Genomic DNA, 56,023 nt, shown 5'->3' with positions numbered 1-56,023 from the left:
TGCGATTTCATCTAATGCTGATGCTATTTATAATAAGAATACGCTATTTACAGGTATGAGTCGCATAGAATATGACCAAGAATTGGTCTATCCATTGCGCCAAAGTTTAGAGTTTGCAGAACGCCTGGCTGAACAACGTTGGCAGTTGTTGCTTGAAGCTGAAGAAAGAATCAATGAAGTAACACGGTATAAAGAACAGGCAGAGCGCATCTCTGAAGAAAGAATGCAAGCATTCAGGGACACGGAAGAGATGGTCCGTTCTCGTGATCAAGCTTTGTCTGAGGCAGAGCGGATTATTCAGTCGCTTAAGGAACAGCTGGAAAGCGTTTCAAAGCAAAATTCGAACCAATAACTCTGTGAATGGATTATATCTACAATGATTGTCACGATTGCCGATAATATCGAAACCATTCTGGTCGACTTTTTTGATACTGTAGTCGAGCGTAGTTGTCACCCTGAGGTCGTGAAACGTAAGTGGGCTGCTGCTCTCGTGGATTCATATCGTCTTTCTCTATCCGTAGAGGAGTTATATACGCTACGTTTAAGAATCGAAGCGGGATTGTGCGCCAGTAGTCAAATGCAAGGCGATGACGCTGAGTTCCGTTACGACGATATGTCTCTTGCCCTGTATTATGAGCTTCAACGTGCACAGATTGTGGTTCGCTTGCCTGAAAGTGAGCCCTTCGTCGCTTTTTGCCGTGATCTAGAGTTGGCTATTGAACTATCGGTGCAAAAACCGATAGTAGCAACGTTGGATATACTGAGAGCTGAAAAAGCGAAAGGTAGACGTATTTATCTGGTTTCTGATTTTTATTTGGACCAACAGTCAATTATCTATTTCGCCAAACATCATGGATTCTATGATATTTTTGATGGATTCTTCGTTTCTAGCGAAAATAAGCGAACGAAGAAAGAAGGGCGAGCTTATGACGTGGTTATTGCAAGATTAGGTTTGGATGTTAAAAAGACGATCATGTTGGGGGATAATGCGCACAGTGATGTGGCGATGTCGGTAGCCAGAGGGCTGTTTGCGCATCATTTACCTGTGGAACAGCACCGATATGATGAGAGCCTACGGGCGGATCGTGAGCGCCTTGCGGTAGAGAATAAAGTTAACCAAGTGATCGCTGAAGATAATTTCAGCTTCAACTGGATAAGTAGTGCTATTTATTTATTCACTCGTCGGCTTTATTGGTCTTTGGTGATGAGTAAAGCTAAAAACGTTTATTTTTTTGCAAGGGAAGGCGAGTTTCTTCAAAAGGCATTTGATAAATTTCAAGCTAGCTTGCCGAAAGATTTTTCGCGTATTACTAGCCATTATATGTATGTGTCGCGTCGATCAACCTACCTACCTTCATTAGGGCCTTTGGGCGGTAGCACATTCAACAAATTATTATATCAGTATGGTTCATGTAGTCTGGCTGCCTTTTTGAAAAGCATTAATCTCGATGATTATGTATCTGAGTTTAAAGTGCGTTTCCCTCAGGTGGACTTTGAAGAGCAGCATTTGAATATCGCCGGGTTACCAGCGTTTTCTGCGTTAATGGATGATGAATTCTTCAAGACTATCTACGAGCGTGAGCGTAAAGAGCAGAATGTCTATCTTAATGACTACTGTGACTCGTTGATGACGGAAAAGCATGATGAATGGGTTCATGTAGTTGATGTTGGCTGGAAGGGCAGTATTCAAGATAATTTGGTAAAAGCGACCCAGCGCAATATTTCTGGTTATTATTTCGGCATTTTGGATGGGGCAGAAACCCATAAGAATAATATTAAAGAGGGGTTGCTGTTTGACCATCAGTGGGGGCAACGCCTCGGTGATGGTATGTTTAACGAGTTCCGTGCCGGTTTTGAAGTTTTTATGGGAGCATCGCATGGCAGTCTGAAGAGATATGGCGACAGTATCGATAACTTTGTTTTCGACCACAACGATTCAGAGCTCGCTTTCTTCTATGAGCAAATAGCGCCATTCCAAGAGCGTGCGTTGCATCAGTTCAATGGTTTTGCAAAAATAGAGCGTGCTTATTCGCTATCTGATCATGAGATCAGCAAAGCGGTTAAAAAATTTTACTTTCGTGGTGTGATGTTGCCGAGCCGGGTCGAACGAGAAAAGTTTTCGTTAATCAAACACTATGAGAATTTTGGAGTATTCAACTTTAGCTCCTTTGGGCAGAGCAGACGCTCCCCTCTGTCTTATTTTAAGCGCTTGGTGAGAAATCCTAGACATACCCTTGGTTCTGCTTGGTGGAAACCTTTGGATTTTCATGCGAATGGCGTGTGGTACTTGAAATATCCTTATTTTTTGGTGAAAAGAATAAAGTTTAAAGGGGCTAAATAATGAGTAAAATTGCTTTTTTACTATGGAGTCCGGATATCAGTGGCGGCACTAATGTCATTTTTGAGCATGCTACACGTATGCGAAAGAATGGTGACGATATCACGATTATCACTGAGGATAAACCGAACGATAAGCGATTGCAGTGGTTTCCAGGTGCAGAAAAAATGACCTGGATGGATTATTCTGAAGCTGCTGACAAACAGTTTGATCTGGTTATTGCGACCTGGTGGCGTACTGTATTTTATCTTCATAAAATCAATGCGAAGAAATATGCATTTTTTGTTCAATCCATCGAATCGCGTTTCTATCCGGAAGGTGAGGTAACTTTACGCACGCTTGTCGATCTTACCTACAGTTTGCAAGTTAATTTTATCACTGAAGCAACATGGATTAAAGAATACCTTAAAGAGCATTTTGACCAAGATGCGTTATTGGTCCGAAATGGGATAAGCAAGGATTATTTTAACGATGGGATTAAACCCAAAGTGCCTCGAGCGCCTGAAAAGCTGCGTGTATTAGTGGAAGGTCCGTTAAACGTTAGCTTTAAAAATACGGAACTTGCGGTGGAGTTATGCCGACAGTCTCGCGCTGATGAGGTCTGGTTTGTCACATCTACAGAAATTGGCGCTTACCCGAATGTTGATCGCCTGTTTAGCCGCGTGCCAATTTCTGAGATCGGTAGTATTTACGCCTCTTGCGATGTTTTGGTTAAACTTTCCACTGTTGAAGGAATGTTTGGCCCACCGTTGGAGATTTATCATACCGGTGGAACCTCTATCAGTTATGATGTGACCGGCTACGACGAATATATTGAGCATAATGTCAATGGACTGGTATCTTTCAGTCGCCAAAACCAAGAAATCATCGAATTTATAAATCGCCTTAAGGATAACCCTAATGAGCTGGCTCAATTGAAAGCAAATGCTTTGGCTACCGCTGAAAAGTGGCCGGATTGGGAAAGCAGTTCCAAAGAGTTTGCAGCAGCATGCGAGCAGCTTATTGCATCGGGAGTTATTACCTCGGTTACCTTACTTAAGGCGCAGACCGAGCGTTTTTGGCTCTTCTATGAGGAGTCTTTGCGTCAGGTACCGTTGAGTGGGCAGGTGGGAATTCCCTCTCTAAATCGGTATGCACATTTTCGTCAGCGTGTTATCAATAAATTGCATCGTGAGTATCCTGCGATTTTTTCCTTGCTTCGAAAAATAAAATGGACGGTAAAATCTTATCTGCCGGGAGCTCGATAAGTGTTTGAGTACGAAGTTGTAGTTTGTACTTACAACGGTGAACGCTACATTGTCGAGCAGCTTGCCTCGATTGTAAGCCAGACAATCTGTCCGCAAAGGATCATTGTCAGTGACGATGGTTCTACGGACAATACGCTTAAATTGGTTGCTGATTTCGCTGCAACGACATCAGTTCAGTTCGATGTACAGCAGCGTGTTGCGGGTCCAAAAGGACCCGCGCATAATTTTCTGCATGCGCTTTCTTTGACGACGGCAGCTAACGTCTTTTTAAGCGATCAGGATGACGTTTGGGTAACTGATAAGATTGAACATTATCAGCGCGTAGTAAGCCAAATCGGAGATGATTCTCAGCCTTTATTGATCTTTTCAGATGCTGAATTAGTCGATAGCGAACTTCGTTTCTTGAACGCTTCTTTTTTACAAAATGAGCGTCTTAATCCTGTACAGCAGTTGGTGTTCCCTCGCTTGATTTTCCAAAACTGCATCCAGGGTGCAACAGTGATGGTGAATCGAGCATTGCTTAAGCATCTTCGCCCTAGTCAGCATATGTTGATGCATGATTGGTGGCTGGGATTGCTGGCCATCACTTTTGGACGCTTGGTATTCCTTCCTGAACGCTTGATCAAGTATCGGCAACATGCGAATAACGTGGTTGGCAGCAGTGGCTATGGATTGAAACGTATTCTGGCGAAATTTATGCGACTGTCCTCAGTTGCACATCAGAATCGGCTAGTGATTGAGCAGGCGGTAAGTTTCTATGAGATTTACGGTAAGGGGCTCAAAAAAGAGGATAAGAAATTTTTGGAGAGGATGTTAAGATCCCGTCGCTTTATGCTTTGGCAGCTTTTCTTGCTAAAATTTGCGGTTGCAAGAACAACCATTACGAGAACTGTTTCCTTGTATTTCTTATATTAGAGTTTTTATGCCTGAATCTTTAGTTAAGCCATGTCGGTGCTTCATTTCAGTTATATCTCACGGTCATGGCAGCATGATCATTGCCGATGGATGCCTAAAACTGCTGGCTTCAAAAAATTACATTGTTGTTTTGAAAGATAACAAGCCACAGCGTGAACTTCAGGAATATTGTCAGGACTCTGGCATTCATTATCTTGTTGATCAGCCTATGGGTTTTGGCGCAAACAATAACTATATTTTCACTTGGTGCCAGCAAGAGCTTGGAATGCGAGATGAGGATCGCTTTCTGGTGCTTAACCCCGATGTTTTTATCGAACCGACCGTGCTGGCAGCGCTGCTGTCGCATGCGGAACATAACTCATACCCGATAGTTGCGATCAATCTTTTCAACGATAAAAATTTTACTTTTTATGACAAGGGGATAAGGCATTTTCCAACCATTAGCAGCTTTGTCGTTTCATTCTTGGTGCAGAAGAATAAGTCTATCTACGACAAGAATAAAATTACCCAGGATACCGAAGTTGAATGGGCGGCAGGCTCATTTTTGCTGTTTAGTGCCCAATGTTATCGAGAGCTGGGAGGATTTGATACGCGCTACTACATGTACTGTGAAGATCTTGACATTTGCTGGCGAGCGAGGCGGGAGTTAGGGATAAACGTCGTTTATTTGCCTCAATTTAAAGCATTGCATCTTGCTCAAATGCGCAGTCGCTCACTTTTTTCTAAACATTTTATCTGGCACGTTACCAGCGCTTTGCGTTTTTGCTTGAAACAAGCGTTGAATAGATAAAATTGTCTTATCAACCTCACGAGAGTGTCGACCTATCGCACCAATCACTACCCACGCGGCTCAATCCTGAGTTAACATGTGTGCCACATCACAAAACCTGCTGGCCGACGTTGCCGGCAGGGTCATCCTCAGACAGGAGTTCCTAAATGTCCAAGCAACAAATCGGCGTTGTCGGCATGGCGGTAATGGGCCGCAACCTCGCGCTGAACATCGAGAGCCGTGGTTACACCGTTTCCATTTTCAACCGTTCTGGCGACAAAACTGACGAAGTGATCGCTGAGAACCCGGGCAAGAATCTGGCGCCGTATTACACCGTAGAAGAGTTTGTCGAATCGCTGGAAAAACCGCGCCGCATCCTGCTGATGGTGAAAGCGGGCGAAGCGACGGATAAAACCATTGCCTCGTTGACTCCGCACCTGGACAAGGGCGATATCCTGATCGATGGCGGCAACACCTACTATCAGGACACCATCCGTCGTAACCGCGAACTGTCCGACCAGGGCTTTAATTTCATCGGCACCGGCGTTTCCGGCGGTGAAGAGGGCGCGCTGAAAGGGCCTTCCATCATGCCTGGCGGCCAGAAAGAAGCTTACGAGCTGGTGGCACCGATCCTGGAGAAAATCGCTGCGGTCGCGGAAGGCGAGCCTTGCGTGACTTATATCGGCGCTGACGGTGCCGGCCACTATGTGAAGATGGTGCACAACGGCATCGAATACGGCGACATGCAGCTGATTGCCGAAGCCTATTCCCTGCTGAAGCAGGCGCTGAACCTGAGCAACGAGCAGCTGGCCGAAACCTTCGCCGAATGGAACAAGGGCGAACTGAACAGCTACCTGATCGACATCACCAAAGACATCTTCACCAAGAAAGACGAAGAGGGTAAATACCTGGTCGATGTGATCCTGGACGAAGCCGCCAACAAAGGCACCGGCAAGTGGACCAGCCAGAGCTCGCTGGATCTGGGCGAACCGCTGTCGCTGATCACCGAGTCGGTGTTCGCACGCTACCTGTCCTCGCTGAAGGACCAGCGCGTTGCCGCGTCTAAAGTGCTGACTGGCCCGAAAGTGGCGCCGTTCAGCGGCGACAAAGCCGAATTCATCGAGAAAGTGCGTCGCGCGCTGTATCTGGGTAAGATTGTGTCCTACGCACAGGGCTTCTCACAGCTGAAAGCCGCTTCTAAAGAAAATAACTGGGATCTGCACTACGGCGAAATCGCCAAGATCTTCCGCGCCGGCTGCATCATCCGCGCCCAGTTCCTGCAGAAGATCACCGACGCTTACGCGGCGGATGCCGATATCGCCAACCTGCTGCTGGCGCCATACTTCAAGCAAATCGCTGACGAGTACCAGCAGGCGCTGCGTGACGTGGTGGCTTACGCCGTGCAGAACGGTATCCCTACGCCAACCTTCTCCGCCGCGATCGCCTACTACGACAGCTACCGTTCTGCGGTACTGCCGGCGAACCTGATCCAGGCGCAGCGCGACTACTTCGGTGCGCACACCTACAAACGTATCGATAAGGAAGGCGTGTTCCATACCGAATGGATGGAATAAGCCCGCTCGTTGAACGATAAAAAAAGCCGCCGAGGTTAACGCCCGGCGGCTTTTTATTGCGCGTGATTTAACGTCACGCTTTTTTCTGATGCCTTTCGCGCAGCCGGCCGATCACCGCGCTCAGATCCAGATCCTGGTCCTGCAGCAGCACCAGCAGGTGATAGATCAGGTCCGAGGCTTCGTTGGTCAGCTCTTCGCGATCGTTGACCGTGGCGGCCAGCGCGGTTTCCACACCTTCTTCCCCGACCTTCTGCGCGATGCGCTTGGTGCCGCTGGCGTACAGGCTGGCGGTGTACGAGCTGTCCGGGCTGGCGTGCTTGCGCTCCGCCAACAGCTGCTCCAGCTGATAGAGGAACGTCCAGTCGCTGGCGGCCGGGTGGAAGCAGCTGCTGTTGCCGAGGTGGCAGGTCGGGCCGATCGGGTTGGCCAATACCAGCAGCGTGTCGTTATCGCAGTCCGGCGTGATGCTGACCACCTTGAGGAAGTGGCCGGAACTTTCGCCTTTGGTCCACAGGCGTTGCTTGGTGCGTGAGAAGAAGGTGACGTTACCGCTCTGCTCGGTGGTCGCCAGCGCTTCCGGCGTCATGTAACCCAGCATCAGCACTTCGCCGGAAACGGCGTGCTGCACGATGGCCGGCATCAGGCCGTCGGTTTTTTCCCAGTCCAGCTGGTTTCTCTGTTGTTCTGTCAGCACACGCGAATCTCCACGCCTTGTTCGACCAGGAACCTTTTCAGTTCGCCGATATTGATGATTTGTTTGTGGAACACCGACGCCGCCAGCGCGCCGTCGACGTCCGCATCGCGGAACGCTTCCAGGAAATGCTCCATGGTGCCCGCGCCGCCGGAGGCGATCAGCGGCACCTTGCAGGCCTCGCGCACCCGGCGCAGCTGCTGCAGATCGTAACCGTTGCGCACGCCGTCCTGGTTCATCATGTTCAGCACGATCTCACCGGCGCCGCGGCGCTGCACTTCCTGTACCCAGTCGAGGGTTTCCCACTGGGTGATGCGGGTGCGGCTCTCGTCACCGGTATATTGGTTGACGTGATACTTGCCGGTTTCACTGTCGAACCAGGTATCGATGCCCACCACGATGCACTGCACGCCGAAGCGTTCCGCCAGGCGGCTAATCAACTCAGGATCGGCCAGCGCCGGCGAGTTGACCGAAATCTTGTCGGCGCCGAAAGACAGGATCTGGCTGGCATCCTCGGCGCTTTTAATGCCGCCGGCGACGCAGAACGGAATATCAATCACCTCCGCCACGCGCGATACCCAGCTTTTGTCCACCACCCGGCCGTCGCTCGAGGCGGTGATATCGTAAAACACCAGCTCGTCCGCACCTTCTTGCGCATAGCGCTGCGCCAGCGGCACGATGTCGCCGATGATTTCGTGGTTGCGGAACTGCACGCCTTTTACCACTTGCCCGTCTTTAACATCCAGGCACGGGATTATCCGTTTTGCCAGCATGCGATCGCCTCCTCAACGCTAAATTTACCTTCCAGCAGGGCGCGCCCTACGATCACGCCGGCAACGCCGCTGCCGCGCAACTGGGCGATGTCGTCCAGATTGCCGATGCCGCCCGAGGCCTGGAAGGCCACCTGCGGATAGCGGCGGCTGATCGCCTGATACAGCGCCACGTTGGAACCGGCCAGCGTACCGTCGCGCGAAATATCGGTGCACAGCACGTGCTTGAGCCCGTAGGGCAGGAACTGCTCCACCACCTGTTCCAGCGTGGCGTCGGAATCTTCCTGCCAGCCGCTGATGGCCACGCGTTTCACGCCCTGCGGGTCGATACGCACGTCCAGCGCCAGCACCAGCGCGTCGGCGCCGTAGCGCTCGAACCAGCTCTGCACCAACTGCGGTTGTTTCACCGCGGTAGAGCCGATCACCACGCGTGTGGCGCCGGCCTCCAGCAGGGCGCTGACGTCTTGCTCGTTGCGGATGCCGCCGCCGACCTGCACCGGCACGTTAACCCCCGCCAACAGCTTGCGCAGCAGCGGGATCTGGCGTGCGGCCGGATCCTTGGCGCCGGTCAAATCGACCAGGTGCAGTACCTGCGCGCCCTGTTGTTGATAGTCCTGCAGACGCAGCAGCGGATCGTTGCCGTAGTCGCGCTGCTGGCCGTAATCGCCCTGATGCAAGCGCACCACGTTGCCGTCGATCAAATCCAAAGCCGGAATAATCATGCTGCCTACATCTCCAGAAAGTTTTTCAACAGTTGCGCGCCGGCCGCTCCAGATCGTTCTGGATGAAACTGCACGCCGAAGAAGTTGTCTTTTTGCACGGCGGCGGTGAAGGGCTCGCCGTAGTTCGCCTGGGCGATGGTGCTGGGGCATATCGGCATCGCATAGCTGTGTACGAAATAGAAGTAGGCGCCGTCATCGATGCCGCGGAACAGATGGTGGCCCGCCTGCGCGGATACCTGGTTCCAACCCATGTGCGGCAGCGGCAGGCCGAAGTCGGTCATCTGCTTTACCGGCGTATCCATGAGGCCGAGCGTCGTCACGCCGCCGTTCTCTTCGCTGTTGGCCGCCAGCAGCTGCATGCCGAGGCAGATGCCCAGCACCGGCTGAGTGCAGGCCCTGATCAGTTCGATCAGATCGCGTTCGCGCAGCTGATCCATCGCCGCCTGCGCGGTGCCGACGCCCGGCAGGAACAGCTTGTCGGCGCGCAGCACGATCTCCGGATCGCGGCTCACTTCCGGCTGATAGCCCAGGCGCCGCACCGCATAGGTGACGGAGGCCAGGTTGGCGCAGCCGGTATCCAAAATCACCACGTTCATCACAGCACTCCTTTCGAGCTCGGCAGGGTATTGCCCTCGACGCGGATCGCCTGGCGCAGCGTGCGGCCAAACACTTTGAACAGGCTCTCGACCCGGTGGTGGTCGTTTTTGCCTTTGGTCTTCAGGTGCAGCGTGCAGCCCATGGTGTAGGAGAGCGAGCGGAAGAAGTGCTCGACCATTTCAGTGCTGAGATCGCCGACGCGCTGATAGTTGAACTCGGCCTTGTACTCCAGGTGCGGGCGGCCGGAGATATCCAGCGCGCAGCGCGCCAGGCATTCGTCCATCGGTAACACGAAGCCGAAGCGGGCAATACCGCGCTTGTCGCCCAGTGCCTTGTTCAACGCTTCACCCAGCGCCAGGCCGGTGTCCTCTACGGTGTGGTGATCGTCGATATACAGGTCGCCTTTGACGTCGATCTCCATGCGGAAGCCGCCGTGGGTGGCGATCTGATCCAGCATGTGGTCGAAGAAGCCGACGCCGGTTTTGATTTTGCTGCCGCCTTCGCGATCCAGCCAGACGTTGACATCGATCTGCGTCTCTTTGGTCACGCGGTTAACCCGCGCATGACGGTCGCGCAGGGTCAGCTGGCGCACGATCTCTTTCCAGCCCAGCACGCCGCGCTGGTAGCGCAGCCCCTGAATGCCCATGTTTTCTGCCAGCTGCACGTCGGTCGGCCGATCGCCGATCACGTAGCTGTGCGCGGTATCGAGCACGCCGGGTTCCAGGTAGCCCTTCACCAGCGCGGTTTTCGGCTTGCGGCAGTCGCAGTTGTCCGCCGGCAGGTGCGGGCAGATCAGCACATCGGCGAACTGAATGCCCTGCGAGCTGAGGATCTGCATCATCAGGTTGTGCGGCGGATCGAAGGTTTCCTGAGGGAAACTGGCGGTGCCGAGCCCATCCTGATTGGTGATCATCACCAGCTGATACCCCGCCTGTTGCAGCGCCAGCAGGGAAGGGATCACGTCTGGCTCGAGCGCCAGCTTGTCCAGGCGGTCAACCTGGAAATCTTCCGGTGGCTCGGCGATCAGCGTGCCGTCACGATCGATAAAGAGGATTTTTTGGCTCACATTGGCTCCTGGCGAGTCGGGTTGGCGCCGGGTAGGGCGGACAAGGCGTCCACCACGCGTTGACATTCGTCGCGGGTGCCTATGGTGATGCGCAGGCAGCCGGACAACCCGGGCTGTTTGTTTTGGTCTCGTAAGATAATGCCCTGATCCCACAAGCTTTTAAACACATTACTTGCGGCGGTGAAGCGGGCCAGCAGGTAATTGCTGTCGCTGGCGAAAACCTGCTCGACGCAGGCGCATTTCTCCAGCTGTTGCTGCAGCCAGCTGCGGGTGGTGGCGATATCGGTGACGCGCTGGCGCATGGTGCGGATACCTTCTTCGCTCAGCGCCTGCGCGGCGATATCCGCCACCGGCGTCGAAAGCGGGTAAGGCGCGATCACCTTCAGCAGCAGGGCAATCAGATCTTCATTGGCGAGCGTAAAGCCGCAGCGCAGGCCGGCCAGCGCAAAGGCCTTCGACAGCGTGCGCAGGATAGCCAGGTGCGGATAGTCGCTCAGCCAGCCGGCCACCGTGGCCTGCGGGCAAAACTCGATATAGGCTTCGTCCACCGCGACGATCGCCTTGCCCTTGGCCAGCTCTAGCAGGCTGCGCAGAGAGTCAGGGTCGATCAGGTTGCCGGTTGGGTTGTTCGGGCTGCAGACGTAGATCAGCTTCACGTTGTCCATGCTGTCTGCGATGGCCGGCAGATCCAGCTGCCAGTCTTCTTTGGCGGCCACGGTGCGGCGCTCCACGCCGAAGGTTTCGGCGCTGACGGCGTACATGCCGTAGGTCGGCGGGCAGAACAGAATGGCGTCTTTGCCCGGCTCGCAGAAGGCGCGGATCAGCAGCTCGATGCCTTCATCGGCGCCGCGGCTGACCAGCACCTGCTCTTTCTTGACCCCGGCATAGGCGGCGTAGCGTTCGATCACCTGCGCCGGCTGGCACTCCGGATAGCGGTTGAAGGTTTGCGCGGTCAGCTGGAATTCCGGTGCGATCGGGTATTCGTTGGCGTTCAGCCACACGTCGCCCTTACCGCCGAGGCGGCGCGCCGATTGATAAGGGGTCAGCTCGCGAACGTTGGCGCGCGCCAGTTTTTCGATGCTCATGCTTGCTCCTTCAGGGCGGCGACGCGCAGGGTCACGGCGTTCTTGTGGGCGATCAGCTGCTCGGCGGCAGCCAGCGTCTCGATGGTGGCGGCCAGGTTGCTGAAGCCCTGCGGCGTCAGCTCCTGCACCGTCATGCGTTTTTGAAAATCGGCCAGCCCCAGGCTGGAGCAGGTGGCGGTGTAGCCGTAGGTCGGCAGCACGTGGTTGGTGCCGGAGGCGTAATCGCCGGCGGACTCCGGCGACCAGTCGCCGAGGAATACCGAACCGGCGCTGGTGATGCCGTCCACCAGTTCGCGCGCATTACGGGTCTGAATAATCAGGTGCTCCGGGCCGTAGCGGTTGCTGATCGCCACGCACTCAGTCAGATCGCGCGCTACGATCAGGCGGCTGCTCGCCAGCGCCTGGCGTGCGGTGTCGGCGCGCGGCAGCTCGGCCAGTTGGCTTTCCACCGCTTCGGCCACCGCCTGCGCCATCGCCGCGTCCGGCGTCAGCAGGATCACCTGCGAATCCGGGCCGTGTTCGGCCTGCGACAGCAGATCGGAAGCGACGAACGCCGGGGTGGCGCCGGCGTCGGCGATCACCAGCACTTCAGAAGGGCCGGCCGGCATGTCGATGGCCGCGCCGTCGAGGCGCTGGCTGACCTGCCGCTTGGCTTCGGTCACGAAGGCGTTGCCCGGCCCGAAGATCTTCGCCACGCGCGGCACGCTTTCGGTGCCGAACGCCAGGGCGGCGATCGCCTGCGCGCCCCCGACCTGAAACACTTCCTGCACGCCGCACAGCTGCGCCGCATACAGGATCTCATCGGCGATCGGCGGCGGCGAGCACAGCACCACCCGGCGGCAACCGGCGATGCGCGCCGGCGTCGCCAGCATCAGCACGGTGGAGAACAGCGGCGCCGATCCGCCGGGAATATACAGGCCCACCGAGTCGATTGGGCGGGTCACCTGTTGGCAGCGCACGCCCGGTTGCGTTTCGACGTCCACCGGCGGCAGTCGCTGCGCGTTGTGGAAGGTTTCCACGTTGGCGACGGCCACCGCCATCGCCTGTTTGATGTCATCACCCAACCGCGCGGCGGCGGCGGCGATCTGCTCGGCGCTGACGCGCAGCGCCGAGACTTCCGCCTTGTCGAAACGGGCGCTGTAGTCGCGCAGCGCCCGATCGCCATTGGCCTTCACGTTGTCGAGGATCTCACTCACCGTGCGGGTGATGCTGTCGGAGGCGGCAATCGCCGGGCGCATCAGCAGCTCGGCCTGGCGTTCGGCGCTGCACGTTGCCCAATCGATCGGCGTGTTGAAGGTCGACATGGCGTTACTCCATCATCTTTTCAATCGGCAGCACCAGAATCGAGCTGGCGCCGAGCGCTTTGAGTTTTTCCATGGTTTCCCAGAACAGGGTTTCGCTGCTGACCATGTGCATCGCCACGCGATTCTGCGCGCCGGCCAGCGGCAGAATGGTCGGGCGTTCGGCGCCCGGCAGCAGCGCGACGATCTCGTCCAGCTTCTCGCTCGGCGCGTGCAGCATGATGTATTTGGATTCGCGCGCCTGGATCACGCCCTGAATGCGGGTCATCAGGCGGTCAATCAGCTGCTGTTTGGCTTCAGGCATTTCGCCGTCGCGCTGGATCAGACAAGCCTTGGAGCGGTAGATCACCTCCACTTCACGCAGGCCGTTGGCCTCCAGCGTGGCGCCGGTAGAGACCAGATCGCAGATGGCGTCGGCCAGGCCGGCGCGCGGCGCCACTTCCACCGAGCCGTTCAGCAGGCAAGATTTGAAGCGCACGCCTTGTTTGTCGAGGTATTGCTTCAGCAGGTGCGGGTAAGAGGTGGCGATGCGGGCGTCCTGCAGGCTTTGCGGGCCGGCGTATTCGGCGTCGAGCGGGGTGGCCAGCGATAGGCGGCAGCCGCCGAAATCGAGGCGGCGCAGGGTGAAGTAACGCGGGTCTTCACCCTGGGCGCGGCGGCTGAGCAGCTCTTCTTCCAGCACGTTCTCGCCGATGATGCCGAGATCGACCACGCCGTCCATCACCAGGCCCGGGATGTCGTCGTCGCGCACGCGCAGGATATCGATCGGCATGTTTTCGGCGAAGGCGATCAGACGCTGCTGCTGCAGGTTGATCTTGATGCCGCAGCGTGCCAGCAGTTCCTGGGATTCATCGCTCAGGCGGCCCGACTTCTGCATTGCGATCCGTAAACGTGTCTTGTCCAGCATGGTAACCTCTGTTTAATCTGTAATTTTTTGAATTTATTGTAAAAAAATTTCTTTTCTGTCTGTCCGGAGCCAAAAAAAAACCCTCGGAAGAAATCTTCCGAGGGCTCTCTCTTGCGTTCTGCGCGCCACTGGAAGATTAACAAACCGTCTTCCAGCACACATCGCCTGAAAGACTAGTCAGGGTGATGGTGATGATGGTGGTTGAACTGAACGCGTGTCATGGTGTTTTTCTCTAATCAAAAGCCGGTAAAAACCGTATGCCAATTAAGCTAAACTATCCGCTGTCCACCGTGCAACCCTTTTTTAACGTCATAAATTTAATTTATTGAAACAGGTTGAGTTATTAGCCACACACGGCTTTACCTAACCTTAAGCCGGGCAGATTGTATCGCCGTGTACAGTGGCGTAGCCTTAGGGGCAGGGCGCTGCGATCTTCAGGAGAGGAAGAGGATGAAAAAGGTAGCCATTATTGGTTTAGGTTGGCTGGGCATGCCGTTGGCGTTATCGCTGATGGGCCGCGGGTATGATGTGGTCGGCAGCAAAACCACGCCGGACGGCGTCGAGGCCGCGCGCATGAGCGGCATTGAATGCTATCAACTGGAGCTGACGCCGGAGCTGGTGTGCGATCCGGACGATCTGGAATCGCTGCTGCGTGTGGATGCGCTGGTGGTGACGCTGCCCGCTCGCCGTACCGTCGAAGGCAGCGAGAACTATTTCAATGCGGTGCGCATGCTGGTGGACAGCGCGATGGCCTTTGGCGTGCCGCGGGTGATCTTTACCAGTTCCACCTCGGTGTACGGCGAAACTGCCGGCACGCTGCGCGAAGAGTCGCCGCTGCGGCCGGTCTCGCCGTCGGGCCGGGTGTTGGCCGAGCTGGAGCGCTGGCTGCATGAATTGCCGAACACCTCGGTGGACATTCTGCGGCTGGCGGGGCTGGTGGGCGCCGATCGTCACCCCGGCCGCTTCCTGGCGGGCAAACTCGACGTGAAGGGCGGGTCGCAGGGGGTGAATTTGGTGCACCAGGACGACGTCATCGCCGCCATCCAACTGCTGCTGAAGCTGCCGAGGGGCGGTCACGTGTACAACCTGTGCGCGCCGCATCATCCGGCCAAACGCGAATTTTATCCTGCGCTGGCCGAACAGCTGCACCTGGCGCCGCCGCAGTTCGCCGACGAAGCGGATCAGGATGAGCGGCTGGTGGACGGCAACCGCATCTGCAACGAGCTGGGTTTTGAGTACCAGTATCCCGATCCGGCGCGTATGCCGGTCAGTTAAGGCGGCATACGTTGTTTAAAGCGGGAAAAGGTGGCTCGTCACAAAGTCGACGAACAGCCTGATTTTGACTGACAGGTGGCGGCCCGACGGCCAGAGGACATGAAAAACCATGTTCTCGCGGTCGTAGTCATCCAAAACCGTCACCAGGCTGCCCTGTTCCAGCTGTCTGCGCACGGCGATCTCCGGCAAATAAGCGATGCCCAGCCCTTGTTCGGCGAAGCATACCTGCGGATCGAGGGTATTTGTCACCATGCTGGCCGGCCGTTCGGGGATTATCTCCGTCTTGTCTCCCAGCGGCCAGACATCCAGTTTGCCGGTGCTGGGAAAGCGATAATGCAAACGGGCATGGCTTGTCAGATCCTCGGGCTTGCGCGGCATACCCACTTTGCTGAAATAACCCGGTGCGCCAACGAAAACCTTGCGGCAGGTACCCAGCCGGCGGGCAACCAGCCGTGAATCGCTCGGGGTTCCGCTGCGGATAACGGCATCGAAACCTTCCTCAATCACGTCAACCAGCCGATCCGAATAATCAATATCCAGCTCGATCTCAGGATAGCGGCGCTTGAAGTCCCCCAGTTTTGGCATGAAAAGCGTGCCCAGCGACGGGAGACTGATGCGCAGCTTGCCCTGAGGTGTTCCCCGCGTTTGCAACAGTTCGGCTTCCGCCTCTTTCACCTCACTCAAAATGCGTCGGCACCTTTCCAGAAACAAGGCCCCTTCCGGTGTCAGGTTGACCGTGCGGGTAGAACGGTGAAACAGGCGCACGCTGAGCCGTTCCTCCAGCCGGGCGATGGTCTTGCTGACCGCCGAGGCGGAGATCCCCAGCTGTTGCCCGGCCGCCGTGAAACTTCGGCTTTCACTGACGCGCACGAAAACGTCGAGAGAACCCAGACTTTCCATAGGCTTCCATTCTATTGATGAACTTTATGTCATGAGTGTTGTTCACTTTAGCCTGTTTTTCTTTTATCAGCGAGTGGGCAGCATGATGCAAACGTCATCCGCGATGGGCGGAAACATCTTTGAATGGGGAGTGATTAATGAATCAAACGACGATATCTGCGCCTGCCGAGGGCATCGATCGGTTGCCGCTGGGCGGCCTGCTGGCGTTGGCGATGGCCGCTTTTATCACGCTGCTGACCGAGATCATGCCGGCGGGCGTGCTGTCTTCGATCGCGGGCGATTTGAACGTATCTGAAAGCCTGGCGGGGCAGTTCATCACCGCCTATGCGGTGGGCGCGTTGGTCGCCGCTATTCCGCTCACCGCATTGACGCAGGGCATGCGGCGCCGCCCCTTGCTCTTGAGTGCGATCGGCGGTTTTGCCATCGTTAACCTCGTCACGGCGCTGTCGAACGATTATCACGTCTCATTGGCGACGCGTTTCTTCGCCGGCGTTTTCGGCGGCATCGTTTGGTCCTTGCTGGCCGGTTATGCGGTGCGCATGTCACCGGCCCACCTTGGCGGCCGCGCTATTGCGATCTCCGGCGCCGGCGCCACTCTGGCGTTGGTGCTTGGCGTACCGCTCGGTACGTTGCTTGGCCGAGCCATCGGCTGGCAGGGCGCCTTTGGTCTGATGACGTTGATGGCGCTGGTGCTCGTGGTGTGGATCATCGCCATCGTGCCGGATTTCCCCGGTCAGGCTAAGGCGCATCGGCCGTCTCTGAGCGGCGTATTCTTGCAACGGGGGATCCGCGCCGTGCTGTTTGTGGTGTTCACCTTCATCGTTGCCCATAACATTCTGTATATCTACCTGGAGCCTTTCCTCAAGCCATCGGGGTTGTCCGAGCGGGTCGATATCGTTCTGTTTATCTTCGAGCTGGGCGCGATTGCCGGATTGGGCGTCGCCGGGATGCTGGTCGATCGGCGAGTCCAATCTCTTACGGTGATGAGTATCGTCATCTTTGCTCTCGCTGCCGTGCTGCTGGGGAGTGGGGGACGGATGATCCCGATGGTCTATCTCTCCGTCGCTTGTTGGGGCTTGGCTTTCGGCGGTTTCGCCACCCTCACGCAGACGGCATTGTCACGCCTTTCCGGCCGCGCGGCCGACGTGGCGCAGTCCATGTATACGACGGGCTGGAATACCGCCGTGGCAGCCGGTGGCGCGGTCGGCGGCATGTTGCTCGACAAGGGCGGGGCGCCCTCTTTCGCCTGGGCCATCATCGGATTACTCGTCCTGTCTTTAACCGGCACGCTGTTTGCCATGAATCGGGCGCTGGCCTCTCAGCGATGAGGTGATGGGCGTGCGGCGCGCGCCAAATCCTCCAGCAGCGCGTTCAGCGCCTCGTCGGGCTGGACGGGGCGGCTGACCAGGCTGAGCGTGGCGCGGTAAGAGAGCGCCGCGCCGCCCAACTGCCGCAGCAATCCCTGTTCCACCCAGCGCGCCGCGTAGTGGGTGGGCAAATAGCCGAGACAGGTGCCGCTCAGCACCAGATGGGCGACGCTTTCCATATGGTGGGCCACCGCGGCCAGATGCGGCGGCGCGATCGGGCACAGCTGCTGTGCCAGCAGGTAGCCGCGCTTGACCCAGCGCGCGTTTTCAATCTGCTCGCGCCCCGGTTCTTCTACCGCGAACAGCGGGTGATCCCTACTGCAGTAGATCGCCTGCGTCTCCTCCAGCCACGGCTGATAACGCAACGCCTCCAGCTGCTGGCCGAAGTAGCCGATGCCCAGATCGAGCTGCCGGTGCAGCAACCCTTGTTCAATCTCGTTCGGCGAACAGATGCGGCACTGCAATTGCACGTCCTGATGTCGGCGTTGGAAGTGTTGGATGGCCTGACTGAACGGATTGCCCGGCAGCGAAACCAGATTATCCACCAGACCGATCTGCAGATCGCCGGTCAGCAGGCCGTTCAGCGACTGGCTGACCCGGATGAAGTCGCGGGCGGCGTTGAACAGCGAGCGGCAGGCGATCAGCATGCGTTCGCCCTTGGGCGTCAGCCGGAAGCCGGAGCGGCCGCGTTGACACAGGCGAAAACCCAGCCGGGTTTCCAGCGAGGCCAGGTGGGTGCTGATGGTGGATTGGTTCATCAACAGCGCTTCCTGTGCGGCGCTGACGCCTTGGGCTTCCGCCACCGCGACGAACACCCGCAGCAGTTTCAGATCGATATCGCTTAGGTTGGTGAGCATCGCCCCCTCCGCAGAACGTCGGCCGGTTAACCCATTTTTAACATCGAAGAAATAGGTGCGGCGCTGAAGATATGGTCTTCCTTATGGCATGAATTTGAAATAAAAGTCAATACTTCAATAGGTTAGTTGCATCGCGTTTTCCGATGTTTACATGCAAAAGCGGGAATGGTAGCCGAGGCGGCCAACGGGGTAGTCTGCGAATGTTGCTCAAATGTTTCAATTCATCGCAGATCAAGACAAGGATACGCCATGCTGAACCAACCCCAAAGCGGTAACGACATGCCGCGCTTTGCCGGTATTCCCACCATGATGCGCCTGCCCGCCGCCGAACAGGCGCACGGTCTGGACGCCGCCTTTGTCGGCATTCCGCTGGATATCGGCACCTCCAACCGCAGTGGCACCCGCTATGGCCCGCGCCAGATCCGCCAGGAATCGGTGATGATCCGTCCCTACAACATGGGCACCGGTTCCGCCCCGTTCGAACGGCTGCAGGTGGCCGATCTGGGGGATGTCGCCATCAACCCTTACAGCCTGGCGGACAGCGTGCAGCGCATCGAGGCGGCTTATCACGAGATCCTGGCACACGGCTGCATGCCGTTGACGCTCGGCGGCGACCACACCCTGACGCTGCCGGTGCTGCGCGCCGTCGCCCGCCGACATGGCCCGGTCGGGCTGATCCACGTCGATGCGCATTCCGATACCAATGAGGAGATGTTCGGCGAACAGCTGGCGCACGGCACCACCTTCCGCCGCGCGTTTGAGGAGGGGCTGCTGGCGCCCGAAAAGGTGGTGCAGATTGGCCTGCGCGGCAGCGGCTATGCGGCGGATGACTTCGATTGGTCACGGCGCCAGGGCTTCCGCGTGGTGCCGGCCGAGGCCTGCTGGCACCGGTCGCTGACGCCGCTGATGGCGGAGATCCGCGAACAGATAGGCGATGCGCCGGTTTACCTCAGCTTCGATATTGACGGGTTGGATCCGGCCTTCGCGCCGGGCACCGGCACGCCGGAGGTCGGCGGGCTGTCGGTTTGGCAGGGGCTGGAGATCGTACGCGGTTGCCGCGGGCTGAACCTGGTGGGCGGCGATGTGGTGGAAGTGTCGCCGCCTTACGATCGCTCCGGTAACACGGCGCTGCTGGCCGCCAACCTGCTGTTTGAAATGTTGTGCGTGCTGCCGGCCCGCTGAGGCCGGCGTACTGACCCTACCGGCGGAGCGGTTGCGTCGGGCCCCCTGATAACAATAACAACGGAGTGGAGGTACCCATGAATCTCGATCTGCTGGTTGTGGTGATTTACTTTCTGGTGATAGGCGCGGTGGGATGGATGGGCATTCACCGCGCCAATTCCAAAGAGGCATATCTGGTGGCCGGGCGCAACCTGGGGCCGGGGCTGTATCTGGGCACGCTGTCGGCGGTGGTGCTCGGCGGCGCGTCGACCATCGGCAGCGTCAAGCTCGGCTACACCTACGGCATCTCCGGCGTCTGGCTGTGCGGCGCGCTCGGGCTGGGCATCGTGGTGTTGAGCCTGGTGCTGGCCAAGCCGCTGCTCAAACTGAAGCTGTATACCGTCAGCCAGGTGCTGTCGCGGCGTTATCACCCGGCCGCGCGGGTCACCAGCGGCGCGATCATGCTGGCGTATGACCTGATGGTGGCGGTGACCTCGATCATCGCCATCGGCAGCGTGATGCAGGTGATGTTCGGCCTGTCGTTCAGCGCGTCTATCCTGCTTGGCGGCGGGCTGGTGGTGCTGTATTCAACGCTGGGGGGCATGTGGTCGCTGACGCTGACCGACATCATTCAGTTCATCATCATGACCGTCGGCATGATGCTGGTGCTGATGCCGATGAGCATCGTCAAGGCCGGCGGCTGGGAGGCGTTCACCAGCCTGCTGCCCGCCGGTTACTACCAGCTGTCGTCGATCGGGCTGGACACCATTCTGGTGTTCTTCCTGATCTACTTCTTCGGCATTCTGATCGGCCAGGACATCTGGCAGCGGGTGTTCACCGCCCGCAGCGCCAATGTGGCGCGCTTCGCCGGGCTGGGCGCGGGCGTCTATTGCGTGCTGTACGGCGTGACCGGCGCGCTGATCGGCATGGCCGGCAAGATCGTGCTGCCGTCGCTCAGCAACACCGACGGCGCCTTCGCCGCTATCGCGCAGGCGGTGTTGCCGGTCGGCGTCAGCGGGCTGGTGGCCGCCGCGGCGTTGGCGGCGCTGATGTCTACCGCCAGCGCCTGCCTGCTGGCGTCTTCCACCATCGCGCTGGAGGACGTATTGCCGGCCATCCGCCGCAAACCTTCCGGCGGGCTGGCCGCCGGGCGCTTCACCACGCTTTTCATGGGCGTGGTCATGCTGGGGCTGGCGTTTGTGGTGCGCGACGTGCTGGCGGCGCTGACGCTGGCTTACAACCTGTTGGTGGGGGGCATGTTGATCCCGTTGGTGGGGGCGATCTTCTGGCCGCGCGCTACCAGCGCCGGCGCGATTGCCAGCATGCTGACCGGCAGCCTGTGTGTGGTGGGGCTGATGATCTGGCACGGCATCGATGCCAACAGCCCGATCTACGGCGGTCTGCTGGGCGGCGGCGTCGCCTTCGTGTTGGGCAGCCTGTTGAGCCGCCCGGCAGCGCAGCTGCAGCCGCAAACCGAGCGTTGAAACGACGAGGTGGGACATGAACAATCGCAATGTGGCGTCACGCCCAAAAATTGAAGTGCGCTCGATAGACTATGTGCCCCGTCACGAGCGGCATGGCAAGGTTTGGCATCAGGCGCCGTTTTGGTTTACCGGTAATTTCGTTTTGACGACGATGGTGGTCGGTTTCAGCGGCCCGGCGTTGGGGTTGGGCGCGCTTTATTCGATGCTGGCCATTGCCGTCGGCGTGGGGTTCGGCACGTTCTTCATGGCGTGTCATGCCAATCAGGGGCCGCGCATGGGGCTGCCGCAGATGATCCAGTCACGGGCCCAATTCGGCCTGCGTGGCGCCATCGTTCCCTTTGCCGCCGTGGTGTTTGTTTACATCGGTTTCAACGTGTTCAACGTTATTCTCGCGACCGATGCGATCAACACGGTGTTGCCGGGCCACCGTCTGCCTTGGTATGCGTTGCTGATCGCGGTGGCTGTGCTGTTGGCGATCGTCGGCCACGACATGCTGCATGCGGTGCAGCGCTGGCTGACCTATGTGATGATGGCAGTGTTCGGCGTGCTGACGGTCGGCGCCGTGTTGTCGCTGCGGATGGACGCCGTCGTCGGCGCTGGGCATTTTTCGTGGGCGGCCTTTTTGATTCAGCTGTCGGCCGCCGCCGGCTATCAAATCAGCTACGCAGTGTACGTTTCCGACTACTCGCGTTATTTACCGCATGAAACGCCGTCGGCCAACGTGATCTTTTGGACTTACCTGGGGGCGGCCGGATCGGCGCTTTGGCTGATGTCGCTGGGCGCGTTTCTGGCTTCAGCCTTACCGGCCCCCGATGCGATCGGCAGCGTACAGGCGGTGGGTAATGCCGTCTATCCTGGGTTTGGCACGTTGGCCGTGCTGATCGCCGTGCCCTCGCTGGTCGGTATCATGGCGGTCAACTGTTATGGCGCAATGCTGACCAGCCTCAGCGCGATTGACGCGTTCCGTAAAGTGACGCCAACGTTGAAATTACGCATGGCCGGCATTGGCGTCGTCGCTATGACGGTGTTTGCGGTGGCGTTGGCCATCCCGGCGAGCTATCTCGCCAGCTTCAATACCTTCGTACTGCTGATGCTGTATTTTCTGGTGCCCTGGACGGCGGTGAACCTGATGGACTTTTACGTGGTGCGCGGCGGGCATTACGCGATAGGTGAAATCTTCAACCCGTCGGGGATCTACGGCCGCTGGGGCGGCTCCGGTCTGACGGCTTACGCGGTCGGTCTGCTGGCGATGGTGCCGTTCATGACGTTGGGCTTTTACACCGGTCCCTTTGCTGTTTTACTGGGCGGCGCGGATATCGCTTTTCTGATCGGCCTGCTGGTGGCCGGGAGCGTTTATGTCGCAATGTGCCGTAAGCTCGATCTTGAAGCCGAACGGCGGGTGGCGTTGCGCTGCGAGGGGTTATTGGAAGGAGAACCGGAGTGAAGGAAAAAATCAGCGTCGCATGCTGCCAGTTAGCGTTGCGGGTAGGGGAAGCGGAGCACAATCGGGCGCTGTCCGCCCAGGCTATCCGCCGGGCGGCGCAGCACGGCGCCAACGTCATCGTGTTGCCGGAGTTGGTGAACAGCGGCTACGTGCTGCGCGATAAGGCAGAGGCGCGGGCGTTGGCCGAGGCCGAAGACGGGCCTAGCCTCAGCCTGTGGCGGGGCCTGGCGCGTGAGCTGGATGTGGCGATCGTCGCCGGTTTTTGCGAACGCCTGCCTGATGGCGAGGTGGCCAACAGCGCGGCATTGATCGATGCGCAGGGGGTGAGGGCGATTTATCGCAAAGCGCACCTGTGGCATGAAGAGAGCACCATTTTTACCGCCGGCGATCGACCGCCGCCGGTCGTCGAGACCCGCTTCGGCCGGTTGGCGGTGATGATCTGTTACGATCTCGAATTCCCTGAGTGGGTGCGGCTGCCGGCGCTGGCCGGCGCTCAGCTGCTGTGCGCGCCGGTCAACTGGCCGCTGGCGCCGCGCCCGCAGGGCGAACGGCCGGCGGAGATGGTGAAAGCGCAGGCCAACGCCGCCGTCAATCGGCTGTTCATCGCGGTATGCGATCGCTGCGAAACGGAGCGCGGCGTTGCGTGGATCGGCGGATCGGTGATTGTCGACGCCGACGGCTATCCGTTGACGCAGAGCCTGGAGGGTGAAGGCATGGTGCTGGCATCGATGGATATCGGCGTAGCCGATGACAAGCACATTGGCCGCCACAATCACGTGCATCGCGATCGGCGGCCGATGCTGTATTAAAGCGGCGGGGCGGCCGGTGGATCCGGCTGCCCCGCAGAGCGTCTTTGCCGGCGGGAAAAGCCGCCGTTTGGGCGCTACAGCCAGCCCGATTTCTTCAGCTTCTGATACAGGAAAATGCAGCCGACGGCGGTCACTCCCAGCGTGGCGTGATAGGCCCACGGGAATTTCAGTTCCGGCATGTCGGCGAAGTTCATGCCATACAGGCTGAAGACCACCGTCGGGATAGCCAAAATCGCCCCCCAGCCCGCCAGCCGTTTCACCACTTCGTTCTGTTTGACCGTCACCAGCGCCAGGTTGACGTGCATGGCGTTGGTCAGCATTTCGCGCATGTCGTCGATGTTGCTGACCACCTGATGCGCGTGATCCTGCACGTCGCGCACGTAGGCGCGCAGCTCCTTCGGGATCACCTCTTCGTGCAGGCGGATCAGCTGATTGCAGATTTCATCCATCGGCAGCGCGGCGTTGCGCAGCGCCAACAGGTGGCGGCGCAGGGTATAGACGTTCTCGATCGCCGCCTGATCGAACTCCGACTGGAACATGTTGGCTTCGATGTTCTCGATGGTGCTCTCGAAGCGCGTCACCACGCTGCGGTAGTTATCCACCACGAAGTCCAACACCGAATAGAGGGCAAAGCCCGGCCCGTGGCACATTTGCTTGTGGTTCTCTTCCGCCTTGGCGCGGATCGGCGCGTAGCTGGGCGAGGCGCCGTGGCGCACCGTCACCAGAAAGTTTTTGCCGACGAAGAAGTGGGTTTCGCCGTATTCGATTTCGTCGTGTTCGCCCCACTGCGCGGTTTTCACCACGATGAACAGCGAGTCGCCGTAGGTTTCCAGCTTCGGCCGCTGATGCGCGCACAGCGCGTCTTCGATCGCCAGATCGTGCAGGCCAAACTCCTCCTGCACCTTGCGCATAAACGCCGGCTCCGGCTGCCGCAGCCCCAGCCAGACGAAGGTGTCCGGCTGTTTGACCACCTCGCTGATATCGTCGATGGTCACTTCGCCCAGCCGTTGGCCGGCTTTGTACGCCACACAGTTCACCACCATGCTTTTGCTGTCCATCCGTCCATCCATTAATCAGTCAGGGTTTTGGTGAGAAAATAACACTCATGTTCCACCGGATAATCTTTCAGCGTCATTTGCAGCTGATAGCCGAGTTTTTCGTAGAACGGCCGCGCCTGGAAGCTGAAGGTATCCAGGCGAGCGTAGCGGCAGCCGCGCGCCTGCGCCTCGCGTTCGGCGGCGCGCATCAGCCGGCCACCGAGGCCGCTGCCGCGCTGGGTATCCGCCACCCACAGCCACTCGACGCTCAGCCAGTTGCCCCAGGTTTCGGCGGTCAGGCCGCCGATCACCGTACCGGCTTCGTCGCGCGCATAGACGCTGAGCGGCTTGCGGTGGCTGGCGTCGATATGCGGCAGGTTGTAAGCGCGCAGCCCTTGCCTGATCGCATCGAGGGTTTGTTCGTCAATCGCGTCGGTAACGGTAATGTCCATTTTTCCTCCTGGGTGATGCGTTAACTTAAGCACACTACGGCCAAAAGGCAACCTATTGAAATGTAATGCAAACGACCACATCCGCTGAGTGGGCTACACTAAACGGGTCATTTCACCCCAGGAGGACACCATGCCCCGATTGACTCTGCTGGCCGGTTTGCTGCTGTGCAGCGGCCTGCTGCACGCCGCGCCGACGGTCAGCCAACTGCAGGATGGCCTGGAACACCCCTGGTCGCTGGCCTTCTTGCCGGCGGATCAAGGCCTGCTTATCACTGAACGGCCCGGTCGGCTGCGGCTATGGCAGCCGGGCAAAGGCCTGTCGGCACCGATCGCCGGCGTGCCGCAGGTCTACGCCGAGGGGCAGGGCGGCCTGCTGGAGGTGTTGCCGGCCCCCGACTTCGCCGCCAGCCGCCGGGTATACCTCAGCTTCGCCGAACCGGGCGAGGGCGGCAAAGCCGGCACGGCGGTCGGCTATGGCCGCCTGAGCGACGATGGCGCGCGGCTGGAGAACTTTAAGGTGATCTTCCGTCAGCAGCCCAAGCTGTCGGTCGGCAATCACTTCGGCGGCAAGCTGGCGTTCGACAGGCAAGGCTACCTGTTTATCGCGCTGGGTGAAAACAACCAGCGGCCGACGGCGCAGGAAACCGACAAACTGCAGGGCAAGCTGGTGCGGCTGACCGCCGAGGGCGCGATACCACCAGATAATCCCTGGGTCGGCCAGGCAGGTAAACGCCCGGAGGTCTGGTCTTACGGCCACCGCAATCCGCAAGGGCTGGCATTGAACCCGTGGAGCGGCGCGATCTGGGAACATGAGCACGGCCCGCGCGGCGGCGATGAGCTCAACATCCCGCTGCCGGGTAAAAACTACGGCTGGCCGCTGGCCACCTACGGCATCAACTATTCCGGCCAGCCGATCCCGGAGGCGAAAGGAGAGCGGGTGCTCGGCACCGAACAACCGCTGCACTATTGGCGAGTCTCGCCCGGCCTCAGCGGCATGGCGTTCTATGACGGGCAGCGCTTCCCTGCCTGGCGTCACTCGCTGTTCATCGGCGCGTTGGCGCAAAAGGAACTGATTCGCCTGACGCTGGAGGGTGACAAAGTGGTGGCGGAAGAGCGGCTGCTGGGCGATCGCGGCGAACGCATTCGCGAGGTGCGCAGCGGGCCGGATGGTTACCTGTATCTGTTGACGGACGAACGGGACGGCAAGCTGCTGAAGGTCGGGGCGTCGTAACGCCCCGCACGCATCAGGTGAGCTCGCTCATCACGCCGCGCTGATAGGCCGGGCGAGCGCGCAGTTGCTGATACCAGCGCTCCATGTTCGGCCGTGGGCGGCGGGCGATCGGCATCTCGAACCAGCCGTAGGCGAAGCTGCCGAGCGGGATATCGCCGAAGCCGAACGCGTCGCCGGAGAAGTAAGGCTGGTGCGCCAACGTCTGTTCAATGATATCGAAGTGTTTTTCCAGCGTGGCGATCGCCGCTTCGATTTTCGCCATGTCGCGCAGCTCCGGCGCGGTGCGGATCAGGCCCCAAAAGACGATGGTGAAGGCCGGAACGATGGTTGAGGTGGTCCAGTCCATCCATTTCTCGGCGGCGGCGCGCGCCTGCAGATCTTGCGGATAGAACGTCGCGTCGCCGAATTTCGCCGCCAGGTAGCGCACGATGGTGTTGGACTCCCACAGCACGAAGTCATCGTCCTGCAGCAGCGGCACCAGGCCGTTCGGGTTCAGCGCGCGGTAACTCTCTTCGTTGACCTTGCCGAACGCGCCGCCGGCGTTGATGTGGGTATAGCTCAGCCCCAGTTCGGCGGCGCACCACAGCACCTTCCTGACGTTGTTCGAATTCTCACGACCCCAAATGGTCAGCATGGGATAACTCCGTTAGCGGATTAAAGACCCTTAATACCTACGCCACAATGCGCTTTTTGTCACACCGCAGGGCATTTTTTGTCTGCCGATCAACGCTCCCAGCGGCACACTTCCCAGCCGTGCTCCGCCGCTAGCGCGCTCAACTCGCTGTCGGGGTTGATCACCGTGGCGCTGTCGACGAATTGCAGCATCGCCTTGTCGTTGAGGGAGTCACTGTAGCCGTGGCTGTGCTCGAACTTCAGGTGCGGATGCTGCGCAAGCCAGTGCTGCAGGCGGATCACCTTGCCCTGTTGGTAGGTCATGGTGCCGTAGGTGTGGCCGGTGAAGCGACCGTCGCTGATTTCCACGCCGATCGCCAGCGCATCGTCGGCGCCGAGCTGTTCGGCGATCGGCGCCACCAGGTGCTCGCCGGTGGCGGAGATCACCAGGATGCAGTCGCCGCGTTCGCGGTGCCACTGCAGGCGCTCACGGGCGGCGGGATAGACGCGCGGCAGGATATCGCGGCGAATGTAGCGTTGCACCCAGCCGGCCACGGTTTGCACGCTCAGGCCGGTCAGCGGCGCCAGCGTGGCCTGCATGTAGTCCTCCATCGACAGCTTGCCCTGATAATAGAGCTGCATCAGCTGCTGCTCCTGCAGTTCCAGCTCCGCCGGCGCGAAGCCCTGGCCGACCAGCCAGCGGATCCACAGGCTGGCGCTGTCATCGTCAATCAGGGTTTCATCCAGGTCGAATAAGGCTAAATCCATCAGTATTTCTCCGGCAGGCAGGGTATGAGGTCGTTTACAGGATAGCGGATAGCGCCCATCGCCAGCCAGCGGCGTCGGCGAAATTGCGCAGAGCATAAGAAACATTGATGACGGTTTTGCGACAGTTTGTTGAACGTTTGCATAACTTAGAACGCAACAATATTGGCCGCTCCGGCGAGCGCGGTGATAACTATGGGGCAAATGCAGCTACCCGCTGGGGAGTGACAATGTTGATTATTCGTCTGTATGGCAGCCCGATCGTGATCGGGGAAGAAGAGGAACCGCATGATGACGCATCTGACGACGCTGAAGACGCTGCCGCTGCTGGATCTTTCGCAGCTTGACGGTGATGCGCGCCAGCGGCGCGCCTTTCTCGACGATTTGCGCGCGGCGGCCCGCGATGTCGGTTTTTTCTATCTGCGTGGGCACGGCGTAGACGGCGCGTTGAATGCGCGACTGCAGCACGCCGCGCGGCAATTTTTCGCCCTGCCGGAAGCCGACAAGCTGGCGGTGCAGATGGTGCATTCGCCGCACTTTCGCGGTTACAACCGGGCGGCGGCGGAGCTCACGCGCGGGCAGCCTGACTGGCGCGAGCAGTTCGATATCGGCGCCGAACGCCCGGCGCTGACGTTGTCTGACGACACGCCGCGCTGGGCGCGCCTGCAGGGGCCAAACCAGTGGCCGGCAGCGCTACCGACGTTGAAACCGCTGCTGCTGCAGTGGCAACAGGCGATGACCGCCATGTCGCTGCGGCTGCTGCGCGCTTTCGCTTTGGCGCTGTCGCTGCCGGAGCAGGCGTTCGATCGCTTGTACGGCGAGAAGCCCAACGAGCACATCAAACTGATCCGCTATCCGGGGCGGGAGGCTACCGGCAGCGCACAGGGCGTTGGCGCACACAAGGACTCCGGGTTTCTCAGCTTCCTGCTGCAGGACGCGCAAAAAGGGCTGCAGGTGGAGGTGAGCGAAGGGCGGTGGATAGACGCGCAGCCGCATGAAGACACTTTCGTGGTGAACATCGGCGAGCTGCTGGAGCTGGCGACCAACGGCTATCTGCGCGCCACGGTGCACCGGGTGGAGACGCCGCCGGCGGGGCGCGACAGGTTGTCGATCGCGTTCTTCCTCGGCGCACGGCTGGACGCGGTGGTGCCGCTGTATCAACTGCCGCCGCCGCTGGCGGCGCAGGCTCGGGGCCCGGCTAGCGATCCGCTCAACCCGCTGCTGCGCGACGTGGGGTATAACTACCTGAAAGGCCGCATCCGTTCCCACCCCGATGTGGCACAGCGCTTTTATCGGGACGTCATCGGCGTCTGAACATCAGGCACAAAAAAGCCCGGCGCGCCGGCCGGGCTGATGGCGATTGATTCAGGCGATTATTCCGCCAGCGCCTGCTGCAGATCGGCGATCAGATCTTCCACATCCTCAATCCCTACCGACAGGCGCACCAGCTGCGGCGTGATGCCGGTTGCCAGGCGCTGTTCCAGCGGAATGGAGGCGTGCGTCATGCTGAACGGCTGGCTAATCAGGCTTTCCACGCCGCCCAGGCTTTCTGCCAGGGTGAACAGGCGCGAACGCTGGATGACCCGACGCGCATAGGCGTCGTCGCCTTTCAGCCGTACCGAGATCATGCCGCCGAAGCGCGTCATCTGGCGTGCCGCCAGCTCATGCTGCGGATGGCTCGGCAGGCCGGGATAGTAGACGTTTTCCACCTGCGGCTGGCTCTCCAGCCACTGGGCGATGCGCAGCGCGCTGTCGCTGTGGCGCTGCATGCGCAGGGCCAGGGTGCGAATGCCGCGCAGCGTCAGGAAGCTGCTGAACGGATCGAGAATGCCGCCGACCGCGTTTTGCAGGAAGCCGAGCTGTTCCGCCAGCGCCGGGTTATCCCCCACCGCCGCGACGCCCGCCACCACGTCGGAGTGGCCGTTGAGGTATTTGGTGGCGGAGTGCACCACCACGTCAAAGCCCAGATCCAGCGGACGCTGCAGATACGGCGAAGCGAAGGTATTGTCCGCCACGCTGATAAGCTGATGCTTTTTGGCGATCGCGGCGATGGCGCTCAGATCCGCCAGTTTCAGCAATGGGTTGGTCGGGGTTTCCACCCAGATCATTTTGGTATCCGGTTCGATCGCCTGTTCCAGCCCGGCGAGATCCGCCGGCGACACGTAAGTCACGCGCAGGCCGGCGGTGCGACTGCGCACTTTTTCCAGCAGGCGATAGGTGCCGCCGTACAGGTCGTCTACCGCGATCAGGTGGCTGTCTTTATCGAGCAGCTCCAGCACCGTGGAGCAGGCCGCCAGACCGGAGGCGAAGGCGTAGCCGCGGCTGCCGCCTTCCAGTTCGGCGATGGCGCTTTCCAGCGCTGTGCGCGTCGGGTTGGCGCTGCGGGAGTATTCGTAGCCGGTATGCTCGCCCGGTGCCGGTTGGGCGTAGGTGGAGGTGGCGTAAATCGCCGGCATCACTGCGCCGGTCGCGTCCGGGGTGTAACCGGCGTGAACGGTCAACGTATCAAACTTGGCCATAATGGGTCCTTATTAACGTAATTTTTGGCGCCAGGCGTTAAGCACGTCTGTGCGGGTAATCAGGCCGAGGAAGCGCTCGCCGTCGAGCACCACCGCGACGTGGCCATGGTTGAAGGTGGCCTGTAATTCCTCGTAGCCGGCTTCCTTTTGCAGCGTCTGGACCTGCTTGGTCATCGCGCTGCCGGCCGGCAGGCTGAAGTGGGCGGCGTCGGCCTGGACGGCGTTCAGCAGATCCCACTCATCGATCAATCCGACGACCCGATCGCCTTCCAGCACCGGTAGCTGCGAGATGTCGTACAGCCGCATGCGGGCGTGCACGATCGCCAGCGTGTCGTCCGGCGCGGCGGAAACGGCGGCGCCTTCGTCGTGGCGATAGGCGATCAGATCGCGCAGATCGCCGTGCTGCGGTTTGCTCAGCAGGCCCTGCTCCAGCATCCAGTGGTCGTTATACATTTTAGACAGGTATTTGTTGCCGCTGTCGCAAACGAAGGTCACGACCCGCTTGGGTTCGGTTTGCGCGCGGCAGTAACGCAGAGCGGCGGCCAGCAGGGTGCCGGTGGACGATCCCGCCAGCACGCCTTCCTTGCGCAGCAGATCGCGCGCGGTGGTGAAGGCCTCCGCGTCGCCGATGCGGTAAGCGTTGCGGACCTGGTCAAAGTCGCTGAGCGGTGGGACGAAGTCTTCGCCGATGCCCTCAACTAACCAACTGCCCGCTTCGCCGATGTGGCCGTTGTCGAGATAGTCCGCCAGGATAGAGCCGGCAGGGTCGGCGAGCACAAATTCCGTCTGCGGCGAAACGTCGGCGAAATAGCGGCTCAGCCCGCCCAGCGTGCCGCCGGAGCCGACACCGACGACGATAGCGTCCACGTCATGCTCCATCTGCTGCCACAGTTCGGGCGCGGTAGTGGTCGTATGGGCCGCCGGATTGGCCGGGTTGTTGAACTGATCGATATAAAAGGCGCCGGGGATCTCTCCAGCGAGGCGTTTGGCGTAATCCTGATAGTAAGCCGGGTGCCCTTTGCCGACGTCCGAACGGGTCAGCAGCACTTCCACGCCCAGTGCGCGCAGGTGGAAGATCTTTTCGCGGCTCATCTTGTCCGGCACCACCAGCAGCAGCTTATAGCCTTTCAGCGCCGCTACCAGCGCCAACCCCAGGCCGGTATTGCCGGCGGTGGCTTCGATGATGGTGCCGCCCGGCTGCAGTTTGCCGTCGCGCTCGGCCTGTTCGATCATCGACAGCGCGACGCGGTCTTTGATCGAACCGCCGGGGTTTTGGTTCTCCAGCTTGACGAACAGCCGGCATGGGCCGGTATCGAACTGGGTCAGTTCCAGCATCGGGGTATTGCCAATCATCTCGATGACGGAATGGGGGATCGCCATGACTCATCTCCAGGATTATTCGGTATAAAAGTCGTTGTGCGGATGATAGCGCTGAGGATAAGCGCTTTAAAAAGAACAAATAACGGTTCTATATGCCATTATAGAATATATTAATCTTTTTTGGACGTATGGAAGCGCAGATGTTTAGCGGTGCAGATGCTTGGCCGTGTAGCCGTGGGTGGGTGCAAAAATGCGCGTCTCGATGCTTTTTTGAACGATAAGCGGGGGGCTGCGTACAGTTATGTAAAAATGCTGAAAATTCACGCTAAACCCTGCAAAAATAAGATAAATCACATAAACTCACAGCAAGGGCATTTTCGGTGCGTTGTGTTACCCGCTATGGGCGCCGCAGGGGGTTGCGGCCGGCATGCGCGCACCGGGCCACTCTCGCTGGTTGGCTTAAAACGTGAACATGTTTGAAAGTTAACGCTATTTCAATGGTTTGAATGGACACTCTGGCGACGTCATGATGAAAAAAAACTTATCCACTTCCCTGAAAAAACTGACCTTCAGCGTAGGCATCCTGTTGCTGGCTGCCCCGGCCGTGCACGCGGCTGAGCCGCCGGCGCCGCCGCAGGTAGACGCCAAGGCCTACATTCTGATGGATTACAACAGCGGCAAGGTGCTGACCGAAGGCAATGCCGACACCCGTCTCGATCCCGCCAGCCTGACCAAGATCATGTCCAGCTACGTGATCGGCCAGGCGATCAAGGCCGGCAAGATCAAGCCGGAAGACATGGTCACCGTCGGCAAAGACGCCTGGGCGCCCGGTAACCCGGCGCTGCGCGGCTCTTCGCTGATGTTCATCAAGCCGGGCGATCAGGTGCCGGTGCTGGAACTGAATAAGGGCATCGTGATCCAGTCGGGTAACGATGCCAGCATCGCGCTGGCAGACTACGTGGCGGGCAGCCAGGATTCGTTCGTTGGCCTGATGAACAACTATGCCAAATCCCTGGGCCTGCAGAATACCCACTTCCTGACGGTGCACGGCCTGGATGCGGAAGGGCAGTACAGCACCGCGCGTGACATGGCGCTGTTGAGTCAGGCGCTGATCCGCGACGTGCCGGACGAATACGCGCTGCATAAAGAGAAAGAGTTCACCTTCAACAAGATCCGCCAGATTAACCGCAACCGTCTGCTGTGGAGCAGCAACCTGAACGTCGACGGTATCAAGACCGGTTACACCAGCGGCGCCGGCCACAACCTGGTGGCGTCCGCTACCGACGGACCGATGCGTCTGATCTCGGTGGTTTTAGGCGCGCCGAGCGATCGCGTGCGCTTTAGCGAAAGCGAAAAGCTGCTGACCTGGGGCTTCCGCTTCTATGAAACCGCGACGCCGATCAAGGCCGATAAACCGTTCGTCACCCAGAAAGTGTGGTTCGGCGACGTCAGCGAAGTGCCGCTTGGCGTGGCGAAAGACGCCTCGGTCACCATTCCGAAAGGGCAGATGAAAAACCTGAAGGCCAGCTACAAGCTGACCCAACCGACGCTGGAAGCGCCGCTGGCGAAAAACCAGGTGGTCGGCACCATCGATTTCCAGCTGGACGGCAAAACCATCGAACAGCACCCGCTGGTGGTGATGCAAGAGGTGAAAGAGGGCAACTTCTTCAGCCGCATCTGGGATATGGTGATGATGAAGCTGAGCCAGTGGTTCGGCGGGATCTTCGGCTGAATAGCCTGATGTAAGGAGCGCCCCGGGCGCACCATCCTCGACCAAGCCGCAACGGAGACGTTGCGGCTTTTTTTCGCGAGTTTCTGCGGCGCGGTGATTAAAAGTAGTCCACCAGCATGGTGGCGCCGCTGGTGAAATCGCCTTCCGCCAGGGTGACGGCGCTGTTTTTTACCGGCACCGCATCAAGCGTCGGCGGATTGGCGTAGTCGATGTCCAGCGGCGTATTGATGGCGAAGGCCTTACCGTTGGCCAACAGCTTGATGCCCAATCCATTGACGCTGCTGGTTAACACGCTGCCGTCGAAGGCCGCCGCGCCGCCCATGATCTTCATTTTCAGCTGGCGGCTGTTATCCAGAAACTCGCATTTGATGCTGTAATCGATGCGTTGCATATAGCGGTTGCCGTCGATGCGCTTGATGCCGACCTTGCCGAAGTCGATATCGATGGTGCGCCCGTCGTTGATCACGCAAGGCGGAGGCGCCACTACGGTGGCGGTGATGTTGACTTTGGTGCCCTGATCGGCGGCCTGAGCGGCCGAGCTAATCAATTCCAGCGCCAACAGCAGGGCGCAGCCCGTTTTTATCGTCTTGTTCATTCTGGCTCCCGTCTCAAGGTGCGCTGAAGATCAGCGTGGCCGAGCCCGACAGCGGACCGGTGGCGATACTGGTGTAAGGGACATTGTTCTTCACCGGCACAAAGGTCACGGTATCGTTACCTAGGCCGTTGACGATGCGTGTTCTGAAGGCATTGTTGGGTTTCACCACCGCGCCGTTATACACCATCGCCACGCCGACGTTAGGATTGGTGGTCTTGATAAAATCGCTGGAGAAGCCGCTGGCGTCGCTGACCATGCGGATCAGAATATCCTGCGTCGCACTCTGATCGTCGCACTGGTAGCTGAGCGCTTTGTCCTGTTTGATCTGGGCATCGCTGGCGCTTTGAGTCAGAAAGTCCTGGCGGATCTGACCAAAATCGACATTAATCTGCTGGCCGTTGTTAATGGTGCAACTGGTGGTGACGAAGTAGGCGTCGTTGTCGGCGATCAGGCGCCAGCGATAAACGCCGCACTGTGGGCAACCCGGCTGATCGTTGGTCTGAATAAAGTTGATTTGGCCGATGACGTCGCCCTTGTTCACCTTGATGTCCGGCGTTGGGAAACGGTTCAACACGATATAGACCCGGATGGCGACAGACTGGGTCTGCAAGCCGGTGAGGCTGAGTACGCTGATGCCGGCAGGCACCGGGGAGTTATAGTCGCTGCCGTTGATGGTGGTACCGCTGCCGATGGCGCCAAAAATCGCACTGTTCATCGACAGCGCCGGACTGTCGGTTTTGAGATAGTCATACCAGCTCGCGACGTCGTTTTTACAGGTGACCTGGCTGACGTTGACGATTTCGTTTTTGCCATAAGAAAGCTGCGGCCCGATGCGAACCCGGACGTCAACCGGCGTGGTCGAGCCCCCGGGTGGAATCAGTCCGCCATCGGACGTGCGGCAGGTAAATGCGTTGGCGTTGCCAAGCAGCAGGAAGAAAGAGAGTGCCAGGCAGCAACGTAAAAATAGCAGGGCTGTTTTTCTCACGATAATATCCCGATATATATAAATGGTGTGCGGCGTTACTCCGCAATGAAATATTGCCAATCAGGCCGGCTGGCCCTATTTATTCCGTTAAAGGAGAGTGAGATGCATCTTTGTTGGGTATGCCGTTGTTATCACCACCGTCCAGCAACGCGGTGGGATACCACCTCAACGAGTTGTTGATGGAGCCGTCCGTCACAATCACTTCTTGTCGGGCGACAAGATCCAATAACAGCCGTCGAGCCCGGTAAACACCGACGTTGACGGCATTGGCCAGTTGCCGCGTCGAGAGCCACTGCTGCTGTGGCGGCGGCCCGGCGACGGGACATTGACGGGGCGATTGCGCGAATAATGTTTGCAGCAGATCGTGCTGCAATTGCCGTATTTCCTTTTGTTTCGGAGATAACGCTTCCATAGCACTTCCTCTGTATTCCGATTGCCGTATTCCTAAGAAAAAACAAACATTCGCCGCCTACCAACAACGAGGTAAAACGCGAACAAAGAAAATTCCTATCTATTTATCAGGATTGAAAAAAAGGCGTTGCCCGCCCCGTTTTTACCTATGTTCAGGCAGGGGTGGCGTCACGCAGAAACCTAAAATTTTGGTTTATTATATTCACAAAGCGCCACTTTGCGATCTGATTACTTGTGAATCTCGCAAAAACAGGATATTGCTCTATAAAAGTATTTTTTACGATCTATGAGCCTAAAAATAACAGTAAATTAACTTCAATTAGGAAATAAATTGCGAATGTTCGCCTTGATCAAAAAAAGCCTTTTTTTGCTGAGAGGCATTTGCCAGAATATTCATCGCCGAACAAGAAGGGCGGATTAGAAAGTATTGGCCCCTGCTCGTTGTGATTTCGTTTATTTTTATAGGGCGAATTCATTAATGGGCGGGCCGCTGCAGACTTGCCGTTATCGACTTTTTTATTGTCGGTGCCTTTGGGGTTTGGCAGTTAACCAACTAGCAAGATGCTAAAGAATTAGGGCTGCGCACATATAAGCGCGAGCAGGTTTCCTGTGGCTCTTTTTCTTGATTGGAATATGCATTTTTTCTTATAAGGAATATAGGTTCTATGAAACTTAACAAAATCATGATGGCTGCAGTGATTGCATTTGGCGCAAGTTCTTTTGCACAGGCAGCCGATCAGGGACACGGTAAGGTCACCTTCACGGGCTCTATTATTGATGCGCCATGCTCTATTGCGCCTGAGTCGATCGATCAGACCGTAGATCTGGGCCAGGTGTCCAACGTGGCGTTGAAAAACGGCGGCAAATCCAACCCGCGTCCGTTTGAAATCAAGCTGGAGCAGTGCGACATCACCACCCTGAAAACCGTTAAAACCACCTTTAGCGGCGTAGCATCGTCTACCGATAAGGATCTGCTGGGCATCGCGGGCACCGCCAGCGGCGCCGGCGTAGCTATCTCTTACAACGGCCAGCCGATCAAACTGGGTGAAGCGACTACCGCGCAGACTCTGAACACCGGCAACAACACCCTGCATTTCGCCGCCTACCTGCAGGGCGAAGGCGCTTCCGCCGCCATCGTTCCGGGCGACTTCACCGCCGTAGCCGATTTCACCCTGGCTTATCAGTAAGTGAGTCCGAAGGCTTAATCAACCAGGCATGGGGCTCGCCACATGCCTGGTGAATCTCCCTGTCAAAGGAATGTCGCGATGTTTTTACCAAGGAATCGAGCGGGTGCCGTTCTTTTGGCGTCGTTGGCGTTTGCGCCCGGCTATGCAACTTCCGCCGCGCAGGGGTGGGGCAAAGTCAACATGCACGGCGCCATTATCGACACCGCCTGCGCCATTGCCGCCGGCAGCCGCGATCAGACGATCGATATGGACACTCTTCCTCTCGGGCAGATCATTCGTGACGGCCAGGGGATGACCAAACCTTTCAGTATTGAATTGGTCAACTGCATTTTGGAACGGCCGGAAAACAAACCTGATTGGAAATTCTTTCAGGTCACGTTTGATGGTTATGCGGAAGGCGCTCTGTTTGGCGTACAGGGCGAGGCGCGCGGCGTCGCATTGAAGATAAAAGACAGCAACGGCACGCCGGTTATTCCAGGGAAACCCTTACCGATGGAAGGAATAATACCGGGAAATAGAGTGCTGAATTATTCCATGACGTTGATGCCGAATCATCAGCCGTTGAAGGCGGGAGCGTATTTTTCCACAGTGCGTTTTAAGCTGGATTATTTTTGATTTTTTCTCGTACTGACGGTTAATTCGTTATTGAAAGGACTTTTATTATGCTTTCACCGGCAGGGAAGTTATTTCGTCTTCAAGCTTTGGGGCTCTGTGTTGCCCTTTCTCTGGGAAATCCGATCGCGTTGGTCTATGCCGCCGACGTTATTCAATTCAATACTGACGTATTAGACATCAACGATCGTAAAAATATCGATCTGAGCCAATTTACGCGCAGCGGCTACATCATGCCGGGCGTTTATACCATGGTGGTGCACGTCAATAAGAACGACCTGCCGGAACAGTCGGTGACGTTTTTGGCACCTGAGAACGATCCTAAAGGCAGCGAAGCCTGTCTTTCGCCGGAATTGGTCAACCAACTGGGGCTGAAAGAAAAACTGTTAAGCACGCTGAACTGGACGCACGGCGGCCGTTGCCTTGACGCCTCGAGTCTGGCGGGGATGGAAGCCCGCGGCGATCTTGCCAGCTCCTCGTTGTATCTCAACATTCCTCAGGCCTATCTGGAATACAGCTCGGAAAACTGGGACCCGCCTTCGCGCTGGGATGACGGTATTCCTGGGCTGCTGTTTGACTATAACGTTAACGCCCAAACGCAAAAACACCAGAAAGGCGGCAGCAGTTACAGCCTGAGCGGCAACGGCACCGGCGGCGCCAACCTGGGCGCCTGGCGTTTGCGCGCCGACTGGCAGGCCAACCTCAACCATCAGACCGGTTCTTCTCAGCCTACCGATAAACAGTTCGACTGGAGCCGCTATTACGCCTACCGGGCGATCCCGGCGCTGCGTTCGCGGTTGACGATGGGTGAGGATTACCTGAACTCCGACATTTTCGACAGTCTGCGCTTTACCGGTGTCAGTCTGCGATCCGACGACAGCATGTTGCCGCCCAACCTGCGCGGCTATGCGCCGGAAGTGACCGGCGTGGCGAAAACCAACGCTAAGGTGGTGGTCAGCCAGCAAGGACGCGTGCTGTATGAAACGCAGGTGGCGGCGGGGCCGTTCCGCATTCAGGACATCAATGACGCCGTTTCCGGCGAGCTGGACGTGCGCGTCGAAGAGCAAGACGGCAGCGTGCAGGAGTTCAAGATGAACACCGCCAACATCCCTTATCTGACGCGCCCGGGTACAGTGCGTTACAAGCTGGCGACGGGCAAACCGTCGGAGTGGGGGCACCATCTGCGCGGGCCGATGTTTGGCACCGGCGAGTTCTCCTGGGGGATCAGCAACGGCTGGTCGTTGTACGGTGGGGGCATCGCCGGCGGCGATTATAACGCGCTGTCGCTGGGGATCGGGCGCGATCTGATGGCGCTGGGGGCGCTGTCGTTCGATGCCACGCAGTCGCGTGCGCGTTTGCCGCAGGATGGCACGCTGACCGGCGGTTCGTACCGGCTGAGCTATTCGAAGAACTTCGATGAATACGACAGCCAGGTCACCTTTGCCGGTTACCGCTTCTCCCAGGAAGATTTCATGAGCATGGGGGATTACCTCGATGCGCGTTACGAAGGGGGACGCAGCGGCAAGAGCAAGGAGATGTACACCATCACCTTCAACAAACAGTTCCGCGATCTGGGGCTCAGCACCTATCTCAACTACAGCCACCAAACCTACTGGGATCGGGCGCCGAACGATCGTTACAACCTGATGGTATCGCGCTACTTCGATATCGGCGATTTCAAGAACGTCAGCGTTTCGCTGTCGGCCTATCGCAACCGTTACAACGAGCGCAACGACGACGGGATGTACCTGTCGCTGTCGCTGCCCTGGGGCAGCGCCGGGACGCTCAGTTACAACATGACGCTCGATCGCGAAGAGAACGCCCATCGGGTCGGGTACTACAACCGGGTTGATGAACACAACAACTATCAGATCAGCGCAGGCGCCGCGCGCAGTGGGGCGACGGCCAGCGGGTATTACAGCCATCAGGGCGATATGGCGCAGATCAATGCCAACGCCAGCTACCAGGCCGGCCGGTACAGCGCCGTCGGCATCGGCGCGCAGGGCGGCCTGACGATGGCGGCGGAAGGAGCGGTGCTGCACCGCGTCAATACGCCGGGCGGCACGCGCTTGCTGCTCGATACCGAAGGCGTCGCCGGTGTACCGGTACGTGGCTATGGCAGTACGGTGCTGACCAACCGTTACGGCAAGGCGGTGGTGGCGGATGTGAACAGCTACTACCGCAATAAGGCCAGCATCGATCTCAACAGCCTAAGCGACAACGTCGAGGCGACGCGTTCGGTGGTGCAGGCCACGTTGACCGAGGGGGCTATCGGCTACCGCAAGTTTGAAGTGATTGCCGGCGAGAAGGCGATGGCGATCGTCAAGCTGGCGGACGGCAGCGAGCCGCCGTTCGGCGCCACGGTGCTGAATGCCCGTAAGCAGGAGACCGGCATCATTAATGACGGCGGCAGCGTTTACCTGTCCGGCCTCAACCCCGGCGAGCGCATGAGCGTGCACTGGAACGGCGCGGCGCAGTGTGAAATCCAGCTGCCGGCGCCGCTGCCGGCCGAAATGTTGATGAATACGCTGCTGCTGCCTTGCCGTCCTCTCACCGGTAACAAGCCGGCGGAGAACGCCAACTGACATACACCCGGCGGAGTGCGCTCCGCCGCTAAACCGCCGGGGCGGGCTCGCCCGCTTCCGGCCGACTGGAACCGTGAAGACATGATGAATCTGACTATGACCAGAAAGACCGTTTTCCTTGTGAGCCCGCTCGTCGCCGCGTTGACGATCGGCGCGGTCAGCCTGCCCGCTCATGCGGCCATTGCGCTGGATCGCACGCGTGTGATTTTCGACGGCGACCTGAAAACGGTCAGTCTCAACATCAGTAACCAGAACAAACAGTTGCCTTATCTGGCGCAGGGATGGATCGAAGACGATCGCGGCAACAAAATCCAAAACCCTTTTACCGTGCTGCCGCCGGTGCAGCGGGTGGAGCCGGGCAAACCGAGCCAGGTGAAGATCCAGTCGCTGCCGGCAGCACGTCAGCTGCCGCAGGACAGGGAGACGCTGTATTACTTCAATCTGCGCGAGATCCCGCCGCGCAGCAATAAGCCGAACACGCTGCAGATAGCGTTGCAGACGCGCATCAAAATGTTTTATCGCCCGGCGGCGCTCGCCCCGAAAAAGAACGCCGCACCGTGGCAGGAGCAGCTGACGCTGACCCGGCAGGGCGACAAGTACGTGGTGAACAACCCGACCCCTTATTACGTGACGATCGTTGAGGCGAGCGCCGGCAAGGGCGGGAAAGGGGCCGCCGGCTTTGAACCGTTGATGGTGGCGCCGAAGGCCAGCGCCCCGCTGAACGTCTCCGCCGCGAGCCTCGGTAGCGGCCCGTCGCTGGCGTACATCAACGATTACGGTGGTCGGCCGCAGTTGAACTTCCGCTGCGGCGGCAATGCCTGCCAGGTCGTACCGGTCGCCAAATGACGATCCGCGCGCAAGCAGGGAAGACAGAGTGAACACAGCGGAGTGAACGAATCATGCAACGAAAGATCCCCATGCTGTTGGGAAAGGCCTATGAACGTCATCAGCGACGCACTATCGGCCTGACGGTGTTGGCCGCGCTGATGGTACCGCTGACGGCAGGCACGATGCTGATGCTGATGCCGCCGGCCCGCGCGGTGGACAACTGGGACGTGGAGGGCGCGAATGGCACGCTCCACGTCTACGGCGCGTTAACGGAAAGCGCCTGCAGCCTGGAAATGACCACCGCTCGTCAGGAGGTTTGGCTGGGCGAGACGGGAACGGCGCACTTCCAGCGTCCGGGCGATCGCGGCACGCCGGTCGCCTTCGAGCTGACGCTGAAAGACTGTCTGCGGGCGCCGGCGAGCAACCGCGACGCCTGGACTGGGGTTCTGGCCTGGAGCGGCAGCCAGCCTGCGGTGTCCGTCGCGTTTTCCGCGCCGACGGATGACGACGCGCCGGGTCTGGTCAGGGTGGCCGGCGTCACCGGATTGGGGTTGCAGTTGGCGGATGCCAGCGGCCTGCCGGTCCGCCTCGGCGCGCGCAACAAACCGATCTTGCTGACGCCGGGGCAAAACACCCTGACGTATACGGTGACGCCGGTGCGCACCCCGGCGACGCTGAGCGCCGGCGCTTACCGCGCGGCGATCGATTTCCGTCTTTATTACGACTAATACGCCGCTTGCGCCTGGTAGGCGCAAGCATAACCAAAGGGAGTGGCGTCATGCGCGCGACAGAGACGAACCGGCGCCGAAGCGCGCTGCTGGGAGCCGGCATGGTAATGCTGGCCGGCATGATGGCGCAGCCGGCGGCTGCGGCGGAAAACATGCGCTTTCACGGTACGCTGGTGGCCGAGCCGTGTGTCATACAACCGGGGGATGAGGACATCCAACTGGATTTCGGCACCATCGTCGACAAATACCTGTACCTGAACACCCGCACCCACAGCCAAACCTTCGCGTTGCACCTGACTGAATGCGATCTCAGCCTGGGCAATACGGTGGCCATTACGTTTACCGGCACCGAGAACGCCAAACTGCCCGGCCTGTTGGCGCTGGATACCGGCAGCCTGGCCTCGGGGATCGGCATCGGGCTGGAGGACAGCACCGGCAAGGCGCTGCCGCTCAATCGCGCCAGCGATAAATTCCGCCTGAATGCCGGCAACACCACGCTCACGCTGCAGGCCTATGTGCAGGGGGAGCCGGAGGCCATCCAAACGAAGTCCATCGGCCGCGGCACCTTCAGCGCGGTGGCCACCTTTACGTTGGAATACGAATAAGCGTGTACAAGGACAAAAAACGCAATGATGATAAAGCCCCTCAATCGCGCCCTGCGCATGGGCCTGCTGTGCCTGTTGGCGTTGAGCGCCGCCGCCTGTCAAAACCAAAAGTCGGGCAAGCCCGCCGTGAACACCAAAAATCAGACTGTGCAAGCTCCGTCAGAAGAGGCTTTGCGCAAGCAGCGTGAGGCCGAGCAGCTGCAGCAGTGCCAGCAGCAACTGGGTGCATTGCGCACGATCGACGAGAAACAGTATCAGCGCTACAAACAGGCCTTCGACAGCCTGATGAGCGGTGCTTCGCAGTACGCCAACCTGCGCGCCAGGGTAAACGGCGACACGCAGGAGACGGTGGATGCGCTGTATCGCTACAAGGTCAACTATCTGTGCGCCGGGGTGAATCAGGCGGTGTTGACCGGCTTGGCGGATCGCGGGGAGCAGGTTAAATGAGGCTGCGCCTGCTGGGCTGTGCGGCTCTGCTGTTCACCGGCGTCGCGCAGGCGGACGACGGCGTGCCGGCGCTGCTGCAGTTTGCCGAGCAGTATCAACGGCAGAACACCGCGCCGAAGAGCGAAAACGCGGCGCCCGCCGACCGCGAGGCGGGGCAAAAAAAGCGTGAGCCGGCAAAGCGTCCGCCGGACACCCACCAGCCTGCTTCATCGGCCAAAGCTTTTACGCTGAGCCAGGAATTATTGACGCGTGACCAACAGCTGGCGCGCCAGCGAATGGAACTGACGATGTTGCGCCAGGAACTTACTGCGCTGCGGGCGGAGAAAGCGACGCCACCCGTCGCAGCGTTGCCGGACTCGTCGACGCTTCAACAGTGGATTGCCGGGCTGGGCGCTGCCTGGCGAGGTTCGCCCGACGCGCAGCGCGCCGAGGCGCTGTTGCGTCAGGCGACGCAGGAAACCGCCAAAAGCAGAACGACGGCGGCGCAGGCCGAACGGCGCGTCACTGAACTTGAGTCTGCCGCGCAGGCATCGGCACAGACGCTTGCACAACGCCAACGCGAGCACCAGGAGGCGTTGCACGCTCTGCGCGCCGCGTTGGAAGAAAGCGAGCAGAAGCGGGCCGGTGAGCAGAAGGCGACTCAGCAGGCGCGCGAAGACCTGCTGGCGTTGCGTAAGCGGCTGCAATGGGAGATGACGCCGGAGCAGTTGAAGGATGAACGGAAACGGTTGTCCTATGCGGCGGGCAGTGCGCTGGGGCGGGATATTCAGGGGTTGATGACGGAGCGTCAAAGCTGGGGGGTACCGGTGGACCACGACAGCCTGTTGGCGGGCGTTATCGACAGCGTGGCGGGGCGTTTGCAGCTGCCGCCGGATGAACTGAATACGCTGACGGCGCAGGCGGATGCCGCCGCCGTGGCCGCGCGTGAGAAACGCGTTAACCAGCAGCGGCGGCGCGATGACGATTACCTGACGCAGTTCAGTCAACAAAAGGGCGTAAAGCAGTCGGCGATGGGCTTCTGGTATCGGGTGGATTACGCCGGGGAGGGCGCGCTGGCGCCAACGGCGGTGGTCGATGTCGTGGTGAAAGAGAAGCTGACCGACGGCACGGTGATCCAGGATATGGATCTGAGCGGCAAGGTGCTGTCGCAACCGCTGTCCGAATACCCGCCGCTGTTCCGGGAGGCGATAGGTCATCTGCACAACCACGGCTCGTTGACGATGGTCGTGCCGCCGGCGCTGGCCTACGGTGAAACCGGCTACCCGCCGAAGGTGCCGCCCAACGCCACCATGGTTTATGAATTGCGCATCGACAACAGCCAGGCGCCGGCGAAGGGCGTCCAGGCGGTTAAACGGGAAGCCGACACGGCGGGAGAACAGGGATGAACACGATGATAAAAATCGCGCTATTTGATGAGAATCGATACTTCAGCGCCGGTTGGCAAGAGGCCCTGGCGCTGCATTTCAGCACTTACGGCAAGCGCACGCTGTTAGTGGATGCGCGGCAGGTTCACGAAGCCGATTTGGTGTTCTGCTATTTTCCTCCCGGCGTGCAAAGCTGTTTTTGTCACCTCTCTGAGGCGCAGCCCGCGGGGCGTAAAACGCTGTATTTCTCGTTGCGAACGCCGGAGGGACGGCATAAACGCACCGTCGGTAACCGCTGCTCGCTGGAGACTGGCGTCATCTACCACGATATGCCGTTGGTTTCGGCGCTGTATCAGGTGAGCGCCGAGCTGGAGCGGCGCAGCAAATGGCCGGGCAGACTGAGCTGTGGCAGGAGCTGCGTATGCCAACACCGGGGCCTGACGCTGCGCGAACAAGAGATCATGCGCTGCATGACGCGGGAGATGGGAGTCACGCAAATCGCCCGGATGCTGGACATTAGCGTGAAGACGGTCAGCAATCACAAGATGAGCGTCATGCGCAAAATGGGATTCCGGCGTAATGCCGAACTTTACGGCTGGCTGCGGCACAGCGCTCGTCCCGGGGCTGTGGGGCTTCGCGCGGGTATTCAGCCCGGCGTTGCGGCAGGAAAGGATCGCTATTGAAACGGCGCCGGCCAAGTCACACCGGCTGGCGCCTTAAGTACCTCGCCGTGGCGATCAGTTGCAGGCCACGACCTTGATCGCCAGCCCGCCCTGTGAGGTTTCGCGGTATTTGGCGTTCATGTCTTTGCCGGTCTCGTACATGGTTTCGATCACCTTATCCAGACAAACCCGCGGTTCGCTGGTCCGGCGCATCGCCATGCGTGCGGCGTTGACCGCCTTAACGGCGGAAATGGCGTTGCGTTCGATGCAGGGCACCTGAACCTGGCCGGCGAGCGGATCGCAGGTCAGCCCCAAATGGTGCTCCATGGCGATCTCCGCCGCGATGCACACCTGCGCCGGGCTGCCGCCGAGCAGCTCGGTCAACCCGGCCGCCGCCATCGAACAGGCCACGCCCACTTCCCCCTGGCAACCCACTTCGGCGCCGGAGATCGAGGCGTTCATCTTGTACAACGCGCCAATCACGCCGGACGCCAGGAAGTAGCGTGTGTAGGAGTTGGCGTTCACCGGGCGGATGAACTTGTCGTAGTAGGCCAGTACCGCAGGGATAATGCCACACGCGCCGTTGGTCGGCGCGGTGACCACGCGGCCACCGGCGGCGTTCTCTTCGTTGACCGCCAGCGCGAACATGTTGATCCAATCGACCACGTTCATCGGATCGATATTGTTCTTGTCGCCGGTCACCAGAATGCGTCGCAGCGCGGCGGCGCGGCGCGGCACTTTCATCGGGCCAGGCAGCAGGCCTTCGGTGTTGATGCCGCGCTCGATACCGGCGCTCATCACCTGCCAGACGTCGGCGAAATGCGCGTCGATGTCCGCTTTGCTGCGCAGCGCCAGCTCGTTCTGCATCACCAGGCCGGACAACGACAGCCCGGTGTCTTTGCAATGCTGCTGCAGATCGTGCGCCGATTTGAACGGGTAGGGCACCGGTGTGGCGCCCTCGGCGGACTGGCCGAAGTGTTCTTCGTCGACGATGAAACCGCCTCCGATCGAGTAATAGGTTTTGCTGTGCAGCAGGCGTTCACCGGCGAAGGCACGGATGCGCATGCCGTTTTCGTGCAGCGGCAGGTTGTCGCTGTGGAAATTCATGCCGCCGTGCAGCGGAAAATCCACCTCGTGGTGGCCGTTGGCCAGCGGCAGGCGGCCGCGCTGTTCCACGTCGCGAATAAAGCCCGGGATGCTGTCGATGTCCACGTCGTGCGGCAGGTTGCCGGCCAGGCCCATGATGATGGCGATGTCGGTGTGGTGACCTTTACCGGTCAACGACAGCGAACCGTAGACGTCGACCACCACGCGGGTGGTGTCCTGCAACTGCTGGTGGGCGATCAGATCGTCGACGAACTGTTTGCCGGCCTTCATCGGGCCAACGGTGTGGGAACTGGATGGGCCGATGCCAATTTTGAAAATATCGAAAACGCTGACCATGGTCTCGCCTCCTTCTTCAGGTTTCAGGCGGTGAATACGGGAAATGGGGGAGTGCGGGAGGGCCGGCGCGCAAGCGGCGCCGGCCGGGCGTGATTAGCCGAGCAGGCTGAACACGATAGCAGAGATGGCGATCAGACCCATCACAACCACGAACACGTTGCTGATGTGGCCGCTGTACTTGCGCATGGCAGGCACTTTACGAATGGCGTACATCGGCATCAGGAACAGCAGCATGGCGATGATTGGGCCACCCAGGGTTTCGATCATGCCCAGGATGCTTGGGTTCAGGGTGGCGACGATCCAGGTGGTCACCAGCATGAAGATAGCGGTCATGCGGTTCAACTTGGCGGTGCTGACGGTTTTGCCACGGCTCTTCATCGATTTGGCAACCAGACCGTTGAAACCTTCACGAGCGCCGAGGTAGTGGCCCAGGAACGATTTGGTAATGGCGACGAAGGCGATAACCGGCGCGATGTACTCGATCATCGGGTTGTTAAAGTGGTTAGCCAGGTAAGACAGAATCGAGATGTTCTGCGCCTTGGCTTCCGCCAGGTTTTCCGGCGTCAGGCTCAGCACGCAGCTGAACACGAAGAACATCACGGTCAGCACCATCATGATGTGTGCATAAGCCAGAATGCGGGAGCATTTCTTCTCGGCGTCTGCGCCGTACTCTTCGCGTTTGGCGACGGCGAAAGCGGAGATGATCGGCGAGTGGTTAAAGGAGAACACCATTACCGGGATTGCCAGCCACAGGGTCATGATCAGGCCGTGGCCCATGCCGGTACCGCTGCCGGACAGCGACACGTTTTCGAAGATGGCGCCGGTCCAGTTAGGGATCAGGTATACCGCCAGCAGCATCAGCACCGCCACGAACGGGAAGACCAGAATGCTCATGGTTTTCACGATGGCCTGCTCACCGAAACGCACGATGGTCATTAGGCCGACGATCAGGATCAGTGACAGAATGGCGCGCGGCGGCGACGTCATGCCCAACTGGTGGGTAATGAAGCTGTCGACGGTATTGGTGATCGCCACGCTGTAAACCAACAGAATCGGGTAGATGGCGAAGAAGTACAGCAGGGTAATCAGTTTACCGGCGGTGATGCCGAAATGCTCTTCCACTACAGCGGTGATGTCTTCACCGGGATTTTTGCCGGACAGCACGAAACGGCACAGGCCGCGGTGGGCAAAGAAGGTCATCGGGAAAGCGATGATGGCCATGATGATCAGAGGAATCAAACCGCCGATGCCGGCGTTGATGGGCAAGAACAGGACGCCTGCGCCGATGGCGGTGCCGTACAGGCCCAACATCCACATGGTATCCGTTTTACGCCAGGTACTGCTGGAGCCCGAGGCCGCAGAGGCAATTGTGCCGGTCTGTGTAGTGTCCATAAATATCTCCGAAGTGAACACGAATTTAAAATTAAAAGGCAAAACTTAAGGTTAAACCGTCAAACGTCCTATTCAGGCAACGCTTGCGGTAAGAATCAGGTGTTGCTTGCGGGGATGTTTTGGCGTCCCCCTGGTTGTTTATTGTGTTCATTACCAAGGCACAGCGCCGGGTAATTCACTAAAGACTTTCCACCGTCACGGGGGATAAAAGTCGTTACCGCTGCCGACAGGTCATTGCCTGTCGATTTTTGTTGGCGGCAAGATAACGATTTACAGTAGAAACAACCGTGATCCTGCTCTCAAATGCGTAATATGTGCAGTTATATGCTTTTTTATCGATTTTTCGCGCATTTGTTGCACATTTGTGTAAGATTTTGTGCTGAGAACGCTCTCATAAAATTTTCTGCGATTATGCGGCTTGTACAATAATTAGCCGGATAAAGCGCTGTGCTCAGCAGCAAGCCGAGCAATATATTTTATGCGTGGTTTTGGATCTAGCGAAAAACCCGGATTAAGCAGTTTTAGTGATGTGGATCACATTATGTTTTTAAGGTAAATTGAATTTATGTTTTTGTTTTTAATGATTTTTATTTAAAATTCATCGCTAGTAACGAAGGGAAATTACTTACGTGGTTAGCGGATAAAAATGCTTAACCATTCATCATATAAATAACAGATAGCTAACAGGTATTGGTGAGATTTGCTGCAATCGCGTAAACCGCCGTTTATTTAAACTTCCTGGCCTTTGGTACGATTTATCATATAAAAGCCATAAATAGCCGTTAATTCACCCAGCCGACCGCGTGTTTAGCCTGCGAAAAAATAATCACGCGGGTGAGCTGTTGCATTTTATTAACCTGATGTTGCGTGCGGATAAGCGAAAAACGCGAATTGATTGCGCATTATTTGTTCATTTTTGGGTGAGAAAAGAGGGATATCGAAGCGGTGCGCCGTCGGTTATGACGGCGCTGAAGGCGGATTAATAGCGGATAGCGATGGCGTTGTCGTTGAAGAATGCCAGGAAGTCGGCGGCCGGTTGGCGGTCGGTGATCACCCGATCGAATTGTGTCAGGGGGCCGATGCAGGCCGGTTTGGTTTTGCCGAATTTGCTGTGGTCTGCCACCAGGATCTTTTGCTGCGCCATCGCCATCGCGCGATGCTTCATCTCCAGTTCGTCGAAGTTGAAGCAGGTGGCGCCGTGCTGCAGACTGAGGCCGGCGGCGGAGATAAAGGCGATATTCGGGCAGATATGATCGAGCTCGTTACGGCCGCTGACGCTGGAAAAGATGTAGTTGTTCGGCTTGAACTCACCGCCGCACAGGACCACTTTGCAGTTCGGTTTGTCCTGCAGCGCCAGGAAGGTGTTCAGCGAATGGCACACGGCGGTGAAGGTCAGTTCGTCGGCGATGGCGTCGATGATCGCCGGGGTGGTGGTGCCACAGTCAAAAAACACCGTGTCGTTTTCATTGATCAGCGGCGCTGCCAGCAGGCCGATGCGCCGTTTCTCCGTGACCTGTTTGGCTTTTTGATCGGAAACGAAGTAGTTGGTCACGCCGTTGCTGCGCGGATCGGTCACCACGTAGCCGCCGAGCAACACCACGGCCGCCGGTTCGGCGCTCAGATCGCGGCGAATGGTCATCTCCGAGACCCCCAGCAGCACGGCGGCTTCTTTCAGGTGGATCTTGTCAGCGCGTTTTAACGCCTGAACTAGCCGGTTGATACGTTCTTCGCGCCGCGTTTCCATAGGTCCGTCTTCCCACAGGTAGTAGAGGTAAAAGGGCGTGCCGGCGTGTCCGGCGCTAAACACAACAATGCGGGGCAATATCGGGCCGCCTAGCCGCCCGTATTGTCCCGCATCGGAGTGTATTGGCTGTGCCCGTCAGGGCATGCCGACGATCAGTAGCTGCCTGCCGCCGGCTGAGCGCCGGACACGATGGCGACGCCGGAGCTGGTGCCGATACGCGTGGCGCCGGCGTTGATCATCTTCTCGGCGGTGGCGCGATCGCGCACGGCGCCGGAAGCTTTCACGCCCATCTCGCTGCCCACGGTCTCGCGCATCAGTTTGACGTGCTCTTCCCGAGCGCCGCCGGTGCTGAAGCCGGTGGAAGTTTTCACGAAGGCCACATCGAGTTCGCGACACATTTCACAAACCTGGACGATCTGCGCATCGCTGAGCAGGCAGGTTTCCAATATTACCTTCAACGGGATCGCCGCGCAAACCTCGCGCACGGCGGCGATGTCGGCTTTCACTTCGTCCAGCAGGCCGCTTTTCAACCAGCCGACGTTGATCACCATATCGATCTCTTGCGCGCCGGCGGCGATCGCCGCTTTGGCTTCAAAGGCTTTGGCAACGGTCAGGCCGGCGCCCAGCGGGAAACCGATCACCGAGCAGACTTTCACGGTGCTTTCCTGCAGCAGCTGGGCTGCCAGCGGCACGTAGCCGGAGTTGACGCATACCGCATAGAAGTTGTGCTGCTGCGCTTCTTCGCACAGCTTGGCGATCTGCAGTTCGGTGGCGTCCATCGCCAGCAGGGTGTGGTCAACGTAGCTGGCGTAATCGATGGTTTCGGTGGTCATCGCGGTTCCTTAGTGAGGTTAAGACAGTAAGCGGGATGGATAATGTGAAAATAATAACATTCAGATGCCGATAAACCTAGTGATGTTTAAAAAATGTCGATCCGATCGTCGCTATCAGGCTGTTATAGGTATAACTTAAAGACGCTTCATTTGTTATTTAAATAACATTTTAGGGCTCGCGTCCTGCGCGGGCGAAACGTCGAGGGAAAAAAGATGAAGATCAACATCGATCTGGCTCCTGAAGCTTTCGGGGCGCATCGGCAGGAACTGTTCCGCAATGCGGATTTCGCGGTGAGCACGCATCGCTGCACAGAACGCGGGCCGATGCTGACGTTGGCGAATCACCGTGGCGCACTGACGGTTTTGCCGTATCAGGGCCTCACGATCTGGGACGCTGAGTTTGACGGTTATTCGCTGAAGTCGGGCCGCCGCAGCGTAAAGGGCGCCGGAAGAAAGCGCGCTGACGACGCCGCATTCTGCCCCGCCTGGCCGCATCAGGACGGTGAGCCGCTGCAGATGCAACGCGTGTGGCTCCAGCTGGCGGGCGATGAGCTGACGTTGCACGGCGAGGGGGAGCGGGCGGGTGGGCGTTGGCGCATCGGCCCGGCGCTGCGTCTGGCGGCGCAGAGCGCGCAGTTCACCATTGAGATGACGGTCACCAACCTGGCCGAGCGGCCGCAGCCGCTGCGCTATGTGTGTCATCTCAACTACGACTGCATTCCCGATGCGGTGTTCCGTCAGAACCTGCCGACGCCGGCGCTGTTGGGGGATGCGCTCGGGCAGGAACTGCTGTGCTCCGACGATCTGTCGCGCTATGTGGACCAGGCCGAGTTCTTTATGCTGGCGCCGCAAGGCCGGCGCTATGTGACGCGCTTCGCCACCGGGCAATTCAACTATGGCCTGCGGCGCATCGCCGTTCAGGGCAACAGGCGGTTGCTGGCTTTTATCCAGCCGGCGAACTGTCGCCCGAATGCGCCGGAGGAAGAGGCAGGAATGATGCTGGGGGCGGGAAAAACGCGGGCGTTTTGCGTGACCACCGGCGTGGTGTGAAAGCAGGGGCGGTAACGCCCCGGTCATGTTGTGCAGTTACTCTTTCACCCAGCCACGGCGAATGGCGAAGGCGAACAGGAAACGATACAGGCGCGACAGCTTGTCGGCGAGGACATCGCCGAACAGATTCCACACCAGCTGGGCGAACAGACAGCCGACCAGGCCGAGCAGGAAACCGCCGACCATATCCAGCGGCCAGTGTACGCCGAGGTAAACGCGTGACCAGGCGATGCCGACGGCGACGATCATCAGCAGTACGCCGGACCAGACCCGGTGCCAGAACAGGAACGCCAGCGCAAAGGTAAAGATGGCGGTGCCGTGATCGCTCGGGAACGAGCTGTCCGGTGCATGTGCCAGGAAGGTATAGCCGACGCCGGCGACGAACGGGCGCTCATGCGGCAGCAGTGCGCCGATGGTAGCGGCGGCGAGCATGGCGAACAGCAGCGCGATAGTGGTTTTCGCCACCACCTGGCGCTGCGAAACCAGCTGGCTTTGCGGCCCCCACAGCCACAGGCCGACGATCAGCAGCGGCACGATGATGATCAGATCGCGTGCCAAAAAGGTGGCGAAATCGATCATCCATTCGGGAGACGCCGGGGTCGCATTGATCCAGGCGAAAAGAACATGGTTTAACTGCTCCATAACCGTTACCTCATCTTGCGGCGCCAATAGCCGCTAACCGTCCAATAAATAGCCAACTGGCTTAACCAAACCCACCAACTTGCCCACAGGTTATGGGTAAGAAAATGTGCGCCACGCATGATCTGACCAAAGCCCATCAACATGCCGAGCGCAATACCGCCGCACCAGCACCACCAGGCCAGGCGCGGACGCTGCGGATAAAACAGGAAAAACAACGCCATGATCGCGAAACCGCTCGAGGCGTGCCCGCCGGGGAAACAGCGGCCGGGGCCCGGCAGCGCCGGTACCGTGCCGAACAGCGGGAAGGACATCGCCTTGCCGCCGTACTCGATCAGATCCCACGGGCAGGAGTGCGCGCTGGTGGCCTTGAGAATGCCCACCACCAGCGGGCCGATACCAATCAGCAGCATGGTTACGATCAGACGCGCGCTGCGGCGATAGATACCCCAAAACAGCGTCAGCACCGCCCCGACGATCGCTATCTGCTTCAGCAGGCGGTGGTTGATCAGGTCCAGCCAATAATTGTTTTGCCACGGGAAATGCCCGCTGGCGGCATCGTACCAATAATTGCTGATCGCCCAGTCCAGCTGTTCGTTGCGGGAGAGCCACAGGAACACCAAACCGCTGATCAGCAGGCCAAAAACTTGCCAACGGTAAAAGGATGCCGGCAGGGAGTAAAGGGCAGTTGTCTTAATTTGCGGTGTCGTTGAGGATTGATTTAATGATGATTCTGGATTCACGCGCAGGCTCGGTGACAGGATTGAATGACGTTACTGTAATAATTCTGTCTTAAGAAAACCTTAGTCCGCCGGTAAGAAAACCCTATCTGATACACTCGCTTGTACGAAGATAATCGCTTGTTTTTCTCGTCTTAAACCTGAGGGTGTGCTGGCTAATTGCTCCAGTTAACGATTTATATTAGGCGATTGTCACTGCTGATAGCCTATTGTAAAGAAGATTAAACCCGTGGCTAGCTTGGCGGTAGTGTATTAGTTTATAGGCGGATTATTTGACAACGTGTAGGGATAAAACATGAACAAGGCATCCGTTGTATTTTCCGGCCTGCTGATGGCCGTTTCCGCCGGCGCTATGGCGGCGACCTCTGGCGATGACGCGGACATGAGCAAACAGCCGCTGGAAAAGGTCGCGCCTTACCCGAAGGCCGAGAAGGGTATGAATCGCCAGGTGATCTACCTGCCGAAGCAAGAGCACGAAGAGAACTACAAGGTAGAGCTGCTGATCGGTAAGACGCTGGTAGTGGACTGCAACCGCCATATGATTGGTGGCACGTTGGAGACCAAAACCCTGTCCGGCTGGGGTTACGACTACCTGGTGCTGGAGAAGCTGTCTGAACCGGCCTCGACCATGATGGCCTGCCCGGACAATACCAAGACCAAGAAATTCATCGCCGCCAACCTAGGCGACGCCGCGATGCAGCGTTACAACAGCCGCCTGCCGATCGTGGTGTATGCGCCGAAAGACGCGGAAGTGAAATACCGCATCTGGAAAGCCGAAGATACCGTAAGTCAGGCTGAGCAGAAGTAACCGCTGCCTGACGCCGCTCCGCTGGCCATTCCCGGTTGGCGGAGCCTTTCTCCTTCCTGTCTCCTTATCATTCCCGCATCTTTGACACTCGACTGATTGCTTTCGGACGTGGCTTTTAGCCGCAACATGGCAACGAAATACGCTCTTCACATGGGCACAGGAAGCACGCAGCTGCATGGATGGGAGAGGATGCGCGCGTATAGAAATAGAGCAAAGAAATCTTTACTGAATTGTGATAATTTTGCCCATACCCTATTTAGGCGTGACACAGAAGATAAGGATATCCAATGCGTTATCGTTCGCTAACGCTCGACGAGACCCGTAACAGCCGCACACCTGGCGAGTTGCTTGATGATGGTGCGCCTGTGCCGACCACGGAACCTTACGAGTGGGCAGGCACCGCATGAAACTGATTCATTTCTCCTCTGAACACACGGCGCCGGAAAGCTTTTCCAGGATACTTAACCCTACAGCAGCGCGGTATGAGCTGGAACGGCATTATCTGTTCGGCGGCGCAGCCGGCATATCGATAAGCAGCCGGTATCCGATTACCCGCAATACTCAATCCGGGATTGGCGTCACCGGTTATCGTGAGGACGTGGCTGTGAAGCGCAGCGTGCTCGATGAGATCAACCGGGGCGGCTTGCTGGCGATTGATCAGGAAATGGGCACCTGGACGCCGACGAAATATGCCTTTTACGTTGACGCGGAAGGCCGATTACAGCGCTACCCAGGCAGCTCTCTTCCCGCCTTTTATCCTACCGGGCGCGTGATCGCCCGCTATGAAGAAATGGTCAGCCGCTATGGCCACCGGGCAAAACCGACGGTGCTGCCGGCGAGGCAGAATACGACCCGGAATCCCCCTCTGCAACAAGCCATCGCTACCGCAGTGGCAACCGTTGCCGCCACGGTGCAGGCCATCCGTCCGCTGACCAAGGCAGAACGCTGGCAAGAACGCCAGTACCTGATAGGACGAGGCAACCGCAGCATTTACCCGGATGCGCGCATGGCGGCACAGCGCCTGGCGGAGAACAACGTCGCGGTCGAAAAGGCGAAGTTGGCTGAGAATGTCTATAAGACTACTAACCCGCTTAAGGACACGATAGACATTCCTGAAGGCTGGAAGGACATCAGTAACAATGATGGGGCGCTGGGTAAACTCGGTTTAAGCAAAGATATGCTCTATGACGATGAGGATACACCGGGTTTTCTGGCTCGGGTTTATCAGCCAGATGAAAACGTCTTTGGTAAAGCGATGAATCCGACGGTGGTGTTCCGCGGATCGCGTGCGCCCGAGTTCCCGGAGGGAATAAGCAAGGCTGCCCAGAAAGCGTTACTGAACGGCGATTTGTCAGGCATTAAAAACCTGAGTGACTGGTCAAATAACGGCGCTCAAGGGTTGGGGTTTAATTCTGAATACTATAAACAAGCCGTTATAATTGGCGATAAAATTTCGAAAGTATCAAATATTGACATTGCGGGTCATTCATTAGGAGGAGGTATGGCCTCTGCGACTTCCATAGCCAGCGGCAAACCGGCTTGGACGTTTAATGCAGCAGGCCTGAATGCGGGAACCGTCGAAAAATACGGTGGCTCTATAATAGGCAACGCCGATAATATTCAGGCGTATCGCGTGAAAGGAGAGCTGTTGACCAAGCTGCAGGAGGTTGATTTGTGGGAGGATGCCAAAGACCTCAAATTTTATCCGCCCGCAGTGATGGCGAAAGAACGGTTGTCCATGTTGGCGCCTGACGCCGTGGGAGTAAAACACACGCTTCCCGGTGGAACAGGCTCACTGCTGGACAAGCACGGTATAGGCCAGGCGATACAATGCATTGAAAATGAAAAAGACGATGACATTGCCACAATCAAGGGAAGAATATGAAAAAAATCATACTCATTATCACGATGGTAGTGTCTACGCTCATCATGCAGGGGTGCAAACAAGGTATGGATTTACAACCGCAGGATTACTTTGAAGGAAAGCAGCTGGACATCGCCAACATCATCTACGAGGGTGACAGGCAAAAGCTGGATAAGGTTTTACCGACGGTAAGCAAAGAAACGTTAAATCGGCCGGCCAAGGCGGAGATGACGTTGCTATTCTGGGCGATAAATAACGCTATCTTTGACAAGAACACGCCAGAGCGGCTCAAGATCATTACGGATCTGGTCAAGGCGGGGGCAGACCCACTGCAGCCAAGGCCGGAAGGGAGAAGTAGCCCCGCTGAATTTGTTATGAAAGCAGATAAGGGAATCTGGATAAAATCCATGTTAGATGGGGGACTCTCTCCTAATGCAAAAGATAAAATCAACAATAAGCCAATTATATTTAAAAGTATTCTTGCCAAGAATACAGAGACATTAGAGGTCATGCTGGATTATGGTGCGGATATAAATGTAAGAAATTCACTGGGTGATACGCTGCTCATCGATGCTTTAGACTATCACTCCTATGACCATGTCATTCTTCTATTAGAAAAAGGCGCCGATAGCGATATAAGAGGCAACTCGGGTTGGACGATGGGCAATCAACTTCAACGGCTGATTAATATGAGTCAGGACGGCAGTGAGGCGAAAGAGTCTCTTGAGCGCATCAGAGACGAGCTAATTAAGCGTGGCGGAAAATGGCCGCCTGCTCCTGTCAGTCAATAGGCCGTTCTCAGTATCCCAAGGGGGTAGAGGGATACTGATACGGTAATAAAGCAAAGTTGGGCCGTGGTTATGTTAAAAATGGAGATGGCATGAGGCACAGCGCTCTTATCATTATCATGTTGCTGTCAATGCTCATCATGCAGGGGTGCAAACAAGGTATGGATTTACAACCACAGGATTATTTTGAAGGGACGCAGCTGGACATCGCCAACATCATCTACGAGGGTGACAGGCAAAAGCTGGATAAGGTTTTACCGACGGTAAGCAAAGAAACGTTAAATCGACCGGCCAAGGCGGAGATGACGTTGCTATTCTGGGCGATAAACAACGCCATCTTTGACAAGAATACGCCAGAGCGGCTCAAGATCATTACGGATCTGGTTAAGGCGGGGGCAGATCCACTGCAGCCAAGACCGGAAGGGCGAAGTAGCCCGGCTGAATATGTTATGAAAGCGGATAAAGGCGTCTGGATACAGGCTATGCTTGAAGGCGGACTATCGCCTAATGCAAGGGATGAAATAAACAATCAACCAATAATTTTCAAGAGCTTTCAAGCGGTTAATACAGAGACGCTGAGTACTCTAATAGATTACAAAGTTGATGTTAATATCAAAGGTGCTATGAACAGAACGCCATTAATTAATGCGTTGTATAATAGTTGCCCAGAACACATTGAGGTTCTTTTGGCTCATGGCGCTAACCCATTAGCCAAAGATGATTTTAATGACAGCTTCCTTTCTTTGATTTCTGCGGAAATAGCCAA

The 56,023-nt window shown here is 58.1% G+C and carries 56 protein-coding genes and 1 other annotated feature (1 of these 57 cut by a window edge); of the genes, 30 read left to right on the top strand and 26 right to left on the bottom strand.

Annotated features, from left to right (window positions below):
• The 6 genes from ACJ8IL_RS22560 to gndA all read left to right on the top strand — a co-directional run.
• Positions 1-352, top strand: the end of a protein-coding gene (locus ACJ8IL_RS22560; protein WP_089180713.1) for a methyltransferase domain-containing protein. 623 nt of this gene lie to the left of the window's left edge; the window shows 352 of its 975 coding nt (coding positions 624-975); its start codon lies beyond the left edge, outside the window; it ends in the stop codon at positions 350-352.
• 24 nt (positions 353-376) lie between these two features.
• Positions 377-2,341, top strand: coding sequence for an HAD family hydrolase (locus ACJ8IL_RS22555; RefSeq protein WP_197836364.1), 1,965 nt, complete (start codon positions 377-379; stop codon positions 2,339-2,341).
• On the top strand, positions 2,341-3,585 hold the full coding sequence (locus ACJ8IL_RS22550; protein ID WP_089195694.1) for a glycosyltransferase family 4 protein: 1,245 nt from the start codon (positions 2,341-2,343) through the stop codon (positions 3,583-3,585). Before ACJ8IL_RS22555 ends, ACJ8IL_RS22550 begins: the two co-directional genes overlap by 1 nt.
• Positions 3,586-4,500 (top strand): glycosyltransferase family 2 protein, encoded by a 915-nt coding sequence (locus tag ACJ8IL_RS22545; protein WP_049295303.1) that lies wholly within the window; start codon positions 3,586-3,588, stop codon positions 4,498-4,500.
• 73 nt (positions 4,501-4,573) lie between these two features.
• The gene (locus ACJ8IL_RS22540) at positions 4,574-5,290 is read left to right on the top strand and encodes a glycosyltransferase (protein WP_080350752.1); all 717 of its coding nucleotides are present in this window, start codon (positions 4,574-4,576) and stop codon (positions 5,288-5,290) included.
• 146 nt (positions 5,291-5,436) lie between these two features.
• Complete coding sequence (gndA, locus tag ACJ8IL_RS22535) at positions 5,437-6,843, top strand: NADP-dependent phosphogluconate dehydrogenase (protein WP_025302186.1); 1,407 nt, start codon at positions 5,437-5,439, stop codon at positions 6,841-6,843.
• 73 nt (positions 6,844-6,916) lie between these two features.
• On the opposite strand, the gene hisIE is transcribed toward gndA, so the two are convergent.
• The 9 genes from hisIE to hisL form a co-directional block, all read right to left on the bottom strand.
• Positions 6,917-7,537 carry a bifunctional phosphoribosyl-AMP cyclohydrolase/phosphoribosyl-ATP diphosphatase HisIE gene (gene hisIE, locus ACJ8IL_RS22530; RefSeq protein WP_015377251.1) on the bottom strand — a complete coding sequence of 207 codons (621 nt, stop codon included), beginning with the start codon at positions 7,535-7,537 and terminating at the stop codon, positions 6,917-6,919.
• Positions 7,531-8,307 carry an imidazole glycerol phosphate synthase subunit HisF gene (gene hisF / locus ACJ8IL_RS22525; protein ID WP_025302187.1) on the bottom strand — a complete coding sequence of 259 codons (777 nt, stop codon included), beginning with the start codon at positions 8,305-8,307 and terminating at the stop codon, positions 7,531-7,533. Before hisF ends, hisIE begins: the two co-directional genes overlap by 7 nt.
• Positions 8,289-9,026 (bottom strand): 1-(5-phosphoribosyl)-5-[(5-phosphoribosylamino)methylideneamino]imidazole-4-carboxamide isomerase, encoded by a 738-nt coding sequence (hisA, locus tag ACJ8IL_RS22520; RefSeq protein WP_025302188.1) that lies wholly within the window; start codon positions 9,024-9,026, stop codon positions 8,289-8,291. The genes hisF and hisA overlap by 19 nt, the downstream gene beginning before the upstream one ends.
• Positions 9,027-9,031: 5 nt before the next feature.
• Positions 9,032-9,622 (bottom strand): imidazole glycerol phosphate synthase subunit HisH, encoded by a 591-nt coding sequence (gene hisH, locus ACJ8IL_RS22515; RefSeq protein WP_147823015.1) that lies wholly within the window; start codon positions 9,620-9,622, stop codon positions 9,032-9,034.
• Positions 9,622-10,689 (bottom strand): bifunctional histidinol-phosphatase/imidazoleglycerol-phosphate dehydratase HisB, encoded by a 1,068-nt coding sequence (gene hisB / locus ACJ8IL_RS22510; protein ID WP_015377254.1) that lies wholly within the window; start codon positions 10,687-10,689, stop codon positions 9,622-9,624. Before hisB ends, hisH begins: the two co-directional genes overlap by 1 nt.
• Positions 10,686-11,774 carry a histidinol-phosphate transaminase gene (hisC, locus tag ACJ8IL_RS22505; protein ID WP_404758290.1) on the bottom strand — a complete coding sequence of 363 codons (1,089 nt, stop codon included), beginning with the start codon at positions 11,772-11,774 and terminating at the stop codon, positions 10,686-10,688. The genes hisB and hisC overlap by 4 nt, the downstream gene beginning before the upstream one ends.
• Positions 11,771-13,078 (bottom strand): histidinol dehydrogenase, encoded by a 1,308-nt coding sequence (gene hisD / locus ACJ8IL_RS22500; protein WP_025302191.1) that lies wholly within the window; start codon positions 13,076-13,078, stop codon positions 11,771-11,773. Before hisD ends, hisC begins: the two co-directional genes overlap by 4 nt.
• A 4-nt stretch (positions 13,079-13,082) precedes the next feature.
• The gene (hisG, locus tag ACJ8IL_RS22495; protein ID WP_015377256.1) at positions 13,083-13,982 is read right to left on the bottom strand and encodes an ATP phosphoribosyltransferase; all 900 of its coding nucleotides are present in this window, start codon (positions 13,980-13,982) and stop codon (positions 13,083-13,085) included.
• Between the two features lie 71 nt (positions 13,983-14,053).
• Positions 14,054-14,180 (bottom strand) — a sequence feature (His leader region).
• On the bottom strand, positions 14,156-14,203 hold the full coding sequence (hisL, locus tag ACJ8IL_RS22490) for a his operon leader peptide (RefSeq protein ID WP_100396937.1): 48 nt from the start codon (positions 14,201-14,203) through the stop codon (positions 14,156-14,158). (Overlaps the previous feature by 25 nt.)
• A 229-nt stretch (positions 14,204-14,432) precedes the next feature.
• On the opposite strand from hisL, the gene ACJ8IL_RS22485 reads away from it, so the two are divergent.
• Positions 14,433-15,257, top strand: a complete 825-nt coding sequence (locus ACJ8IL_RS22485; protein WP_043137858.1) for an SDR family oxidoreductase — start codon at positions 14,433-14,435, stop codon at positions 15,255-15,257.
• Between the two features lie 15 nt (positions 15,258-15,272).
• On the opposite strand, the gene ACJ8IL_RS22480 is transcribed toward ACJ8IL_RS22485, so the two are convergent.
• Positions 15,273-16,157 (bottom strand): LysR family transcriptional regulator, encoded by an 885-nt coding sequence (locus tag ACJ8IL_RS22480; RefSeq protein WP_060432756.1) that lies wholly within the window; start codon positions 16,155-16,157, stop codon positions 15,273-15,275.
• Between the two features lie 137 nt (positions 16,158-16,294).
• Between ACJ8IL_RS22480 and ACJ8IL_RS22475 the strand changes: the two genes are divergently transcribed.
• Positions 16,295-17,485, top strand: a complete 1,191-nt coding sequence (locus tag ACJ8IL_RS22475; protein ID WP_442516850.1) for an MFS transporter — start codon at positions 16,295-16,297, stop codon at positions 17,483-17,485.
• Here the strand turns inward: ACJ8IL_RS22475 and ACJ8IL_RS22470 are convergent.
• Entirely contained in the window at positions 17,476-18,381 is a 906-nt protein-coding gene (locus ACJ8IL_RS22470) for a LysR family transcriptional regulator (protein ID WP_442516849.1), read from the bottom strand. The genes ACJ8IL_RS22475 and ACJ8IL_RS22470 overlap by 10 nt on opposite strands.
• 249 nt (positions 18,382-18,630) lie before the next feature.
• On the opposite strand from ACJ8IL_RS22470, the gene speB reads away from it, so the two are divergent.
• The 4 genes from speB to ACJ8IL_RS22450 all read left to right on the top strand — a co-directional run bounded on the left by speB (position 18,631) and on the right by ACJ8IL_RS22450 (position 23,279).
• A complete protein-coding gene (gene speB, locus ACJ8IL_RS22465) occupies positions 18,631-19,563 on the top strand; it encodes an agmatinase (RefSeq protein ID WP_049207921.1) in 933 nt (310 codons plus the stop codon).
• Positions 19,564-19,640: 77 nt separating this feature from the next.
• Positions 19,641-21,026 (top strand): sodium:solute symporter, encoded by a 1,386-nt coding sequence (locus ACJ8IL_RS22460; protein WP_025302197.1) that lies wholly within the window; start codon positions 19,641-19,643, stop codon positions 21,024-21,026.
• Positions 21,027-21,042: 16 nt separating this feature from the next.
• Complete coding sequence (locus tag ACJ8IL_RS22455) at positions 21,043-22,470, top strand: purine-cytosine permease family protein (protein WP_197781461.1); 1,428 nt, start codon at positions 21,043-21,045, stop codon at positions 22,468-22,470.
• A complete protein-coding gene (locus ACJ8IL_RS22450) occupies positions 22,467-23,279 on the top strand; it encodes a nitrilase-related carbon-nitrogen hydrolase (protein WP_442516848.1) in 813 nt (270 codons plus the stop codon). Before ACJ8IL_RS22455 ends, ACJ8IL_RS22450 begins: the two co-directional genes overlap by 4 nt.
• 74 nt (positions 23,280-23,353) lie before the next feature.
• On the opposite strand, the gene ACJ8IL_RS22445 is transcribed toward ACJ8IL_RS22450, so the two are convergent.
• Both ACJ8IL_RS22445 and ACJ8IL_RS22440 read right to left on the bottom strand, forming a co-directional pair.
• Complete coding sequence (locus ACJ8IL_RS22445) at positions 23,354-24,337, bottom strand: magnesium and cobalt transport protein CorA (protein WP_043137840.1); 984 nt, start codon at positions 24,335-24,337, stop codon at positions 23,354-23,356.
• Positions 24,338-24,348: 11 nt separating this feature from the next.
• Positions 24,349-24,768, bottom strand: a complete 420-nt coding sequence (locus tag ACJ8IL_RS22440; protein ID WP_025302201.1) for a GNAT family N-acetyltransferase — start codon at positions 24,766-24,768, stop codon at positions 24,349-24,351.
• 130 nt (positions 24,769-24,898) lie between these two features.
• Between ACJ8IL_RS22440 and ACJ8IL_RS22435 the strand changes: the two genes are divergently transcribed.
• The gene (locus ACJ8IL_RS22435; RefSeq protein ID WP_319869031.1) at positions 24,899-25,999 is read left to right on the top strand and encodes a PQQ-dependent sugar dehydrogenase; all 1,101 of its coding nucleotides are present in this window, start codon (positions 24,899-24,901) and stop codon (positions 25,997-25,999) included.
• A gap of 13 nt (positions 26,000-26,012) precedes the next feature.
• Here ACJ8IL_RS22435 and ACJ8IL_RS22430 read toward each other — a convergent pair whose 3' ends face one another.
• Together ACJ8IL_RS22430 and ACJ8IL_RS22425 are read right to left on the bottom strand one after the other, a co-directional pair.
• Entirely contained in the window at positions 26,013-26,633 is a 621-nt protein-coding gene (locus ACJ8IL_RS22430) for a glutathione S-transferase family protein (RefSeq protein WP_197781465.1), read from the bottom strand.
• A gap of 89 nt (positions 26,634-26,722) precedes the next feature.
• Complete coding sequence (locus ACJ8IL_RS22425) at positions 26,723-27,379, bottom strand: HAD family hydrolase (protein WP_025302204.1); 657 nt, start codon at positions 27,377-27,379, stop codon at positions 26,723-26,725.
• 107 nt (positions 27,380-27,486) lie between these two features.
• Between ACJ8IL_RS22425 and ACJ8IL_RS22420 the strand changes: the two genes are divergently transcribed.
• A complete protein-coding gene (locus ACJ8IL_RS22420; RefSeq protein ID WP_072008235.1) occupies positions 27,487-27,723 on the top strand; it encodes a hypothetical protein in 237 nt (78 codons plus the stop codon).
• A complete protein-coding gene (locus tag ACJ8IL_RS22415) occupies positions 27,668-28,690 on the top strand; it encodes an isopenicillin N synthase family dioxygenase (protein WP_049208088.1) in 1,023 nt (340 codons plus the stop codon). Before ACJ8IL_RS22420 ends, ACJ8IL_RS22415 begins: the two co-directional genes overlap by 56 nt.
• 59 nt (positions 28,691-28,749) lie before the next feature.
• Here the strand turns inward: ACJ8IL_RS22415 and ACJ8IL_RS22410 are convergent, their stop codons facing one another.
• A complete protein-coding gene (locus ACJ8IL_RS22410; RefSeq protein ID WP_025302206.1) occupies positions 28,750-29,895 on the bottom strand; it encodes a trans-sulfuration enzyme family protein in 1,146 nt (381 codons plus the stop codon).
• A gap of 12 nt (positions 29,896-29,907) precedes the next feature.
• Positions 29,908-31,275: a pyridoxal-phosphate dependent enzyme gene (locus ACJ8IL_RS22405; RefSeq protein WP_197770190.1), complete on the bottom strand. Its 1,368-nt coding sequence runs from the start codon at positions 31,273-31,275 to the stop codon at positions 29,908-29,910.
• Positions 31,276-31,741: 466 nt separating this feature from the next.
• Between ACJ8IL_RS22405 and ACJ8IL_RS22400 the strand changes: the two genes are divergently transcribed.
• Entirely contained in the window at positions 31,742-32,947 is a 1,206-nt protein-coding gene (locus ACJ8IL_RS22400) for a serine hydrolase (RefSeq protein ID WP_025302208.1), read from the top strand.
• 97 nt (positions 32,948-33,044) lie between these two features.
• On the opposite strand, the gene ACJ8IL_RS22395 is transcribed toward ACJ8IL_RS22400, so the two are convergent.
• The 3 genes from ACJ8IL_RS22395 to ACJ8IL_RS22385 form a co-directional block, all read right to left on the bottom strand.
• Positions 33,045-33,542: a fimbrial protein gene (locus ACJ8IL_RS22395; protein ID WP_197811211.1), complete on the bottom strand. Its 498-nt coding sequence runs from the start codon at positions 33,540-33,542 to the stop codon at positions 33,045-33,047.
• Between the two features lie 13 nt (positions 33,543-33,555).
• Positions 33,556-34,374 (bottom strand): fimbrial protein, encoded by an 819-nt coding sequence (locus ACJ8IL_RS22390; RefSeq protein WP_038630232.1) that lies wholly within the window; start codon positions 34,372-34,374, stop codon positions 33,556-33,558.
• A 232-nt stretch (positions 34,375-34,606) separates the two neighbouring features.
• Positions 34,607-34,939: a hypothetical protein gene (locus tag ACJ8IL_RS22385; RefSeq protein WP_025302211.1), complete on the bottom strand. Its 333-nt coding sequence runs from the start codon at positions 34,937-34,939 to the stop codon at positions 34,607-34,609.
• A 664-nt stretch (positions 34,940-35,603) separates the two neighbouring features.
• Here ACJ8IL_RS22385 and ACJ8IL_RS22380 point away from each other — a divergent pair.
• From ACJ8IL_RS22380 to ACJ8IL_RS22340, 9 genes are all read left to right on the top strand, one after another.
• A complete protein-coding gene (locus ACJ8IL_RS22380) occupies positions 35,604-36,125 on the top strand; it encodes a fimbrial protein (RefSeq protein ID WP_025302212.1) in 522 nt (173 codons plus the stop codon).
• 78 nt (positions 36,126-36,203) lie between these two features.
• Complete coding sequence (locus ACJ8IL_RS22375; RefSeq protein WP_025302213.1) at positions 36,204-36,740, top strand: fimbrial protein; 537 nt, start codon at positions 36,204-36,206, stop codon at positions 36,738-36,740.
• A 47-nt stretch (positions 36,741-36,787) separates the two neighbouring features.
• Positions 36,788-39,322, top strand: a complete 2,535-nt coding sequence (locus tag ACJ8IL_RS22370; RefSeq protein WP_173889579.1) for an outer membrane usher protein — start codon at positions 36,788-36,790, stop codon at positions 39,320-39,322.
• 81 nt (positions 39,323-39,403) lie between these two features.
• Positions 39,404-40,168 (top strand): fimbria/pilus periplasmic chaperone, encoded by a 765-nt coding sequence (locus tag ACJ8IL_RS22365; protein ID WP_089195705.1) that lies wholly within the window; start codon positions 39,404-39,406, stop codon positions 40,166-40,168.
• 71 nt (positions 40,169-40,239) lie between these two features.
• Complete coding sequence (locus tag ACJ8IL_RS22360; protein WP_053088499.1) at positions 40,240-40,878, top strand: fimbrial protein; 639 nt, start codon at positions 40,240-40,242, stop codon at positions 40,876-40,878.
• 50 nt (positions 40,879-40,928) lie between these two features.
• A complete protein-coding gene (locus tag ACJ8IL_RS22355) occupies positions 40,929-41,483 on the top strand; it encodes a fimbrial protein (RefSeq protein WP_049205924.1) in 555 nt (184 codons plus the stop codon).
• A 24-nt stretch (positions 41,484-41,507) separates the two neighbouring features.
• Positions 41,508-41,930, top strand: a complete 423-nt coding sequence (locus ACJ8IL_RS22350; protein WP_147823023.1) for a hypothetical protein — start codon at positions 41,508-41,510, stop codon at positions 41,928-41,930.
• Positions 41,927-43,315 (top strand): FKBP-type peptidyl-prolyl cis-trans isomerase N-terminal domain-containing protein, encoded by a 1,389-nt coding sequence (locus ACJ8IL_RS22345; RefSeq protein WP_442516847.1) that lies wholly within the window; start codon positions 41,927-41,929, stop codon positions 43,313-43,315. The genes ACJ8IL_RS22350 and ACJ8IL_RS22345 overlap by 4 nt, the downstream gene beginning before the upstream one ends.
• A complete protein-coding gene (locus ACJ8IL_RS22340) occupies positions 43,312-43,977 on the top strand; it encodes a response regulator transcription factor (RefSeq protein ID WP_049205929.1) in 666 nt (221 codons plus the stop codon). Before ACJ8IL_RS22345 ends, ACJ8IL_RS22340 begins: the two co-directional genes overlap by 4 nt.
• Before the next feature lie 54 nt (positions 43,978-44,031).
• Here the strand turns inward: ACJ8IL_RS22340 and ACJ8IL_RS22335 are convergent, their stop codons facing one another.
• The 4 genes from ACJ8IL_RS22335 to deoC all read right to left on the bottom strand — a co-directional run bounded on the left by ACJ8IL_RS22335 (position 44,032) and on the right by deoC (position 49,368).
• Positions 44,032-45,399 (bottom strand): L-serine ammonia-lyase, encoded by a 1,368-nt coding sequence (locus ACJ8IL_RS22335; RefSeq protein WP_025302221.1) that lies wholly within the window; start codon positions 45,397-45,399, stop codon positions 44,032-44,034.
• Positions 45,400-45,492: 93 nt separating this feature from the next.
• Positions 45,493-46,791 (bottom strand): HAAAP family serine/threonine permease, encoded by a 1,299-nt coding sequence (locus ACJ8IL_RS22330; RefSeq protein WP_004938697.1) that lies wholly within the window; start codon positions 46,789-46,791, stop codon positions 45,493-45,495.
• A 979-nt stretch (positions 46,792-47,770) separates the two neighbouring features.
• Complete coding sequence (deoR, locus tag ACJ8IL_RS22325) at positions 47,771-48,535, bottom strand: DNA-binding transcriptional repressor DeoR (RefSeq protein WP_442516846.1); 765 nt, start codon at positions 48,533-48,535, stop codon at positions 47,771-47,773.
• A gap of 152 nt (positions 48,536-48,687) precedes the next feature.
• Positions 48,688-49,368, bottom strand: coding sequence for a deoxyribose-phosphate aldolase (gene deoC, locus ACJ8IL_RS22320; protein WP_038881133.1), 681 nt, complete (start codon positions 49,366-49,368; stop codon positions 48,688-48,690).
• A 213-nt stretch (positions 49,369-49,581) separates the two neighbouring features.
• Between deoC and ACJ8IL_RS22315 the strand changes: the two genes are divergently transcribed.
• The gene (locus tag ACJ8IL_RS22315; protein ID WP_442516845.1) at positions 49,582-50,418 is read left to right on the top strand and encodes a hypothetical protein; all 837 of its coding nucleotides are present in this window, start codon (positions 49,582-49,584) and stop codon (positions 50,416-50,418) included.
• A gap of 36 nt (positions 50,419-50,454) precedes the next feature.
• Here ACJ8IL_RS22315 and ybjG read toward each other — a convergent pair whose 3' ends face one another.
• Both ybjG and ACJ8IL_RS22305 read right to left on the bottom strand, forming a co-directional pair.
• The gene (gene ybjG / locus ACJ8IL_RS22310; RefSeq protein ID WP_406903467.1) at positions 50,455-51,060 is read right to left on the bottom strand and encodes an undecaprenyl-diphosphate phosphatase; all 606 of its coding nucleotides are present in this window, start codon (positions 51,058-51,060) and stop codon (positions 50,455-50,457) included.
• Between the two features lie 5 nt (positions 51,061-51,065).
• The gene (locus ACJ8IL_RS22305; RefSeq protein WP_406903468.1) at positions 51,066-51,800 is read right to left on the bottom strand and encodes a phosphatase PAP2 family protein; all 735 of its coding nucleotides are present in this window, start codon (positions 51,798-51,800) and stop codon (positions 51,066-51,068) included.
• Positions 51,801-52,092: 292 nt separating this feature from the next.
• On the opposite strand from ACJ8IL_RS22305, the gene eco reads away from it, so the two are divergent.
• The 4 genes from eco to ACJ8IL_RS22285 all read left to right on the top strand — a co-directional run.
• Positions 52,093-52,605 (top strand): serine protease inhibitor ecotin, encoded by a 513-nt coding sequence (eco, locus tag ACJ8IL_RS22300; RefSeq protein WP_442516844.1) that lies wholly within the window; start codon positions 52,093-52,095, stop codon positions 52,603-52,605.
• Between the two features lie 403 nt (positions 52,606-53,008).
• A complete protein-coding gene (locus tag ACJ8IL_RS22295) occupies positions 53,009-54,490 on the top strand; it encodes a phospholipase (protein WP_197835873.1) in 1,482 nt (493 codons plus the stop codon).
• Positions 54,487-55,260: an ankyrin repeat domain-containing protein gene (locus tag ACJ8IL_RS22290; RefSeq protein WP_173889566.1), complete on the top strand. Its 774-nt coding sequence runs from the start codon at positions 54,487-54,489 to the stop codon at positions 55,258-55,260. Before ACJ8IL_RS22295 ends, ACJ8IL_RS22290 begins: the two co-directional genes overlap by 4 nt.
• A gap of 89 nt (positions 55,261-55,349) precedes the next feature.
• Positions 55,350-56,023, top strand: a 674-nt coding sequence (locus tag ACJ8IL_RS22285; protein ID WP_442516843.1) for an ankyrin repeat domain-containing protein, incomplete at its 3' end; no start/stop codon positions are given.

Source organism: Serratia sp. CY47444 (genome assembly GCF_052168635.1).
Classification (GTDB): Bacteria; Pseudomonadota; Gammaproteobacteria; order Enterobacterales; family Enterobacteriaceae; genus Serratia; species Serratia bockelmannii.
Note: the sequence above shows the minus strand (reverse complement) of the source record. Positions and strands in the feature narration are given on the sequence as shown.

Excerpts from the sequence above, each read along its gene's own strand:
- ACJ8IL_RS22555 (WP_197836364.1), top strand. The coding sequence starts at position 377 with ATGATTGTCACGATTGCCGATAATATCGAAACCATTCTGGTCGACTTT.
- ACJ8IL_RS22550 (WP_089195694.1), top strand. The coding sequence starts at position 2,341 with ATGAGTAAAATTGCTTTTTTACTATGGAGTCCGGATATCAGTGGCGGC.
- ACJ8IL_RS22540 (WP_080350752.1), top strand. The coding sequence starts at position 4,574 with ATGATCATTGCCGATGGATGCCTAAAACTGCTGGCTTCAAAAAATTAC.
- gndA (WP_025302186.1), top strand. The coding sequence starts at position 5,437 with ATGTCCAAGCAACAAATCGGCGTTGTCGGCATGGCGGTAATGGGCCGC.
- hisF (WP_025302187.1), bottom strand. The coding sequence starts at position 8,307 with ATGCTGGCAAAACGGATAATCCCGTGCCTGGATGTTAAAGACGGGCAA.
- hisA (WP_025302188.1), bottom strand. The coding sequence starts at position 9,026 with ATGATTATTCCGGCTTTGGATTTGATCGACGGCAACGTGGTGCGCTTG.
- hisH (WP_147823015.1), bottom strand. The coding sequence starts at position 9,622 with ATGAACGTGGTGATTTTGGATACCGGCTGCGCCAACCTGGCCTCCGTC.
- hisC (WP_404758290.1), bottom strand. The coding sequence starts at position 11,774 with ATGAGCATCGAAAAACTGGCGCGCGCCAACGTTCGCGAGCTGACCCCT.
- hisD (WP_025302191.1), bottom strand. The coding sequence starts at position 13,078 with ATGTCGACCTTCAACACGCCGATCGATTGGGCAACGTGCAGCGCCGAA.
- hisG (WP_015377256.1), bottom strand. The coding sequence starts at position 13,982 with ATGCTGGACAAGACACGTTTACGGATCGCAATGCAGAAGTCGGGCCGC.
- ACJ8IL_RS22485 (WP_043137858.1), top strand. The coding sequence starts at position 14,433 with ATGAAAAAGGTAGCCATTATTGGTTTAGGTTGGCTGGGCATGCCGTTG.
- ACJ8IL_RS22480 (WP_060432756.1), bottom strand. The coding sequence starts at position 16,157 with ATGGAAAGTCTGGGTTCTCTCGACGTTTTCGTGCGCGTCAGTGAAAGC.
- ACJ8IL_RS22475 (WP_442516850.1), top strand. The coding sequence starts at position 16,295 with ATGAATCAAACGACGATATCTGCGCCTGCCGAGGGCATCGATCGGTTG.
- ACJ8IL_RS22470 (WP_442516849.1), bottom strand. The coding sequence starts at position 18,381 with ATGCTCACCAACCTAAGCGATATCGATCTGAAACTGCTGCGGGTGTTC.
- speB (WP_049207921.1), top strand. The coding sequence starts at position 18,631 with ATGCTGAACCAACCCCAAAGCGGTAACGACATGCCGCGCTTTGCCGGT.
- ACJ8IL_RS22460 (WP_025302197.1), top strand. The coding sequence starts at position 19,641 with ATGAATCTCGATCTGCTGGTTGTGGTGATTTACTTTCTGGTGATAGGC.
- ACJ8IL_RS22455 (WP_197781461.1), top strand. The coding sequence starts at position 21,043 with ATGAACAATCGCAATGTGGCGTCACGCCCAAAAATTGAAGTGCGCTCG.
- ACJ8IL_RS22445 (WP_043137840.1), bottom strand. The coding sequence starts at position 24,337 with ATGGACAGCAAAAGCATGGTGGTGAACTGTGTGGCGTACAAAGCCGGC.
- ACJ8IL_RS22440 (WP_025302201.1), bottom strand. The coding sequence starts at position 24,768 with ATGGACATTACCGTTACCGACGCGATTGACGAACAAACCCTCGATGCG.
- ACJ8IL_RS22435 (WP_319869031.1), top strand. The coding sequence starts at position 24,899 with ATGCCCCGATTGACTCTGCTGGCCGGTTTGCTGCTGTGCAGCGGCCTG.
- ACJ8IL_RS22430 (WP_197781465.1), bottom strand. The coding sequence starts at position 26,633 with ATGCTGACCATTTGGGGTCGTGAGAATTCGAACAACGTCAGGAAGGTG.
- ACJ8IL_RS22425 (WP_025302204.1), bottom strand. The coding sequence starts at position 27,379 with ATGGATTTAGCCTTATTCGACCTGGATGAAACCCTGATTGACGATGAC.
- ACJ8IL_RS22420 (WP_072008235.1), top strand. The coding sequence starts at position 27,487 with ATGACGGTTTTGCGACAGTTTGTTGAACGTTTGCATAACTTAGAACGC.
- ACJ8IL_RS22415 (WP_049208088.1), top strand. The coding sequence starts at position 27,668 with ATGACGCATCTGACGACGCTGAAGACGCTGCCGCTGCTGGATCTTTCG.
- ACJ8IL_RS22410 (WP_025302206.1), bottom strand. The coding sequence starts at position 29,895 with ATGGCCAAGTTTGATACGTTGACCGTTCACGCCGGTTACACCCCGGAC.
- ACJ8IL_RS22405 (WP_197770190.1), bottom strand. The coding sequence starts at position 31,275 with ATGGCGATCCCCCATTCCGTCATCGAGATGATTGGCAATACCCCGATG.
- ACJ8IL_RS22400 (WP_025302208.1), top strand. The coding sequence starts at position 31,742 with ATGATGAAAAAAAACTTATCCACTTCCCTGAAAAAACTGACCTTCAGC.
- ACJ8IL_RS22395 (WP_197811211.1), bottom strand. The coding sequence starts at position 33,542 with ATGAACAAGACGATAAAAACGGGCTGCGCCCTGCTGTTGGCGCTGGAA.
- ACJ8IL_RS22385 (WP_025302211.1), bottom strand. The coding sequence starts at position 34,939 with ATGGAAGCGTTATCTCCGAAACAAAAGGAAATACGGCAATTGCAGCAC.
- ACJ8IL_RS22380 (WP_025302212.1), top strand. The coding sequence starts at position 35,604 with ATGAAACTTAACAAAATCATGATGGCTGCAGTGATTGCATTTGGCGCA.
- ACJ8IL_RS22375 (WP_025302213.1), top strand. The coding sequence starts at position 36,204 with ATGTTTTTACCAAGGAATCGAGCGGGTGCCGTTCTTTTGGCGTCGTTG.
- ACJ8IL_RS22370 (WP_173889579.1), top strand. The coding sequence starts at position 36,788 with ATGCTTTCACCGGCAGGGAAGTTATTTCGTCTTCAAGCTTTGGGGCTC.
- ACJ8IL_RS22365 (WP_089195705.1), top strand. The coding sequence starts at position 39,404 with ATGATGAATCTGACTATGACCAGAAAGACCGTTTTCCTTGTGAGCCCG.
- ACJ8IL_RS22360 (WP_053088499.1), top strand. The coding sequence starts at position 40,240 with ATGCTGTTGGGAAAGGCCTATGAACGTCATCAGCGACGCACTATCGGC.
- ACJ8IL_RS22355 (WP_049205924.1), top strand. The coding sequence starts at position 40,929 with ATGCGCGCGACAGAGACGAACCGGCGCCGAAGCGCGCTGCTGGGAGCC.
- ACJ8IL_RS22350 (WP_147823023.1), top strand. The coding sequence starts at position 41,508 with ATGATGATAAAGCCCCTCAATCGCGCCCTGCGCATGGGCCTGCTGTGC.
- ACJ8IL_RS22345 (WP_442516847.1), top strand. The coding sequence starts at position 41,927 with ATGAGGCTGCGCCTGCTGGGCTGTGCGGCTCTGCTGTTCACCGGCGTC.
- ACJ8IL_RS22340 (WP_049205929.1), top strand. The coding sequence starts at position 43,312 with ATGAACACGATGATAAAAATCGCGCTATTTGATGAGAATCGATACTTC.
- ACJ8IL_RS22335 (WP_025302221.1), bottom strand. The coding sequence starts at position 45,399 with ATGGTCAGCGTTTTCGATATTTTCAAAATTGGCATCGGCCCATCCAGT.
- ACJ8IL_RS22330 (WP_004938697.1), bottom strand. The coding sequence starts at position 46,791 with ATGGACACTACACAGACCGGCACAATTGCCTCTGCGGCCTCGGGCTCC.
- deoR (WP_442516846.1), bottom strand. The coding sequence starts at position 48,535 with ATGGAAACGCGGCGCGAAGAACGTATCAACCGGCTAGTTCAGGCGTTA.
- deoC (WP_038881133.1), bottom strand. The coding sequence starts at position 49,368 with ATGACCACCGAAACCATCGATTACGCCAGCTACGTTGACCACACCCTG.
- ACJ8IL_RS22315 (WP_442516845.1), top strand. The coding sequence starts at position 49,582 with ATGAAGATCAACATCGATCTGGCTCCTGAAGCTTTCGGGGCGCATCGG.
- ybjG (WP_406903467.1), bottom strand. The coding sequence starts at position 51,060 with ATGGAGCAGTTAAACCATGTTCTTTTCGCCTGGATCAATGCGACCCCG.
- eco (WP_442516844.1), top strand. The coding sequence starts at position 52,093 with ATGAACAAGGCATCCGTTGTATTTTCCGGCCTGCTGATGGCCGTTTCC.
- ACJ8IL_RS22295 (WP_197835873.1), top strand. The coding sequence starts at position 53,009 with ATGAAACTGATTCATTTCTCCTCTGAACACACGGCGCCGGAAAGCTTT.
- ACJ8IL_RS22290 (WP_173889566.1), top strand. The coding sequence starts at position 54,487 with ATGAAAAAAATCATACTCATTATCACGATGGTAGTGTCTACGCTCATC.